At 64.9% G+C, this 53,608-nt stretch carries 46 protein-coding genes (1 of these 46 running past the window's edge); 27 read left to right on the plus strand and 19 right to left on the minus strand.

What is annotated here, in order from left to right; all coding sequences use genetic code 11:
* The 5 genes from BGO62_RS00250 to trxA form a co-directional block, all read right to left on the minus strand.
* Positions 1-135, minus strand: partial view of a glycosyltransferase family 39 protein gene (locus tag BGO62_RS00250; protein ID WP_296638274.1) — the 5' end (the start) only. The gene continues 1,431 nt to the left of window position 1, outside the view; the window shows 135 of its 1,566 coding nt (coding positions 1-135); the start codon lies at positions 133-135; the stop codon falls past the left edge of the window.
* A gap of 43 nt (positions 136-178) precedes the next feature.
* Entirely contained in the window at positions 179-1,660 is a 1,482-nt protein-coding gene (locus BGO62_RS00255) for a M48 family metalloprotease (RefSeq protein ID WP_296638276.1), read from the minus strand.
* 83 nt (positions 1,661-1,743) lie between these two features.
* A complete protein-coding gene (gene rpmE, locus BGO62_RS00260) occupies positions 1,744-1,950 on the minus strand; it encodes a 50S ribosomal protein L31 (RefSeq protein WP_296638282.1) in 207 nt (68 codons plus the stop codon).
* Between the two features lie 75 nt (positions 1,951-2,025).
* Complete coding sequence (gene rho / locus BGO62_RS00265; protein ID WP_296638285.1) at positions 2,026-3,285, minus strand: transcription termination factor Rho; 1,260 nt, start codon at positions 3,283-3,285, stop codon at positions 2,026-2,028.
* A gap of 106 nt (positions 3,286-3,391) precedes the next feature.
* Positions 3,392-3,718 (minus strand): thioredoxin TrxA, encoded by a 327-nt coding sequence (gene trxA, locus BGO62_RS00270; protein WP_011310549.1) that lies wholly within the window; start codon positions 3,716-3,718, stop codon positions 3,392-3,394.
* A gap of 161 nt (positions 3,719-3,879) precedes the next feature.
* Here trxA and fdxA point away from each other — a divergent pair, with 161 nt between their 5' ends.
* The 9 genes from fdxA to BGO62_RS00315 all read left to right on the plus strand — a co-directional run bounded on the left by fdxA (position 3,880) and on the right by BGO62_RS00315 (position 14,617).
* A complete protein-coding gene (gene fdxA, locus BGO62_RS00275; RefSeq protein WP_296638294.1) occupies positions 3,880-4,203 on the plus strand; it encodes a ferredoxin FdxA in 324 nt (107 codons plus the stop codon).
* Between the two features lie 67 nt (positions 4,204-4,270).
* Positions 4,271-6,901 carry a PD-(D/E)XK nuclease family protein gene (locus BGO62_RS00280; RefSeq protein WP_296638295.1) on the plus strand — a complete coding sequence of 877 codons (2,631 nt, stop codon included), beginning with the start codon at positions 4,271-4,273 and terminating at the stop codon, positions 6,899-6,901.
* Positions 6,894-10,151: a UvrD-helicase domain-containing protein gene (locus tag BGO62_RS00285; RefSeq protein WP_296638297.1), complete on the plus strand. Its 3,258-nt coding sequence runs from the start codon at positions 6,894-6,896 to the stop codon at positions 10,149-10,151. The genes BGO62_RS00280 and BGO62_RS00285 overlap by 8 nt, the downstream gene beginning before the upstream one ends.
* 2 nt (positions 10,152-10,153) lie before the next feature.
* Positions 10,154-10,753 (plus strand): DUF938 domain-containing protein, encoded by a 600-nt coding sequence (locus tag BGO62_RS00290; protein WP_296638302.1) that lies wholly within the window; start codon positions 10,154-10,156, stop codon positions 10,751-10,753.
* Positions 10,754-10,815: 62 nt separating this feature from the next.
* Complete coding sequence (locus BGO62_RS00295; protein ID WP_296638304.1) at positions 10,816-11,154, plus strand: type 1 pili tip component; 339 nt, start codon at positions 10,816-10,818, stop codon at positions 11,152-11,154.
* A gap of 134 nt (positions 11,155-11,288) precedes the next feature.
* Entirely contained in the window at positions 11,289-11,528 is a 240-nt protein-coding gene (locus BGO62_RS00300; RefSeq protein WP_296638307.1) for a hypothetical protein, read from the plus strand.
* Between the two features lie 65 nt (positions 11,529-11,593).
* Positions 11,594-12,820, plus strand: coding sequence for a bifunctional glutamate N-acetyltransferase/amino-acid acetyltransferase ArgJ (argJ, locus tag BGO62_RS00305; protein ID WP_296638309.1), 1,227 nt, complete (start codon positions 11,594-11,596; stop codon positions 12,818-12,820).
* 4 nt (positions 12,821-12,824) lie between these two features.
* The gene (locus BGO62_RS00310; protein ID WP_296638312.1) at positions 12,825-13,310 is read left to right on the plus strand and encodes a hypothetical protein; all 486 of its coding nucleotides are present in this window, start codon (positions 12,825-12,827) and stop codon (positions 13,308-13,310) included.
* Entirely contained in the window at positions 13,307-14,617 is a 1,311-nt protein-coding gene (locus BGO62_RS00315) for a GAF domain-containing protein (protein ID WP_296638315.1), read from the plus strand. The genes BGO62_RS00310 and BGO62_RS00315 overlap by 4 nt, the downstream gene beginning before the upstream one ends.
* On the opposite strand, the gene BGO62_RS00320 is transcribed toward BGO62_RS00315, so the two are convergent.
* Positions 14,614-15,111, minus strand: a complete 498-nt coding sequence (locus tag BGO62_RS00320) for a c-type cytochrome (protein WP_296638317.1) — start codon at positions 15,109-15,111, stop codon at positions 14,614-14,616. The genes BGO62_RS00315 and BGO62_RS00320 overlap by 4 nt on opposite strands.
* Positions 15,112-15,246: 135 nt before the next feature.
* Here BGO62_RS00320 and BGO62_RS00325 point away from each other — a divergent pair, with 135 nt between their 5' ends.
* The 4 genes from BGO62_RS00325 to phoU all read left to right on the plus strand — a co-directional run bounded on the left by BGO62_RS00325 (position 15,247) and on the right by phoU (position 18,256).
* The gene (locus BGO62_RS00325; protein WP_296638320.1) at positions 15,247-16,086 is read left to right on the plus strand and encodes an ATP-binding protein; all 840 of its coding nucleotides are present in this window, start codon (positions 15,247-15,249) and stop codon (positions 16,084-16,086) included.
* On the plus strand, positions 16,083-17,081 hold the full coding sequence (locus BGO62_RS00330; RefSeq protein WP_296638322.1) for a Nudix family hydrolase: 999 nt from the start codon (positions 16,083-16,085) through the stop codon (positions 17,079-17,081). Before BGO62_RS00325 ends, BGO62_RS00330 begins: the two co-directional genes overlap by 4 nt.
* A complete protein-coding gene (locus BGO62_RS00335) occupies positions 17,078-17,482 on the plus strand; it encodes a hypothetical protein (RefSeq protein ID WP_296638326.1) in 405 nt (134 codons plus the stop codon). Before BGO62_RS00330 ends, BGO62_RS00335 begins: the two co-directional genes overlap by 4 nt.
* A 72-nt stretch (positions 17,483-17,554) precedes the next feature.
* Positions 17,555-18,256 carry a phosphate signaling complex protein PhoU gene (gene phoU, locus BGO62_RS00340; RefSeq protein ID WP_296638331.1) on the plus strand — a complete coding sequence of 234 codons (702 nt, stop codon included), beginning with the start codon at positions 17,555-17,557 and terminating at the stop codon, positions 18,254-18,256.
* 121 nt (positions 18,257-18,377) lie between these two features.
* On the opposite strand, the gene BGO62_RS00345 is transcribed toward phoU, so the two are convergent.
* From BGO62_RS00345 to def, 10 genes are all read right to left on the minus strand, one after another.
* The gene (locus BGO62_RS00345; protein WP_296638334.1) at positions 18,378-18,653 is read right to left on the minus strand and encodes an oxidative damage protection protein; all 276 of its coding nucleotides are present in this window, start codon (positions 18,651-18,653) and stop codon (positions 18,378-18,380) included.
* 132 nt (positions 18,654-18,785) lie between these two features.
* Positions 18,786-19,109, minus strand: a complete 324-nt coding sequence (locus tag BGO62_RS00350; RefSeq protein ID WP_296638337.1) for a tetratricopeptide repeat protein — start codon at positions 19,107-19,109, stop codon at positions 18,786-18,788.
* Positions 19,109-20,566, minus strand: a complete 1,458-nt coding sequence (locus BGO62_RS00355) for a potassium transporter TrkG (protein WP_296638342.1) — start codon at positions 20,564-20,566, stop codon at positions 19,109-19,111. The genes BGO62_RS00350 and BGO62_RS00355 overlap by 1 nt, the downstream gene beginning before the upstream one ends.
* 153 nt (positions 20,567-20,719) lie before the next feature.
* A complete protein-coding gene (gene trkA, locus BGO62_RS00360; RefSeq protein ID WP_296638347.1) occupies positions 20,720-22,093 on the minus strand; it encodes a Trk system potassium transporter TrkA in 1,374 nt (457 codons plus the stop codon).
* Positions 22,094-22,108: 15 nt separating this feature from the next.
* Positions 22,109-23,383, minus strand: a complete 1,275-nt coding sequence (locus BGO62_RS00365; RefSeq protein WP_296638349.1) for a sigma-54 dependent transcriptional regulator — start codon at positions 23,381-23,383, stop codon at positions 22,109-22,111.
* Positions 23,380-25,515 carry an ATP-binding protein gene (locus BGO62_RS00370; protein WP_296638352.1) on the minus strand — a complete coding sequence of 712 codons (2,136 nt, stop codon included), beginning with the start codon at positions 25,513-25,515 and terminating at the stop codon, positions 23,380-23,382. The genes BGO62_RS00365 and BGO62_RS00370 overlap by 4 nt, the downstream gene beginning before the upstream one ends.
* Positions 25,515-26,075, minus strand: a complete 561-nt coding sequence (locus tag BGO62_RS00375; RefSeq protein WP_296638355.1) for a DUF4390 domain-containing protein — start codon at positions 26,073-26,075, stop codon at positions 25,515-25,517. Before BGO62_RS00375 ends, BGO62_RS00370 begins: the two co-directional genes overlap by 1 nt.
* Before the next feature lie 28 nt (positions 26,076-26,103).
* A complete protein-coding gene (gene rsmB, locus BGO62_RS00380; protein ID WP_296638360.1) occupies positions 26,104-27,360 on the minus strand; it encodes a 16S rRNA (cytosine(967)-C(5))-methyltransferase RsmB in 1,257 nt (418 codons plus the stop codon).
* A 105-nt stretch (positions 27,361-27,465) separates the two neighbouring features.
* Positions 27,466-28,413 carry a methionyl-tRNA formyltransferase gene (fmt, locus tag BGO62_RS00385; protein ID WP_296638364.1) on the minus strand — a complete coding sequence of 316 codons (948 nt, stop codon included), beginning with the start codon at positions 28,411-28,413 and terminating at the stop codon, positions 27,466-27,468.
* Between the two features lie 10 nt (positions 28,414-28,423).
* Positions 28,424-28,957 carry a peptide deformylase gene (gene def / locus BGO62_RS00390; protein ID WP_296638369.1) on the minus strand — a complete coding sequence of 178 codons (534 nt, stop codon included), beginning with the start codon at positions 28,955-28,957 and terminating at the stop codon, positions 28,424-28,426.
* 161 nt (positions 28,958-29,118) lie between these two features.
* Here def and BGO62_RS00395 point away from each other — a divergent pair, with 161 nt between their 5' ends.
* The 8 genes from BGO62_RS00395 (at position 29,119) to BGO62_RS00430 (ending at position 40,077) form a co-directional block, all read left to right on the plus strand.
* Entirely contained in the window at positions 29,119-30,393 is a 1,275-nt protein-coding gene (locus BGO62_RS00395; RefSeq protein WP_296638372.1) for a LysM peptidoglycan-binding domain-containing protein, read from the plus strand.
* Positions 30,394-30,423: 30 nt separating this feature from the next.
* A complete protein-coding gene (gene dprA / locus BGO62_RS00400) occupies positions 30,424-31,491 on the plus strand; it encodes a DNA-processing protein DprA (protein ID WP_296638376.1) in 1,068 nt (355 codons plus the stop codon).
* 4 nt (positions 31,492-31,495) lie between these two features.
* Entirely contained in the window at positions 31,496-31,942 is a 447-nt protein-coding gene (locus BGO62_RS00405) for a DUF494 domain-containing protein (protein WP_296638379.1), read from the plus strand.
* Between the two features lie 11 nt (positions 31,943-31,953).
* Positions 31,954-34,500, plus strand: coding sequence for a type I DNA topoisomerase (topA, locus tag BGO62_RS00410; protein ID WP_296638383.1), 2,547 nt, complete (start codon positions 31,954-31,956; stop codon positions 34,498-34,500).
* Positions 34,497-34,895, plus strand: coding sequence for a hypothetical protein (locus BGO62_RS00415; protein WP_296638387.1), 399 nt, complete (start codon positions 34,497-34,499; stop codon positions 34,893-34,895). The genes topA and BGO62_RS00415 overlap by 4 nt, the downstream gene beginning before the upstream one ends.
* Positions 34,896-34,957: 62 nt before the next feature.
* Positions 34,958-36,100 carry a rhodanese-like domain-containing protein gene (locus BGO62_RS00420; RefSeq protein WP_296638390.1) on the plus strand — a complete coding sequence of 381 codons (1,143 nt, stop codon included), beginning with the start codon at positions 34,958-34,960 and terminating at the stop codon, positions 36,098-36,100.
* 419 nt (positions 36,101-36,519) lie between these two features.
* Positions 36,520-39,435 (plus strand): EAL domain-containing protein, encoded by a 2,916-nt coding sequence (locus BGO62_RS00425; protein ID WP_296638392.1) that lies wholly within the window; start codon positions 36,520-36,522, stop codon positions 39,433-39,435.
* 465 nt (positions 39,436-39,900) lie between these two features.
* Positions 39,901-40,077 carry a hypothetical protein gene (locus tag BGO62_RS00430; protein WP_296638394.1) on the plus strand — a complete coding sequence of 59 codons (177 nt, stop codon included), beginning with the start codon at positions 39,901-39,903 and terminating at the stop codon, positions 40,075-40,077.
* Positions 40,078-40,222: 145 nt separating this feature from the next.
* Here the strand turns inward: BGO62_RS00430 and gyrB are convergent, their stop codons facing one another.
* The 3 genes from gyrB to dnaA form a co-directional block, all read right to left on the minus strand.
* Positions 40,223-42,694 (minus strand): DNA topoisomerase (ATP-hydrolyzing) subunit B, encoded by a 2,472-nt coding sequence (gyrB, locus tag BGO62_RS00435; protein ID WP_296638397.1) that lies wholly within the window; start codon positions 42,692-42,694, stop codon positions 40,223-40,225.
* Positions 42,695-42,759: 65 nt separating this feature from the next.
* Positions 42,760-43,866, minus strand: coding sequence for a DNA polymerase III subunit beta (dnaN, locus tag BGO62_RS00440; RefSeq protein ID WP_296638399.1), 1,107 nt, complete (start codon positions 43,864-43,866; stop codon positions 42,760-42,762).
* A 179-nt stretch (positions 43,867-44,045) separates the two neighbouring features.
* Positions 44,046-45,389, minus strand: a complete 1,344-nt coding sequence (dnaA, locus tag BGO62_RS00445; protein WP_296638402.1) for a chromosomal replication initiator protein DnaA — start codon at positions 45,387-45,389, stop codon at positions 44,046-44,048.
* A 231-nt stretch (positions 45,390-45,620) separates the two neighbouring features.
* Here dnaA and rpmH point away from each other — a divergent pair, with 231 nt between their 5' ends.
* From rpmH to BGO62_RS00475, 6 genes are all read left to right on the plus strand, one after another.
* Entirely contained in the window at positions 45,621-45,755 is a 135-nt protein-coding gene (rpmH, locus tag BGO62_RS00450; RefSeq protein ID WP_011313339.1) for a 50S ribosomal protein L34, read from the plus strand.
* Positions 45,756-45,784: 29 nt separating this feature from the next.
* Positions 45,785-46,171: a ribonuclease P protein component gene (gene rnpA, locus BGO62_RS00455; protein ID WP_296638405.1), complete on the plus strand. Its 387-nt coding sequence runs from the start codon at positions 45,785-45,787 to the stop codon at positions 46,169-46,171.
* 14 nt (positions 46,172-46,185) lie between these two features.
* On the plus strand, positions 46,186-47,811 hold the full coding sequence (gene yidC / locus BGO62_RS00460; RefSeq protein WP_296638409.1) for a membrane protein insertase YidC: 1,626 nt from the start codon (positions 46,186-46,188) through the stop codon (positions 47,809-47,811).
* Positions 47,783-49,123 carry a tRNA uridine-5-carboxymethylaminomethyl(34) synthesis GTPase MnmE gene (gene mnmE, locus BGO62_RS00465; RefSeq protein ID WP_296638410.1) on the plus strand — a complete coding sequence of 447 codons (1,341 nt, stop codon included), beginning with the start codon at positions 47,783-47,785 and terminating at the stop codon, positions 49,121-49,123. The genes yidC and mnmE overlap by 29 nt, the downstream gene beginning before the upstream one ends.
* 77 nt (positions 49,124-49,200) lie before the next feature.
* Positions 49,201-50,967, plus strand: a complete 1,767-nt coding sequence (locus tag BGO62_RS00470; RefSeq protein WP_296638413.1) for an ABC transporter ATP-binding protein — start codon at positions 49,201-49,203, stop codon at positions 50,965-50,967.
* A gap of 332 nt (positions 50,968-51,299) precedes the next feature.
* Positions 51,300-53,216, plus strand: a complete 1,917-nt coding sequence (locus tag BGO62_RS00475) for a DEAD/DEAH box helicase (protein WP_363923441.1) — start codon at positions 51,300-51,302, stop codon at positions 53,214-53,216.
* The last annotated feature ends 392 nt before the right edge of the window (positions 53,217-53,608 follow it).

Genomic DNA, 53,608 nt, shown 5'->3' on the forward strand with positions numbered 1-53,608 from the left:
CAGCCACAACTGGGCGAAATGATCGCCGTCGCCGCCTTTCCATGGCGCGTGCCCCACCAGCCCCGGCACCAGCCAGGCCGCACACAGCAGCCACAGCCCGAGCTGCGGGAGGGTCGCTGCGCAGCAGCGGGGCACCCACCGGCGTACTCCTTGCGGGTGCTGCGGCGTGATCAGGCGCTTATTGAACAATTTTGAGGAGTTGTCCCGGTTGGGGTTCGCCGCCGGGGTAGAGATCGTTCATCAGGCGCAGCTGGCTTTCGGCTTCGCCACCCAATGGCGACTGCCGCGCCAGAGCGGCCATCGTGGTGCCGGGTTGCGCCGTCAGCAGGCGCAGCACATGGGGACGCGCCGCCTGCCGTTCCGCCGCGCCGAGCGCATGGAAGCTGTTGATCGCCGCGCGCAGGGCGCTGCGCTCGCGCTCGTACGCGGGCTTGTCCTTGGCCATGCCTGCGATCAGGTACTGCGTGCCGTTGAACACCACGGCCGCCACCACCACCGGTTTGCCCTGCTGCGCGCCCGCCGCGAATGCGGCCGGGTGGCCGCCAAGATTGCCGCTGTCGTAGCGTGCGCCGGCATCCAGCTTGAGTCCTTTCTGCAGCGTCTCCAGCGGTTTGTCGCTTTTCGGCCCCTGCTGCAGCTCGACCAGCGCGTCGCCCTGGGGATTCGTCGCCACCACCCGGTCGGGGCGATTGCGGACCTGCCAGCCGGGCGGAAACTGTAGCGCCAGCCCGAGCTTTTCATGCAGCAGGGCATTGTTGCGGATCACGCCCTGGTCGGGACTGTCGCCAAAATACACGCCGGCCATTTTCTGCAGGAAATCGTTGCGGCCGTCGCGCGGATTGGCGACGCTGTACTTGCCGGCCTCGCCCACCACCTGCTTGAGGCGCGCATCGTTGCTCGGGTGGGTGTCGAAAGTGCCGTGATAGGTGCGCGGCTGGCGGCCGCCGCGCTTGGCCTGTTCGGCGGCAAACAGCTCCTGGTTTTTCAGCACGCCGATGACCTCAATCATTGCCTGCGGGCTGTAGCCGCTGCGGGCCAGGTATTCGGCGCCGAGGCGGTCGGATTCCAGTTCGTGCTCGCGCCCGTAGCCGGCGGTCCAGGCCTGCGCCAGCGTTTGCAGCAACGATGCGCCCGCCTGACCGTTCATCCCCGGCACCAGAATCGAGCCCAATACCGCACCCAGTCCTGCCGCGGTGGACGCGCTTTGCTGGCGCACCCCGTGGCGCGCGGTGACATGGCCGATTTCATGCCCCACCACCCCGGCCAGCTCGGCCTCGGAGTTCAGGTAGGCCATGATGCCGCGGGTGATGTAGACATAGCCGCCGGGCAGGGCGAAGGCGTTGACGTCGGGGCTGTCGACCACGGTGAAATGCCATGGCAGGTTCGGCCGATGGCTCTGTTTCGCCAGCCGCTGGCCGACCTCGTTGACGTAGGCCTGCAGCGCCGGATTGTCCAGCGCCGCGTATTCCTTCAATACATCCTGGTGTGCCTGCGCACCCATCTGGATTTCCTGCTGCTCGGACATCAGCACGAAATCCTTGCCGCCCGTCACCGGATTCTGCGCACAGTGCGTCAGCGCCAGCGCGCCGAGAACGGCCATTGCAATGCGGCGGAAAGCTCGGGGGGTCACGTCTGCCTCGTCCTGGTCGGGAGTGTTCAATGATACCGTCGTGTCGCCGCCAAAACGCAAAAAGCGGCCGAAGCCGCTTTGAGTCGCATCACGCAAGCGCCGTTCAGAGCGGCTTACTTCATGCCATAGCGCTGACGGAACTTCTCGACACGGCCGGCGGTATCGACGATCTTCTGCTTGCCGGTGTAGAACGGGTGGCAGGCCGCGCAGACTTCCACCTGCAGCTTTTCCTTGCCCAGCGTGGAGCGGGTTTTGAACGTGCTGCCGCAGGAGCAGGTCACGGCGACTTCCTTGTAATCGGGGTGAATGCCGGATTTCATGGCAATTCCTTAACGGGTTGAATTCGGAGAACGCGGGATTGTAGCGGAGCAACGTGCGATACGCAAGCCGCAGGGTCAGCCGCGCCGCATCGAGTCAAAAAATTCGCTGTTGTTTTTGGTCGCGCGGATCTTGTCGAGCAGGAATTCCATCGCCTCCATGTCGTCCATCGGGTACAGCAGTTTGCGCAGCACCCATACCTTCTGCAGGATGTCGTGCGGCATCAGCAGTTCTTCGCGGCGGGTGCCGGAGCGGTTGACGTTGATGGCGGGGTACTGGCGCTTCTCGGCCATCTTGCGGTCGAGATGGATTTCCAGGTTGCCGGTGCCCTTGAATTCCTCGTAGATGACGTCGTCCATGCGGCTGCCGGTGTCGATCAGCGCGGTGGCGAGGATGGTCAGGCTGCCGCCTTCCTCGATGTTGCGGGCGGCGCCGAAGAAGCGCTTCGGCTTCTGCAGCGCGTTGGCGTCGACGCCGCCGGTGAGCACCTTGCCGGAAGCCGGCTGCACCGTGTTGTAGGCGCGTGCCAGCCGCGTGATCGAGTCGAGCAGGATGACCACGTCCTTCTTGTGCTCGACCAGGCGCTTGGCGCGCTCGATCACCATTTCCGCCACCTGGACGTGGCGGCTGGCGGGCTCGTCGAAGGTCGAGGCGACGACTTCGCCGCGCACGGTGCGGCTCATCTCGGTCACTTCCTCCGGGCGTTCGTCAATCAGCAGCACGAACAGCACGACGTCGGGATGGTTGGAAGTGATGGCGTGGGCGATGTGCTGCAGCATCACCGTCTTGCCGGATTTCGGCGGCGCCACCAGGAGGCCGCGCTGGCCCTTGCCGATCGGCGCGACGATGTCGATGACGCGGCTGGTGATGTTCTCCTCCGCCTTGACGTCGCGTTCCAGCTTGAGCGGCTTGTCCGGATGCAGCGGAGTGAGGTTCTCGAACAGGATCTTGTTCTTGCTCGCCTCGGGCGGCTCGCCGTTGATCTTGTCGAGCTTGGTCATCGCCGAATAGCGCTCGCCGTCCTTCGGCGTGCGGATCTCGCCCTCGATCTTGTCGCCGGTATGCAGGTTGAAGCGGCGGATCTGCGACGGCGACACGTAGATGTCATCAGTGTTGGCGAGATACGAGGTTTCCGGCGATCTCAGGAATCCGAAGCCGTCCGGCAGCACTTCCAGCACGCCGTCGCCGTAGATGCTCTCGCCGCGCTTGGCCAGCGTTTTCAGGATGGTGAAGATCAGCTCCTGCTTGCGAAAACGGTTGGCGTTGTCGATGCCATTGGTAGCGGCGATTTCGAGGAGCTCGGTGATCGGCTTCTGCTTGAGTTCGGAAAGATGCATGGAAAGGGCCTGAGTGGGCTCGCTTGAAAGAGCCGGACGTGAAGGGGGAGAGAAGCCGGACGGCACTGCGGGAAGGCGGCGCGCGGGTGCGCCGTCCGGTAGAGTTTTAGATGTTGCTGTCGACGAAAGCGGTGAGTTGCGACTTGGACAGGGCGCCGACCTTGGTCGCCTCGACATTGCCGTTCTTGAAGATCATCAGGGTGGGGATGCCGCGGATGCCGAACTTGGGCGGGGTGGCCTGGTTCTCGTCGATATTGAGCTTGCACACCTTGAGCTTGCCGGCGTATTCCTTGGCGACCTCATCGAGGATCGGCGAGATCATCTTGCAGGGGCCGCACCAGTCCGCCCAGTAATCCACCAGCACGGGCACACCCGCCTGCAGGACTTCCTGTTCGAAGGAATCGTCGGATATGTAATGAACATGCTCGCTCATCGGTGAGGCTCCTATTTTTGAAGTATGCGGTTGGCCGGACGCGGCCTGGACGGTTTGGGAAGGTGGCAATGCTGGAAAAATCGGTTTTGTGACGATATGCTACATCAAAACTGCCGCCTGCAAGCATCCGGGCATTCCTCAAATCATCAGGGTAAATACGAATGACCTACGTTGTAACCGACGCCTGCGTGAAGTGCAAATACACCGATTGTGTCGATGTCTGTCCGGTGGACTGCTTCCATGAAGGCCCCAATTTCCTCGTCATCGACCCCGAGGAGTGCATCGACTGCACCCTGTGCGTGGCCGAATGCCCGGTCGAGGCCATCTATGCCGAAGACGACGTGCCGGATGACCAGCGTGCCTACATTGCGCTCAATGCCGAGCTTGCCAAGGAGTGGAAAGTCATCGTCGAACGCAAGGACCCGCTGCCCGATGCCGACGAATGGGCCGGCGTCAAGGACAAGCGCCAGTATCTGGAACGTTGAGCCGCTCAAACGCAGTTGACTGCCCGCCGGGCGGGCGCGCCCAACCACCGTTTTTAGATTAGCCCCGGTGGGAATCGCAACGATTCTCCTGGGCGGTCCGCCCCTGGCGCACGCCGCCGCCCGCACCCTGCTCGACCGTTACGCCGACCGCCTGCCCGATCTCTCCGGGCTGACGCTGCTCGTCCCCAACCACCGCGCCGGACAGGATTTCGCCCGCGCGCTGGCGCAGGCCGGCGGCCTGCCCGCCCTGATCCCGCCGCGCATCACTCCGCTGAAAGCCTGGGCCGAAAGCACCCTGCAGGGCACACGCATGGCCGACGGCCGCGCCGAGCCGCATGCGCGGCGGCTGGCGCGGCTGCACGGCGTGCTGCGCAACATCGACTGGCTGGGCACGGTCGACCGATGGGCGCTCGCCAGCGAGTTGCTGCAGCTGGCCGACGAACTTTCCGCCGCCCGCCTGGGCGCCGCCATCGGATCGCGCATCCGCGCGCTGCATGCCGACACGCTCGACCGCGAAAGCGCACTGATCGAGGCGGTATGGCAGGCCCTCAACAACGATGGCAGCGACCCGCAGGCGCACTACGCGCGCGCGCTCGACCAGCTGCTTGAGCAATGCCGGTCTGCGCCGCAGCCCGTTTACGGCTACGCGCTGGGAACGCTGACCGCCATCGAGCGGCAATTTCTCGACCGCTGTGCCGAACATGCGCCCGTCACGCTGTTCGAGCCCGCCGCCGACGGCGTGGCGTTCACCCTGCACCAGGCCTGGCAGAAAACCGCGCCGCCGCTGCGCGAACGCGCCGCCATGCTGGCGGCCGCTCATCCCCGCTCTCCCGTGCGCCCGCACCTGACGCTGTGCCCGGCGCCGCACCTGGAAGCCGAGGCGCGCGCCGTCGCCGCCTGGGTAAGCGCCCAATTGCACGCCGGAAAGCGCGCTATCGCGCTGATCGCGCTCGACCGCGAAACCGCGCGCCGGGTGCGCGCGCTGCTCGAACGCACCGACGTGCTGGTGGCCGACGAAACCGGCTGGACGCTGTCGACCACCGCCGCCGCCGCCGTGATCGATCGCTGGCTGGAATGCGTCGCGCACGACTTCCCGCATATCGAATTGCTCGACCTGCTGAAGTCGCCCTTCCTGCTGGGCGAGCTCGCGGCGCGGCAGGACCAGGTGCTGCAGCTCGAACTCGCGCTGCGGCGGCAGGGGGTGGCGCAAGGCATGGCCGACATCCAGCGGCTGGCGCATGCGCAATTCGGCGCGCTGCCGCCCTGGCTTGCCGCATTGTTCAACGCCCGGCAAGGCTTCCCCCAAAGCCGCGCGCCCCTGGCCGTCTGGCTCACCCGCCTCGTCGACAGCCTCGACAAACTGGACGCCACCGCGCCGCTCCAGATGGACGCCGCCGGCGCCAGCCTGCTCGCCACGCTCGAAACCCTGCGCCGCGAGCTGGCCGACGACGGCGAAAAATACGGCTTCGCCGAATGGCGGCGCTGGCTCAATCTGGCGCTGGAGTCGGCCAGCTTCATCGATGCCCGCGTCGTCAGCCCCATCGTGCTGACCTCGCTGCCCGCCGCGCGCGGGCGCCTGTTCGACGCAGTCGCGGTGATCGGCGCCGACGCCCGCCGCCTGCCCGCGCGCCCCGCACCCGGCCTGTTCAGCCAGGCCACCCGCGCGCAACTCGGCCTGTCCACTGCCGCCATCGAGGCCGAAGCCGCCACCTCCGACCTGATCCCGCTATTGGCTCAGGGGCCTGCGCTGTTGAGCTGGCAGGCATGGAACGACGATGAGCCCAACCCTGCCTCGCAGCTGGTCTTGCGGCTGCAGGCCCTGCATCTGGCCGCGTGGGGCGCCGCCCTGCCCGAACAGGCCAGCGGCGTGCCGCCCGCCCGGCCCAGCCCGTTGCCCGGCGCCAGCGGGCAGCCGGCGCCGGCGGTGTCGGCGATGCAATTGCCGCGCCGCTATTCGCCCACCGCCTACCAGACCCTGCTCGATTGCCCGTACCGGTTTTTCGTGAAGAGCGTGCTCGGCATCCGCGAACTCGACGAAGCCGACGACGCGCTCGACAAGAGCGACTACGGCAACGCGCTGCACCGCATCCTCAAGGCCTTTCACGACGGCGCCCCGCCGCCCGGGCGCGACGCCGCGCTGGCCCGCCTGCAGGAAATGTCCGACGCCGAATTCGCCGCGCTGCCCGCCTGGACCGCCACCGCCTGGCGCAGCAAGTGGGAAAAAATCCAGCCTGCCTATGTCGATGCCTGGCTGGAGTGGGTTGCGCAAGGCTGGCAATACCAGGCTGGCGAAGCCGAATTCAGCATGCCGTTCAACGTCGCCGGTCTCGGCGAGATCACCCTGCACGGCCGCGTCGACCGCGTCGACCAGAAGGGCGACGCCCGTACCGTCATCGACTACAAGACCGGCGCCGCGCAGGGCCTCAAGAAGAAGCTCAAGGATCCCGCCGAAGCAGTCCAGCTGCCGTTCTATGCCTGGCTCGCGGAGGCCGCTGCCGCCTACCTGCCGATCAGCGACACCCCGGTCGCGCTGCTCGAACTCGACGGCGAAACCGACGTCGACGCCATCGGCCGCCGCCTGCCAGAGCTGCTGGAAGCCATCGCCGCAGGCGCAGCGCTTCCCGCATCGGGGATCGACGCCGTCTGCCAGTTCTGCGAGGCGCGCGGACTGTGCCGCAAGGGGATGTGGCATGAGTGAGCCGCTGGAGACAAGCGTGGCGCTCGCGCCCGGCCATTCTGCGGTGGTGGAGGCCTGCGCCGGCAGCGGCAAGACCTGGCTCCTGGTGTCGCGCATGATCCGCCTGCTGCTGGCCGGGGCCGAACCCTCGGAACTGCTGGCGATCACCTTCACCCGCAAGGCGGCGCAGGAGATGACCGACCGGCTGCACGCCTGGCTGCGGGTGCTGGCGCTGGAAGACGACGCGACGGTGCGCGCATTCCTGCGCGAGCGCGCGGTGCCGGAACACGGGATCGAGGCGCTGCTGCCGCGCGCGCGCGGGCTGCTGGAGGCGGTGCTGACGGCGCAGCCGGGGCCGACGGTGACGACCTTCCACGGCTGGTTTCTCGATCTGCTGAAGCGTGCGCCGCTGGAAGCCGGACTGCCTTGGGGCGCGCCGCTGCTGGAGCGCGAAAGACAGCGACAGGAGGAGGTGCGCGACCAGCTGCTGACGAAATGGGCGGCAGCGCCGCAATCAGCGGAAGGCACCGCGCTGCTCGCCTTGCTCGCCGACATCGGCGAGCACAACCTGCACGCCCTGCTTGCGCATTTCCTGCAGGCGCGGGCGGAATGGTGGGCCTATACCGACGGCCAGCCCAACCCGGTAGCGTATGCGCTGGAACAGTTGCGGCCCGGCCTGCATCCCGATCTGGAGACCGATCCGGTGGCGGCCTTCTGGGCCGACGAGCTCATGCTGGCGCGGGTGAAGCGGGTGGGTTATGCGCTGGAAAAAGGCTCGAAAACCGAGGCCGAACGGGCGCGCGACATTCTCGACGCGTCGAAGCTTGCGCCGCAAGCCGCGCACGGCGTGCTGATGACACGCCTGATGACCGCCGGCGCACGCCGCAAGAAGCAGGCCACCCGCGAACTGGAAAAGGCGCTCGGCGCCGAACTCGACAGTTACCTGCGCGACCTCGACGCGCTGGAAACCGCACTCGAAACCATCACCGCGATCCAGACCGACATCTGCATCTGGAACCTCAACCGCCACGGTCTGCTGCTCGGCCACGCGCTGCTGCAAGGCTATCAGGACGCCAAGGCGCAGCAGGGGGCGATCGATTTCGCCGATGCCGAATGGCTGGCCTGCCGCCTGCTCGCCAGCGAGGAGCATGCGCCGGCCCTGGCACTGAAGCTGGATGCCCGCTACCGGCACCTGCTGCTCGACGAATTCCAGGACACCAATCCACTGCAATGGCAGGCGCTCTCCAGCTGGCTGAGCGAGGCGCACGCGGCGGACAGCGCAATGACCGTGTTCATGGTGGGCGACCCGAAGCAGGCGATTTACCGCTTCCGGCGCGGCGAAGCGCGGGTGTTCGACGCGGCGGCGGATTTTCTGCGCACGCACTTCGGTGCGCCGCATTTCAGCGCCACCATGACGCGGCGGCTGTCGCCTGCGGTGGTGCAGGCGATCAATCCGGTGTTCGCCGGGGCGGCCGGCTTTGCCGCGCACAGCCATGCCCCGGCCAACGCAGCCCGCCCCGGCGCGCTGCGCTGCCTGCCGGTCGGCGTGGACAGAAGCGCGGCCGTTACCACGGCCGGATTGCCCCACGAGGGGAATCGTATGCGCAACCCGCTCACCACGCCGCAACCGGAGGCCGACGAGCGCGCGGTGCACGTCGAGGCGCAGGTTTTTGCCCGCGTGTTGCGCGACGAAGTGCTGGGACGCTGGGGCGTGGCCGACGGGCCGGCTGAAAACAGCCGCCCGGCGCGCCCCGGCGACGTGATGGCGCTGGTGCGCAAGCGCACCCACCTGCACCTGTACGAGCGTGCGCTGGAAGCGGCAGGCATCCCCTTCATCACCTCGCGGCGCGGTGGCCTGCTGCATGCGCTGGAAGCGCAGGATGTGATCGCGCTGCTCGAAACCCTGCTGCTGCCGCACGCCGATCTGAAGCTGGCGCACGCACTGAAAAGCCCGCTCTTCGGCTGCAGCGACGCCGATTTGCTGAGGGTGTTCGGCTCTGACGAGCCGTGCGGCTGGGAACGCCTGACCGCGCTGGCCGAACAGCCGGACTGCCCGCCGGCGCTCGCGCGCGCCGCGCAGCTGCTGGCCGGCTGGCGCGCCCGGGTCGGCACGCTGCCGGTGCACGACCTGCTCGACCGCATCTACTTCGAAGGCGACCTCGAAGCGCGCTACGCCGCAGCCGTGCCCGAGGCGATGCGCCCGCAGGTTGCCGCCAACCTGCGCGCCTTCATGCAGCTGGCCTTGACGCAGGATGCCGGCCGCTATCCGACGCTGGCCGGCTTCATCCGCGAACTGGCCTCGCTCGTCGACGACGCCGACGCCGCACCCGGCGAAGGGCTGGCAGCCGACGGCGAAAACGCGGTGCGGCTGCTGACCATCCACGGCGCCAAGGGGCTGGAGGCGCCGATCGTCTGGCTGCTCGGCGGCAGCGACCACGCGCGCGGCGACAGCCATGGCGTGCTGGCGCCGTGGCCGCCCGAAGCCGCGCGGCCCGAGCATTTTTCGCTGTTCGGCAAACAGGACGAGCGGGGCGCCTGGCGGGAACGCTGGTTTGCCGAGGAAGCGGTGCTGACGCAGCGCGAGTCCGACAACCTGCTGTATGTGGCGCTCACCCGCGCCGAGCAGGGACTGATCGTCAGCGGCGCCGCCGACAAGAGCGCCTGGCTGCAGCGGGTCGAAGCGGCCTGGCAGGGCCTGGCCCTGCCGGCCGACCTGCCGCCGGCCGCCCGCGCCGACGCGCCGTGCATGACAGCGGCGGCGCCGCGCATCGCGGCCCCCGCCGTCGGACAGCGGCTTGCCCCTGCGCCCGCCAGCCCGGCGGCAGCCAGCGGCGAGCTGTTCCATGCCTGCCTCGAACACCATGCGCCGCCGGGAGCGCCGCGCGACCTGCCCGCACTGGCGATGCAGCTGGGAGTGGCGGCCGGGCTTGCCAGGATCGAGGCGGATGCCCGCGCCCTGCTGGCGCAGCCGCACCTGGCGCGCTTCTTCGATCCCGCGCTGTACCTGCGCGCGCACAACGAGCTGGCGCTGCTGGATGCCGACGGCCGGATGCAGCGGCTCGACCGCGTGGTGGAATTCGACGATGCGGTATGGCTGATCGACTACAAAACCGGCGACGACAGCCGCATGTTGTCCGCCGCGCAGCTGGCCGAACGCCATCGGCCCCAGCTGGCGGGCTATCGCGCCCTGCTGGCGGCGCTGTATCCGGGCAAGCCGGTGCATGCCGCGGTGCTGCTGGCCGACGGCCGGCTGATTCGAATGGAGACCTGAACATGTCCGACAAACCCTTTGCCGAGTCCTGCGTGCAGAACCGCGACCCGATCCTGGCGGTGCTGCGCGAGATATTTGCCGACCGCCGCAGCGTGCTGGAAATCGGCAGCGGCACCGGCCAGCATGCGGTGTATTTCGGTGCCGAACTGCCGCATCTCGTCTGGCAGACCGCCGATGTGCCGCAGCAGCATCCCGGCATCCGGCAATGGCTCGACGAGGCGGCGCTGCCCAACGTGCTGCCGCCGATCGCGCTCGACGTCAGCCAGACAGCCTGGCGCAACGGCCGCTACGATGCGGTGTTCTCGGCCAACACGCTGCACATCATGGGCTGGCCCGAGGTCGAACGGTTTTTCGAGGGCATCGGCGACGTGTTCGAAGCGGGCGGCGTGCTGGCGGTCTACGGCCCGTTCAATTACAACGGCGCCTTCACCTCGGAGAGCAATGCCCGTTTCGACGCCTGGCTGAAAGCGCGCGACCCCGCCTCCGGCGTGCGCGACTTCGAGGCAGTGGATGCGCTGGCGCGCGCCCAGGGTCTGGTTCTGCAACGGGATATCGCCATGCCGGCGAACAATCGCACCCTGGTGTGGCGGCGCACAGGCTGAACCCAGCCTTGTCTTGCAGGTGGCTTTGCTATAACAAAACCATCGCAGGCAGGGGAAAATTCATGCGCATCGCCGAATTGATTCAACGCTGGGGCCAGGAGGGGCATGCGCGCGCGGACGTGCGCGCCTATACCGTCCATTTGCCGTTACGCGACGCTGCGCGGGTGGAAGCCCTGCACGTCATGTATCCCGGCCGCAGCGACTCCCAGTTGATGGCCGACCTGATCCGCGCCGCCCTCGACGAACTGGAGGTTGCCATGCCCTACATTCCCGGCAGCCGCATCATTGCCGAAGACGACTACGGCGACCCGATCTACGAAGACCTCGGCCCCACGCCGCAGTTTTATTCGCTGTCGCATGAAATCCTGCGCAAGTTCGCCGCCCCGCCGCTCGACAAGTAGCCGTCGAATTAATTTACATTTCGCGGCCGGCCCGGTCGGGGCAGGCATTCCACCACGTTGTTTTTGCTGGCCTTTGCTTGGCTGGCACAAGGTTTGCATAATGCCTTGGCACAACGACTCAGACTGCGGACATCATGTATCTTGGCCCGGCCTTCCTTTTCGCGGCGTTTGCCAGCCTGTTTTATGTTCCGGGCTTTCTCGACCAGCCCCTCGGCATGCTCACGCCGCGTCAACTTGTCTCGCAACTGCTGTTTTCCGTATTTGCGCTGATTGCGCTGGCGGCGCTGGCGCGTTCGATCGAGCTCGACCCGGTATGGCCATGGCGGCCCGGATTTCGCCGCGTCATGAACTGGCTGCGGGGGCGCGCGCAGTAAATCCGCGCCATCCATTTGCCGCCTGTGCGGCATAAAATGGCGGCTTTCCGTCTTGCGAAGCCGTCATGCCCGTCAACCTCTCCGCCCCCGACCCCGCCTCCCTGCTGCCCGTTGCCGGCGTTCGCCTCGGCATTGCGTCCGCCGGCATCAAGAAACCCGGACGCCGCGACATCACCCTGATCGAGCTGGCGCCCGGCTCCCGGGTGGCCGGGGTGTTCACGCAAAACCGCTTCTGCGCCGCGCCGGTCGCCTTGTGCAAACAGCATCTGGCTGCGGGCGATATCCGCGCCCTGCTGATCAATACCGGCAATGCCAACGCCGGCACCGGCGAGGAAGGACTCCGGCGCGCGCGCCGGACTTGCGAGGCGGTGGCGCAGTTGATGGGATGCGCGGCGGAAAACGTGCTGCCGTTTTCCACCGGGGTGATCCTGGAGCCGCTGCCGGTCGACAAGATCCTGCCCGCGCTGCCCGCCGCCCGGGCCGACCTCGCACCGGACCACTGGAGCGAGGCGGCGCACGCGATCATGACCACCGACATCGTCGCCAAGGGCGTCTCGCGCCGGGTACAGGCCGGCGGCAGCACGGTCACGGTCACCGGCATCGCCAAGGGCTCCGGCATGATCCACCCCAACATGGCGACCATGCTCGGCTACGTGGCGACCGACGCGGTGATCGCGCCCGGCCTGATGCCGCAGCTGGTGAAGGAGGTGGCCGACGTGTCGTTCAACTGCGTCACCGTCGACGGCGACACCTCGACCAACGACAGCTTCATCCTGATCGCCACCGGCCAGGCCGGCAATGCCGAAATTGCCGACCTCGCCGGCGCCGACTACGCCGCGCTGAAAGCCGCCTTGAGCGAGGTGGCCATCGGCTTGGCGCAGGCGATGGCGCGCGACGGTGAGGGGGCGACCAAGTTCATCACCGTGGCAGTCGAAGGCGGCCGCGACCGCGCCGAATGCAAGCAGATCGCCTACGCCATCGCGCGTTCGCCGCTGGTCAAGACCGCCTTTTTCGCCAGCGACCCCAACCTCGGGCGCATCCTTGCCGCCATCGGCTATGCCGGCGTGACCGACCTCGACGTCAACGCCTTGCAGGTTTACCTGGGCGACGTGCTGGTGGCGGAGCAGGGCGGCCGCGCGGCAAGCTATACCGAGGCGCAGGGCGCGGCCGTGATGAAGGAAGCCGACATCGTCGTGCGCGTGGTGCTGAACCGCGGCCACGCGGACGCCACGGTGTGGACCTGCGATTTCTCGTACGACTACGTGAAGATCAACGCGGAATACCGCACCTGATGCCATGAGCATCCGGCTCAGCGCCGAACAGGCCGCCTTCCTGCAGGGTCCGCTGTCGATCAACGTCGGCGCGGTCGGACGCGACGGCTGGCCCTGCGTATGCCGGGCACAGGGCGCGCTGGTGGCGCGCGACCGGCGCACGCTGACGGTGCTGCTCGCGGCCGAGCGCGGACGCGAGGTGCTGGCCGCACTGGACGCCGGCAGCGGCATCGCGGTGGTGTTCAGCCATCCGGCAACGCATGCGACGCTGCAGCTCAAGGCCCCATGTGCGACGCGCGTGGCGCCGAACTCGGCGCACCATGCCTGCCATGCGCGCTACGCGGCCGCATTCGGCGGCGAACTCGGCGCACTGGGCTACGGCGACGAACTGGTGCGCGGCCTGACTGCATTGACGGCGGCTGGCGATCTGGCGGCGCTGCGCTTCGCCCCGGAAATCGTCTTCGACCAGACCCCCGGCCCGGCCGCCGGCCGCGTGCTGGCGGCGGCATGAAGCCCACGCTGGAGTCGCTGCGCGCCTGCCTCGACGGCGCGGTTCCCGCCGTGATCGCCACCTGCGCAGCGGACGGCACCCCCAACGTGGCCTACGCCTCGCAGGTGCATTACGTCGACGCCGAACACGTGGCGCTGTCGTACCAGTTTTTCAGCAAGACGCGCGAGAACGTGCTCGCCCATCCTTACGCGCAGGTGCAGGTGGTCGAGCCGGGCAGCTTTCGCCACTACCGTCTGCGCGTGCAGTACTTGCGCACCGAGACCGGCGGGCCGCTTTTCCAATACATGAAGGCACAGCTCGCCGGCATCGCCGCGCAAAGCGGCATGGGCAAGGTGTTCGTGCTGCGCGGCGCGGACATCTACCGGGTGCTCGACATCGAGGCGGTCGATCCCCGCCTGCCGCCCGCGCCGCCGCCGCCCGATGCGCTGCTGCGCCTGCGCCGCACCCTCGACCATCTGGGCGCGTGCGACGAACTTGCCCAACTGGCCGACCGTGCGCTCGCCGCGCTCACGCCCGGCTTCGGCATCCGCCACGCGCTCCTGATGATGCTGGACGAGGCCGGCGCGTCGCTCTATACCCTGGCGAGCCTGGGTTACGGCCATTCCGGGATCGGCGCCGAGGTGGCGCTGGGCAAGGGCATCATCGGCGTGGCGGCGCACGAGCGGATTCTCGTGCGCATCAATCACCGCACCGGCGATTACGCCTACCATGCTGCGCTGCGCACGGCCGCGACCAACGAGCCGCGCATCCCGTTGCCGGTGCTGGCCGAACCGCACAGCCAGATCGCGGTGCCGCTCATGCACGCCGACCGCCTGCTGGGCGTGCTCTACGCCGAAAGCGAACACGATGCCTTCTTCAGCCATGCCGACGAGGACGCGCTGGCGATCTATGGCCGCCACCTCGCCGCGCTGGTCGCACAGCTGGCGGCCCTGCCGGACGATGCCGAGCCCCTGCCGGCCGCGGCCACACCAGCCCCCACCGGCGCGCCGCTCGCAGTGCGCTACTTTCCCGACGACCACAGCGTGTTCATCGACAATGACTACCTCATCAAGGGCGTCGCCGGCAGCATTCTGTGGACGCTGCTCAACGAACACGCACAAAGCGGCCGCCGCGATTTCTGCAACCGCGAACTGCGCCGCGACCGGCGCCTGCCGCTGCCCGACGGCGGCGACAACCTGGAAACCCGGCTGATCCTGCTGCAACGCCGGCTCGCCGAACGCTGCCCGGCCATCGCGCTGGAAAAGACCGGGCGCGGCCGCTTTCGCCTGGTGCTGGACCGCCCGCTGGCCTTGCACGCGATGCTCTAGCGCTGGCTGGCCATCGGCGGCAGGTTCTTCGGCGTGAAGTCAAAATACGGCGTCGCCACCTTGCCGCCGGGCGACACGTAGGCTGGCGCGGGCGAACCCTTCACGCCGAGGCTGCGCACGTAGCGGTAGATCGCCTTGAGGTCGGCATCGCTCATGGCACGCAGCGACGGCGACGGCATCGGCGGCCGCATCGGCTGGCGTGCCCGCGCCAGCCAGGCCTGCTCGTCCATCTGCTGGAACAGCAGGCGCAAATTGGTGGCGTAAGTCGTGCCCCACGGCCCCTGCCAGCCCATCGCGTCGCCGGTCAGCCATTCGGCCTCGGGCACCTGGCCGCTTTTCTGCGTGTAGCCGGTGGTATGGCAATCGTTGCAGCCCGAGATCTGGATCAGATAGCGGCCGTGGCGGATGTCGGCGTCGCCGGCGGGCGGCTGCGCCCCTGCCAGCCCGGCCCAGCCGGCAAGCAGCGCGCCTGCGATTTTCAAAGTTGTCTTCATGGCAATGCTCTCCTGTTTCGTTGCGGGACGCACGATGCGCCGAGCGACCGGCAGCTTAGGCGGATTGCCAGGCGCCCGTTGATAAGTCTTTGCTAGCGAAAACCTAAATTTTTCCTAAGCGGCTAGAATCTCCGCATGACCGATTTCGCCGCCCTCCTGCCCCGCATCGAACACCTGCTCGACCGCCTCGACACCCCCGCCGCCGCACCGGGGCTGGACTGGAAAAACGTGCGCGCCGCGCGCTGGTCGGCGCAGGCCGGCGGACTGAAGCCGATCCTGCACCCGCAGCGGGCGGCATTGAAAGACCTGCTGGCGATCGACGAGCAGAAGCAGCGGGTGGACGCCAACACACGCCAGTTCGTCGCCAGCAGGCCCGCCAACAACGTGCTGCTGAGCGGCGCGCGCGGCTGCGGCAAGTCCTCGCTGGTGAAGGCCGTGCACGCCAAATACGCGGCGAAGGGGCTGCGCCTGATCGAGGTCGACAAGGCCGGGCTGCCGAGCCTGCCGGACCTGTTCGAGCTGCTGGCGGATGCCGACTATCGCTTCATCGTCTTCATCGACGACCTGACTTTCGCCGAGCACGAAGCCGGCTACGCCAGCCTGAAGGCCGCGCTCGACGGCTCGCTGGCGGGACCGAGCGACAACGTGCTGATCTACGCCACCAGCAACCGCCGCCACCTGATGCCGGAATACATGGCGGAAAACCTGGAAACGAAACACCTCGGCGGCGAGGTGCATCCGGGCGAGGCGACCGAGGAAAAGGTTTCGCTGTCCGACCGCTTCGGACTGTGGGTATCGTTCCATGGCATGGACCAGGAAACCTATCTGGCGATCGCCCGGCACTGGGCCGAGCGCCTTGGTGCGACGCCGGACGAGACATTCGAGCGCGCCGCGCTGCAGTGGTCGCTCGGACGCGGCGCACGCAACGGCCGGGTGGCGTGGCAGTTCGCACGCGACTGGGCGGGGAAGCAATGAGCCCGTCGCCCATCACGGAAGTCGTGGCGGCCGTGCTGACCCGGCCCGATGGCCGGGTGCTGCAGGAGGGTCGCGGCGCAGCAGCGGGGCACCCACCGGCGTACCCCTCGCGGGTGCTGCTGGCGCAGCGGCCGCCGGGCAAGGTCTATGCGGGTTACTGGGAATTCCCCGGCGGCAAGGTGGAGCCGGGCGAAACGCTGGAGGCCGCGCTGGCGCGCGAACTGCACGAGGAACTCGGCATCGTGATCGAGCGCGCCTGCCGCTGGATCACCCGGGTATTCGAATACCCGCACGCCACGGTACGGCTGAATTTCTTCCGCGTGTTCGAATGGCAGGGCGAGCCGCACCCGCACGAAGGGCAGGTTTTTTCCTGGCAGTTGCCCGACGCGGTCGAGGTCACGCCGCTGCTGCCCGCCAACTTTCCGATCCTGAAGGCGCTGTCGCTGCCGCCGCTGCTGGGGATTTCTCACGCCGAGTCGCTCGGCGTCGATACCTTCCTGGCGCGGCTGGATGTCGCCCTGCATAACGGCCTGCGGCTGATCCAGCTGCGCGACAAGACGCTGCCGCAAGACACGCGCCTGCAACTCGCGCAGGCGACCGTGCGTCGCGCCCATCTGCATGGCGCGCGCGTGCTGGTCAACGGCAGCGCGGAACTGGCGCGCGCGGCGGGCGCCGACGGCGTGCATCTGGATTCGGCCGCCGCCGCCGCATTGACCGTGCGTCCCGATTGCGCATGGCTAGGGGTGTCGTGCCACGACGCTGCCGAGCTGGCGCATGCCGCCGCAATCGGGGCCGATTTTGCGCTGCTGTCGCCGGTGCTGCCCACGCTCACCCATCCGGGCGCGGCCACGCTCGGCTGGGACCGCTTCGCCGAGCTGGCCGCCGCCAGTCCGATCCCGGTGTACGGGCTGGGCGGGCTGGAGCGCCACGACGTGGCGCTGGCACAGTCGCACGGCGCGCACGGGGTGGCGCTGCTGCGGGGCGCCTGGACATGAAGCGGGCGCTGATACTGGTTGTCGTGCTGGCGGCCATCGCAGCGGCCGGCTATTGGCTGAAGCGTCCGGCCGCAGCGGTGGCGGTGAGCTGCGCCGACCCGCTGGCCGGCTGCGCGTTCGACCACCGCGGCACAACCGCACGCCTGCGCTTTTCGTCGCAGCCGGCGCCGCTGGAGGCTTTCGAGCTGAGCGTCCGCGCGCCGGGCGCCGGCCGGATCAGCGCGGAACTGCAGATGAGCGGCATGGACATGGGCTTTAACCGCTATGACCTGCGCCCCGCCCCGGACGGCGCGTTCGGCGCAAAAGTGACCTTGCCTGCGTGCGTCAGCGGACGGCGCGACTGGGTGCTGTACCTTGACATCGACGGGACGCGTTACGCACTGCCCTTCAGCACCCGGTGAAACCTGCCGTGCATGCAATGGTCACAATGCGGGGCATATAATCAAAAGCGGATTACTGGAGAGGGCAACACGATGCTAACTGAACACACCTACAAGCAATTCGACGCCGAGCTGGAAGCCGTGCGCGCCAATGTGCTGAAGATGGGCGGCCTAGTCGAAGAGCAGATCATCAACGCGATCGAAGCGCTCACCAAGGGCGACATGAAGCTTGCCAACCAGGTGGAGGCCAACGACCACAACGTCAATGCGCTGGAAGTCGCCATCGACGAAGACTGCACCCACATCATCGCGCGCCGCCAGCCCACCGCGTCCGACCTGCGCATGGTGATGATGGTGGTGAAGACCATCACCGACCTCGAACGCATCGGTGACGAGGCCGCCAAGATCGCGCGCATGTCCCGGCTGATCCACCAGTCCGAGCGCATCAGCCTGCCGCGCTTCACCGAGGTCAAGTACATGGCCGACCTGGTGCTCGACATGCTGCGCAAGGCGCTCGACGGCTTTGCCCGCCTGGATGCCACCCTGGCGGTGGAAATCGCGCGCCAGGACCAGTCCGTGGACGAGGAATTCCGCCTCAACCTGCGCCACCTCATCACCTTCATGATGGAAGACCCGCGCACCATTTCGGTTTTCATCGACATCCTGTTCGTCACCAAGGCGATCGAGCGGATGGGCGACCATGCCAAGAACATGTCGGAGTATGTGGTCTACATGGTCAAGGGCAAGGACGTGCGCCACACCTCGCTGGAGGAAATCGAGAAGGAAGTGCTGTAGTTTTCAGCCGCACCCATGCAAACGGGCTCCTGCGGGAGCCCGTTTTGTTTGCGACCTGCCGGCTTTACCCGCAAGGGGTAGGCCGTGGTTGTATAGCCGCTGAAGCGTCAACAAGCCCGCACTAGCGGGCAGGCGGAACGTAGCCCGCGGCGGCATCGACATTGCCGCCGCCAAAGAAGTAGCGCTCCATTTGCTCCATCAAATAGCTGCGTGCCTGCGGGTCGGCCAGGTTGAGGCGGTTTTCATTGATCAGCATGGTCTGGTGGCGCTGCCAGCCCGCCCAGGCTTCTTTCGACACGTTCTCGAAAATCTTCTTGCCCAGGTCCCCCGGCACCGGCTGGAAGGCCAGACCTTCGGCTTCGCGCCCAAGCTTCACACAATTTACCATCCGCGTCATTTGCTGCTCCTGAAAAAGTTGATCGCCGGATTCTAACTCAACCTGGAAACGACCGTTGGGCGCACCCGCGGACGCGCAGCGGTTTCGGCCCGGCGATGAACCGGGCAGGGCGGCGAGTGGCCAACGCGCATTCTAAGGCTGCAGCTGCTTCTCGATTCGCCGCGCAAATACGCCCATTTCCCTGGCCGCCTGCTTGTCGCCGCGCGCCTCGGCCACCGCGATGCCCTGCCGGTACGCGGCCAGCGCCTCGCTCCAGGCTGCGCTGTCGGTGAGCGCCTTGCCCAGCAGTTTCCAGGCGGCAGAATACTGCGTGTCGTGTTCGACCGCGCGCCGCAGATGCTCGGCAGCACGGACGGCGTCGCCTTGCTTGAGGTATTCGTTGCCCAGCGAGAACCGCAGCAGGGCATTGTCGCGCCCTTGCGCCAGCAGGGCTTCAAAATTGTCGATGGCAGACATCACTTCCTCCAGAACGCCGGCGTCAGCACCACCAAAAGGGTGAACAATTCCAGCCGCCCGAGCAGCATGGCGAAGCAGCACACCCAGATCTGGAAATCGTTCAGCGCGGCGAAGTTGCTGGCGGGACCCACCTGGCCCAGGCCCGGTCCGGTGTTGTTGATCATGGCAACGACGGCGGTCAAGGCGCTGAAGACGTCGAGTCCGGACGCGGACAGCAGAAACGTGAAGACGACGATGCAGGCAATATAGACGAAGAAAAACGCCAGCACGGCATAGATGATCTTGTTGGGCACCGCATGGGCGCCGATCTTGGTATGGATTTCGGCGTGGGGATGCACCAGCTTGACCAGCTCACGGTAAAGCTGCTTCCAGAGCAGCATGGCGCGCATCATCTTGATGCCGCCGCCGGTGGAGCTGGAGCTGGCGCAGAAGCTCGACAGAAACAGCATCCACAGCGGGGCGAAATACGGCCAGGCGTTGTAATCGGTGTTGGAAAATCCGAGCGTGGTGGCCACCGAAATAGTGTTGAACGAAACGTAGCGCAGGGCATCCGGCAGTTCAAGGTAAACGCCCTTCAGCCACAGGTAGCCGGTGACGCCGGCAACGCTGACGCCCAGCACCGCAAAATACCAGCGAATTTCCGCATCGAAGCGGTAGGCCAGCAGGCTGCGGGTGCGCAACGCCATGAAGTGGGTGGAAAAGCTGATGCCCGCGATCAGCGCAAACACCATGATGATGATTTCGAGCAGCACGGAGTCGAAGTAGCCTATGCTGGCATCGTGCGACGACATGCCGCCCAGCCCCATCACGCTGAAGCCATGCACCACCGCGTCGATCCAGCTCATGCCGCCCGCCCACAACGCCCCCATGCACATCAACGTGACCAGGACATAGACCTGCCACAGCCCCTTGGCGGTTTCGGCCATGCGCGGCGTGAGCTTGCTGTCCTTCATCGGCGTCGGCGTTTCCGCCTTGAACATCTGGCGGCCGCCGACCCCCAGCATCGGCAGCACGGCCACCACCAGCACGATCACGCCCATGCCGCCCAGCCAGTGCATTTCGGTGCGCCAGATATTGATCGAAGGCGGCAGGGCGTCCAGCCCCGAAAGCACGGTGGCGCCCGTCGCGGTCAAACCCGAGACGGCTTCGAAATAGGCATCGGTGAAGCCGAGTCCCGGCATGTAGGCCAGCAGCGGGATCGTCGAAAACACCGGCAGCACGGTCCAGATCATCGCCACCAGCAGGAAGCCGTCGCGCGTTTGCAGTTCGCGCTTGCCGCGGCGCGACAGCAACCAGAGCACCGCGCCGGAGAGGAAAGCCGTCAGAATGGCCTGCTTGTAAGCGAACTGCGCGCCATCGTCCAGCGCAGCGGAAACGCCGAGCGGCAGCAGAAAGGCGAAAGCGAACAGCATCAGCACTTTCGACAGGATGTGGACGACAGGCAGTATTTGTGACATTGAACGTTCCGCCAAACCGGACTCGGCATGCGCGCGATGTTACCAGCGCATTCCCTCCGGCACGCCGGACCGCATGCCGCCTGGCCGCGCGGCGGGAAGAGCCGGAATCGTCCGGGCAAGGGCAGCAGGCGCCGGGCGCCGCACGGGCGGCATCTAGAAAAACCCGAAGCCGACCTGGAACAGCTTTTCCACCTTGGGGATGATGCGCTTGTTGAGCGCAAACACGATGAGATGGTCCTCCGCCTCGATCAGGGTATCGTGATGGGCGATCAGCACCTCCTCGCCGCGGATGATGGCGGCAATCGCCGCCCCTTCCGGCAGGGCCACATCGCCGATGCGGCGCCCCACCACCTTCGAGGTTTTGAGGTCGCCGTGAATGACGACCTCGAGCACTTCGGCCGCGCCGCGCCGCAACGAATGCACCGCCGCCATGTCGCCGCGGCGGATCTTCGACAGCAGCGGGCCGACCGTGGCCTGCGCCGGCGAGATGGCGATGTCGATTTCGCCGCCCTGCACCAGATTGACGTAGGCCGAGCGGTTGATCAGGGCGATCACCCGCTGCGCGCCCATGCGCTTGGCCAGCAGGGCGGACATGATGTTGTCCTCGTCGTCGTTGGTGAGCGCGCAGAACACGTCCATCGACCCGATGTTCTCCTGCTCCAGCAAGGCCTCGTCGGTGGCGTCGCCTTGCAGCACCAGGGTACGGTGCAACTGCTCGGCCAGCAGCGTGCAGGTGGCCTTGTTGTGGTCGATCAGCTTGACCTCGTAGTTGCGTTCCAGCGCGGCCGCCAGCCGCCGCCCGATGTTGCCGCCGCCGGCGATCATCACGCGCTTGACCGGCCGCTCCATGCGGCGCAGTTCGCGCATCACCGAAGGGATGTCCTCGCGGCGAGCCAGGAAAAACACTTCGTCGCCCGGCTCGATGACCGTGATCCCCTCCGGCACGATGCCGCGGTCGCGCCGGTAGATCGCCGGGATCCGGCAATCGACATCCGGCATGTGGCGCTTGATGTCCTGCAGCTCGTGTCCCATCAGGGGGCCGCCGTGATAGGCGCGCACCGCCACCAGCCGCACTTTGCCCCCGGCAAAGTCGAGCACCTGCAGCGCCTCGGGGTGCTCGATCAGGCGGCGCAGGGTGTCGGTCACCTCCTGTTCGGGGCTGATGACGTCGTCGACCCCGAAATGCTCGGCCAGAAAGTCCGCTTCCTGCCCCATGAAATCGCTGGAACGGATACGCGCAATGCGCGTGGGGAGGTTGAACAGGGTGGACGCGATGCGGCATGCCACCAGATTGGTTTCGTCGCTCTGGGTGACGGCGACCAGCATGTCGGCGTCCTCGGCGCCGGCCTGCTTCAGGACCGAGGGGTGCGCCGCGTGGCCGCGCACGGTGCGCAGGTCGAAGCGGTCCTGCAGCAGCGCCAGGCGCGAGACATCGAGGTCGACGACGGTGATGTCGTTGTCTTCGGCAACCAGGCTTTCAGCCAGGTTGGAGCCGACCTGGCCGGCACCGAGAATGATGATTTTCACGCGCCGGCCCTGCGCTTACAACTCTTCATCCAGCCGTCGCCCATGCCGGATATTCAGCTGTTTCAGCTTGCGGTAGAGGTGGGTGCGCTCCAGTCCGGACTTGTCGGCGACCCGCGTCATGCTGCCGCCCTCTTTCTGGATCAGGTGTTCGAAATACATGCGCTCGAAGGCATCGCGCGCCTCGCGCAGCGGGATGTCGAGCGGAATGCCGTGCGCCACCGCCGGCGCGGACAGTTTCATAGGGGCGAGCACGCGGTTGACCTCGGCGGCGTCGATTTCATTCGCCAGCGCGGTGACCGCCAGGGTGCGCACCACGTTGCTGAGTTGCGGCAGATTGCCCGGCCAGTCGAAATTGCGCAGCTGGTTCAGGGCCGGCGTGGTGAGCCGCCGCACCGGGCTGACGCCCTCTTCCACCAGTTGCGCCAGCATGAAGTTGGCGATATCGGGCACATCCTCGCGGTGGTCGCGCAGCGGCGGCAGCTGGATGGCGAGACTGGACAGGCGGTAAAACAGGCGGCTGTCGAATTCGCCGGCGCCAACCATGGCGTCGAGGCTGCGGCTGCTGGCGCATACCAGGCGCGCGCCGCTGCCCTCGATGCGGTCGAGCAGCAGTCCCAGGCCTTTTTGCTCCAGGCGCGCCAACTCGGATACCTCGGGCAGGTAGAGGGTGCCGTTGCCGAGCGCTTCGACAAAGCTGAGCGGCTCGGACACCAGGCGCGCGCGATCCTTGATCTCGACCCACGCGCTGGCGGGCTGGTGCAGAAAATGCGCGCAGATTTCAAAGCCGCTGCCGGGCTCGCCCTGCAACAGGACCGGCGCGGTGTTGCCGGCGATCTGGGTAAGGCGTTTTTTCAGTTCGAGGATCAGCGGGCTGCGCCCGAGCGCCGACAAATCCATGCCGGGCGTGCGCCGGGGCAGGGACGCGCCGCGCTTGATGGCCTTGCTGACGGTATCGATCAGCTTGGCCAGCGCCACCGGTTTTTCCAGAAAATCGGTGGCGCCGAGCCGGGTGGCTTCGACGGCGGTATCGATGGTGCCGTGCCCCGACATCATCACCACCGGCATGGTGAGCTGGCCGCCCCCCGCCCATTCCTTCAGCAGCGTCACGCCATCGGTATCGGGCATCCAGATGTCCAGCAGGACCAGGTCCGGACGCCGCTGGATGCGAAAAGCGCGCGCCGCCTCGGCATTTTCCGCCAGGTGCACGTCGTAGCCTTCGTCGGTAAGGATTTCCGACAACAATTCACGAATGCCCACTTCGTCGTCGACGACGAGAATATGCCCGCTCACGTGTTCTCCCCGGCTACCGCAAAAATGGGCAATGCAATGCGGATGGCGGCACCGCCCGATTTGAGATTTTCGATCTGGATTTTGCCGTGATGCTCTTCCACGATCTTTTTGACGATGGCCAGGCCCAGGCCCGTCCCCTTGGCCTTGGTGGTTGCATAGGGCTCGAACAGCCGCGTCATCAGATGTTCCGGAAACCCGGCTCCATTGTCCGTTACGGTCAAACAAACAGCATTGTTATCGAGAAGGTGCGTGCCAACCTCGACCCTCGGTGCGGAGTGGCCGGCCAGCGCATCCTGCGCATTTTGCAACAGATTATGTATTACCTGACGCAATAATGTGGAGTCGCCGGCAATCCGCGGCAAGTCGGCGTCGAGGTGCAGCTGCAGGCCCAGCGCTCTGGCGTCGTAGAGCGCCAGCACTTCGCGTACCAGCGCATTCAGATCGAGCGGTTCGAGCGTGGCGCGCGGCATCCGCGCATAGCCGGCAAACGCGTCCACCATGCTTTTCATCGCGGCGACCTGGCTGACGATGGTTTGCGTGGCGCGCGCCAGGAACTCGGCGTCCGCCGGCTGCAGCCGGCCGTCGAGCTTGCGCGCGATGCGCTCGGCCGACAGCTGGATCGGGGTGAGCGGGTTCTTGATCTCGTGCGCCAGGCGGCGTGCCACCTCGCTCCAGGCGGCGTTGCGTTCGGCGTCGATCAGCTTGGTGACGTCGTCGAACACCAGCACATAACCGCGCTCGACGCCCGGCGGCAGGCGGGTGCCGCGCAGTAGCAGCGACTGGCTGCCGCCGTTGCCGGCGTAATCGATCTGCTCCTGCCATTCGCCTTCGTGCGCGCCGAAGCGCGCCGCCACCGTCGCGCCAAACCCGTGCAGCGCCTCGCCCGCCTGCCCCAGTCCGGCAAGCGGCTGGGCGTCCAGCGCCGATGCGTGCACTCCTAGAATCTGCGCCGCCGCGCTGTTCATGGTACGGACCCGCAGCGCTTCGTCCAGCACCACCACGCCGGAGGACAGGTTGGCCAGCACGCGCTCCAGAAAGGCCTTGGCCTGCTCGGTCTGCTGGTGGTTCTGCGCGACCTGTTCGCGGGCGTCGGACAGCTGGCGGGTCATGCGGTTGAACGACTGGATCAGCACACCCAGCTCGTCGCGGCTCTTCACCGACGGCATCTGCGAAAAATCGCCTTTGGCCACGGCGCGAGTGCCGCGTGCCAGCGTGCGCAGCGGCGCGCCGAGGCGTTCCGACAGCAGATACGCGATCACCAGGGTCATCAGCAAGGCCAGCATCAGGGTGAGGGTGAGCGCGACGCCGTAGATGCGCTTCAGCCCCAGCCGCGACACCGCGATCTGCTGGTATTCCTGATACGCCAGCTGCACAGCCTGCGCATCGCGTGCCAGGCCGGCCGGCACCGGCTGCACCAGTTGCAGCACGCGCGTTTCGCCGGTCAGCGTGCTGGTGTATACCGGCACGATGACGTGCATGACGAGCCCGCGGTCGGCCACTTCCTCGATCCGGCTGTAGGGCTGCTGCTGCCTAACCTGCCACAGCACGCTGCGCTCGGGCAGCACCGGCAGCAGGGTGCCGCGCTCGCCGCTGACGTGGGCAATGACGCCACCGCGTTCGTCGAACAGGGTCAGCTCCTGCACCGCGCTTTGTTCACGCAGGGTGGAAAGGCTGGTGATGATCGAGCCCATGCCTTCGTCCGACAAGGCCAGCGCCATCCGCTGGGCTTTTTTGTCCTGCTCGCGCAGCAGGTCGTCGAGCGCGGCCTGGCCGAGGTTGACGCCGGAGGCCAGCGCGTTGTCGACCCGCACGTCGAACCAGGTTTCGATCGACCGGTTGAGGAAGAACACCGAGGCGCCATACACCACCAGGCCGGGCAGCAGGGCGACGACGCCGAACATCAGCAGCAGCTTGAGCGTGAGCTTGGCGCCGAACACGCCACGGCGGATGCGCTTTTGCAGCCACCACATGCGCCACCCCAGCAGCACCAGCAGCGCCGTGCCCAGCACGCCGCCACCGATGAACAGGCTGGGCAGGGAGTCGGAGAATGCGCTGCTGTCGCCGCTGGCATAGAACAGCAGGGATAGCAGCACGATGCCCATGATCAGGGCGGCGGCAATCAGACTGCGCATCAGGGCAAGGGCGGCGGGGAAGCGGGCGCGGCGGGAGCCTCGAACGACCAGCCGTACCAGGGAGTCGCCAGTTCCCAATTGTCGCTGGTGACCGCGCCGATGGAGAGCGGCTTGGGCAGTTGCGCGGTATCGAGACGCAGACGCAGACGGGCGTCGTAGCGACGCCCGGTCTTCAGGGCGCCGCGTTCCAGCACCTGCCAGTCGTCGACCCTCCCCAGCAGGGCCAGGGCTTCGCCCAGGGTCGCGACGGTGCGCGTGGTGTAGCCGATTTCAACGACATAACGGCGCAGCAGCAGGTGGTAATAAATCCGCAGTTTGCGCACCGGTTCGGCGATGTCTTCGTCGAGCCACCAGTTGCGCGGGCGGGTCAGTTCCAGTTCCAGCAGAAAATACAGGTTGATTCCCTTGCTGAGCGCGTCTTCCAGGGTGCGGTTGAGCACGATGTCGACGTCCGCTTCCAGCAAATAGCCTTGCTGGGTGGCGCGGATGCCCGCCTGTTTGACGGTGCTTTTGTCGCCGGCCAGCGCACTGCCCGCGACGGCCAGCCAGCAGCCCAGCAACAGCCCGGCCAGCCATCGAAAAGCCGGGTCACGTCTTGCGCAGCAGGGCGTAAAAGAAACCATCGTGCTCGGCATCGGGCAGCAGCGCCCCATCGGTCAAGGGTTGAGGAAGCGGGCAGCGTTCGGCGTCTTCTGTATGGCGCGCCAGGAACGCTTGCACTTGCCCGTCGTTTTCTTCGTCGAATATCGAGCAGGTGACGTAAAGCAATGTACCACCGCGGACCAGCAGCCGCCAGAGCGCCTCCAGCATAACGGCCTGCTGCGCGGCAAATTGAGCGATATCGTCGGGCCGGCGCAGCCACTTGATGTCGGGATTGCGGCGCACCACGCCGGAGGCGCTGCACGGCACGTCGGCCAGGATGCGGTCGAACGGCCGGCCGTCCCACCAGGCGGCGGGCTGCGCCGCGTCGCCTGCGAGCAGCGTTGCCTGCAGTTGCAGGCGGTCGAGATTTTCGCGCACCCGCGCCAGCCGCACGGCGTCGACATCGAGCGCGCACAGATCGACATCCGCACGCTCCAGGATATGGCCGCTCTTGCCGCCGGGCGCCGCGCAGGCGTCGAGCACCCGCTCGCCAGGCTGGGCGTCGAGCAGGCGTGCCGCCCACTGCGCGCCGGCGTCCTGCACCGACACCTCGCCCTGGTCGAAGCCGGGCAGGCTGTGCACCGGCACCGCGCGGTCGAGGGTGACCGCGTCCGGGCCGGTTTGATGCGCCGGCATCCCGGCCTCGTTCAGGCGCCGAAGATAGCCGGCGACATCGCCGTGGCGGCGATTGACGCGCAGGGTGAACGGCGGATGCAGCAGGCTGGCTTCGAGCATGCCCTGCCATTGGTCCGGATATTCCGCTTGCAGTTTCGCGATCCACCAGTCGGGGTGCGACCAGCGCGCCGACGGCTGGTCGTCGGCGATTTTGTCGAGCTCGGCGCGGCGCCGCTGAAAATTGCGCAGCACCGCATTGGCGAGACCGCGCCGCCAACCCTGGCCGGCGGCGGTAACCGCGTTGTGCACCACGGCATGCGCGGGCGCCCGGGTGTAGGCCAGCTGGTACAGCGCCACGCGCAGCAGCCAGCCGAGTTCGGGATCGGTCAGCGGACGTTCCAGCAGCGCCGCCAGCCAGGCGTCGAGGCGGCCCAGCTGGCGCAGACTGCCATACACGATGTCCTGCAGGGCGCCACGTTCGCCCGGCGTTTGCAGGTGCTGCAGGCACCGCGGCAACACCTGGTGCAGCGCCGTCCCGGCGAGCACCTCTTCGAGCGCGCCGGCGGCGAGTTTTTGCAGCTTACGCATGGGAAAAAACGCCCCGCTTCGTCAGTTGATTCATGGGATTCCGGCCACCGCATCGAGCGACGGATGATAGCAGGGTCGCGCCGGCACCCGGCGCGGATTCGCGCCTCAGGGGCCGAGCCGGATTCCGGGCGACAGCGGGCGGCCGGCGAGGAAGGCTGCGGCATTCATCCGTTTGCCGCCTGCCGGCTGAACCACCTGCAAGGCCAGCGTTCCGCTGCCGCAGGCGACGACCAGCTGGTCCGCGTCGGCACGCAGCACTTCGCCCGGTGCATGCGCGTTTGCACCGGCTTCGGCAGGCCATGGATCGGTGCCGGCTTGTGCCGACCAGATTTTCAGCGGCTCGCCGTCCAGCAGCGTCCACGCGCCCGGTGCCGGATTGTAGGCACGTACGGCACGCGCCAGCAACTCGGCCGGCTGGCGCCAGTCCAGCCTGGCTTCTTCCTTGCCAAGTTTGGCGGCGTAGGTGGCCTGCGCATCGTCCTGCGGCTGCGGCACCAGCGCGGGATAGTTCGTCAGCGCCTCGACGATGGCGCCGGCGCCGGCCGCGGCCAGGGTGTCATGCAGGCTTGCTGCGGTGTCGGTTTCAAGGATCGGCACCGGCGTTTTCGTCAGCATGGCGCCGGTGTCGAGGCCGGCGTCCATCTGCATGATGGTGATGCCGGTTTCCGTGTCGCCCGCCAGAATCGCGCGCTGGATCGGCGCCGCCCCACGCCAGCGCGGCAGCAGCGAGGCGTGGATGTTGAGGCAGCCGAAACGCGGCAGGTCCAGCACCGCCTGCGGCAGGATCAGTCCGTAGGCTGCGACCACCATGATGTCGGCATCCGCCGCGCGCAGTTCGGCCTGCGAGTCGGGGAGTTTCAAGCTGGCGGGCTGCGCGAGCGGCAGCCCGCGTGCCAGCGCCGCCTGCTTGACGGCGCTGGCGGCAAGCTTCATGCCGCGTCCGGCCGGGCGGTCGGGCTGGGTCAGCACCAGGGCGATGTCGTGCCCGGCATCCGCCAGGGCGTTCAGGGCTGCCGCCGCAAACGGCGGGGTTCCGGCAAAAACGATGCGCACGGGCGGCGGCTCAAAGCGACGCGCGCACGGGTGCGGCGTCGGGGCGGTGTTCGCGCGCCTGTTTGGCCAGCTTGGCCTTGATGCGATTGCGCTTGAGATTGGACAGATAGTCGACGAAGACCTTGCCCATCAGGTGATCCAATTCGTGCTGGATGCACACCGCCAGCAAACCCTCGGCCTCGAGCTCGAACGGCTTGCCGTCGCGATCGAGCGCGCGCACGGTGACGCGCTCGGCGCGCTCGACCTTGTCGAAAATACCGGGCACCGACAGGCAGCCTTCCTCGCTTTCTTCGCGTCCGGACTGCGCGACGATTTCGGGGTTGATGAACACGCGCAGTTCGTCATGGGTTTCGGAAATATCGATGACGACGACGCGTTCGTGAACGTTGACCTGGGTGGCGGCCAGACCGATGCCGGGCGCGGCGTACATGGTCTCCGCCATGTCGTCGATCAGCTTGCGGATGCGCGCATCCACCGCCTTCACCGGCTTGGCGACGGTGTGCAGGCGCGCATCGGGGTAATGCAAAATGTCGAGTCTGGCCATAAAAAGCTTTACGAATGAAGGGGCTGGGGGCACACTTTGACGCAAAATCTGCGCCCGCATGCCTGCAACCCTAAATATAAGACGGCGGATGGCCGTAAGTTAGGCGCACAGTATATTTTCAACGCAGAAAATTAGACAGGGTCTAAATGGAGGGTTCCCCCGTGCGTCAACTCGTAGTTTCTCTTGCCCTGCTGCTGGCCGCGCCGGTGCTGGCCGACACCCTTAAACTGCAGGACAACGCGCCGGACAAATATGTCGTGGTCAAGGGCGACACGCTGTGGGACATTTCCGCGCGCTTTCTCAAGGATCCGTGGCACTGGCCGCAGATCTGGAAGCTGAACCGCGAGGAGGTCAAGAATCCACACTGGATTTATCCCGGCGACCTGATCGTGCTCGACCGCAGCGGCAAGGAACCGCGCCTGGCGCTGGTCAAGGGCGGCAAGAACGGCATGCCGACGATCAAGCTGTCGCCTGGCGTGCGCGCGGCCGAGATCGGCGGCAATGCCATTCCGGCGATTCCCATCACGGCGATCCATGCCTTTCTGAAACAGCCCTTGCTGGTCAGCGAAGACCAGCTGAATAGCGCTCCGCAGATCCTCGGCACCAATGAGGAACGCGTCATCATGACGGCGGGCGACACGGCCTACGCAACCAGCGACGGCTCGGCAAACCGCAATTGGCAGATTTACCGCCAGGGACAAGCCCTGACCAACCCCGACAACGGGGCGCTGCTGGGCTACGAGGCGGTGTTTTTGGGCGATGCCGAGACGCTGGTCGCCGGCAACCCGCAAAAACTGCAGATCAAACGGGTGACGCAAGAGGTGCTCGCCAAGGACAAGCTCTTGCCGGCGCAGGAAACCACCGTGTTCGAATTCGTGCCCCATTCGCCGGAAAAACCGATTTCCGGCAAGGTGATTTCCGCCTACGGCGCCGAAGGAATCTCCAACTCCGGGCGCTATCAGACGGTGGTGATCAACCGCGGCGCGCAGGACGGCCTCGAGCCCGGTCATGTGCTGGCGGTGTATCGCACAGGAAAGCTGGTCAAAATGGACCCGAAAGAGGGCGGCCGCCAGCGCTGGGTTTTCCTCGACTCCGGCTGCATCAAACCAGGCGAAAAGATCAGCTTCGACCAGCCTTATGAGCCCGGCAAGGTCATGCAGGACTGTCCCGGTACGGAAGTCCAGGCCGGGCCTTGGGCCTATATGGATGTGGGCTGCCTGAAACCCGGCAAGAAAGTGAGCTTCGACCAGTTCTTCGACCCCAAGGACGTGTACGACCGCAGCTGCGTCGACAAGACCCAGGCCGACGCCGTCCAGCTCCCGGACTCCCGCACCGGCCTCGTCATGGTGTACCGCGTGTTCGATCGCGTGTCCTACGCACTGATCATGCAATCCGAACGCCCGGTATACCTGCTCGACACGGTGAAAAACCCCTGAACGCGCACGTTCTCGCCGGGGGCATCGGGCGTGGCTGACGCTTGGCTGCGCCTCGCTCTCGCCCCCGGGGTCGGCAACGCCAGCCTGCTCCGCCTGTTGACGGCCTTCGGTTCTCCGGAGGCCGTTTTGGCTTCCGGCCGCACGGCGCTGACGGCGCATCTTTCCTCCGCTCAATGCGATGCGCTGTTGGCCGAACCCGACGCCGCGCAGCTTGACGCTGCCCATGCCTGGCTCGGCCAGCTGGGCAACAGCCTGATGACGCTGGCCGACGAGGACTACCCGAAGAGCCTGCTGGAAATCGCCGATCCGCCCGCGCTGCTGTTTTGCAAGGGACGGCGCGCCCTGTTGAGCCAGCCCGGCCTCGGCATCGTCGGCAGCCGCAACGCCACGCCGCAGGGGGTGCGCGACGCCGAAGCCTTCGCCCATGCGCTGTCCGACGCCGGGCTCACCATCGTCAGCGGGCTGGCGCTCGGCATCGACGCGGCGGCGCATCGCGGCGGGCTGGCGGGCGCCGGATCGAGCGTCGCCGTCATCGGCACCGGGCTCGACCGCATTTACCCGGCGCGCAACAAGGCGCTGGCGCACCAGCTGGCCGAAAACGGCCTGATCGTGTCGGAGTTCCCGCTCGGCACACCGCCGCTGCCCGGCCATTTCCCGCGCCGCAACCGGCTCATCAGCGGCCTCTCCCGCGGCGTGCTGGTGGTGGAGGCGGCGCCCGACAGCGGCTCGCTGATCACCGCGCGGGTCGCCGCCGAACAGGGACGCGAAGTGTTTGCCATTCCCGGCTCCATCCATTCGCCGCTGGCGCGCGGCTGCCATGCGCTGATCAAGCAGGGCGCCAAGCTGGTCGAGTCGGCCGCCGATATTCTCGACGAGCTGGCCTGGCAGCAGCGGCTGGCGCCGCCCCGCTTGCAGGTGCCGCCGGAAACCCTGTCCGACCCGGTACTGCAGGCGCTCGACAGCGCACCGGCCGCGCTCGATGTCCTCGTACAAAGAACCGGGTTGACGCTGGATGCGCTTTCAGCGAAGCTGTTGACGCTTGAACTGGATGGGCGAATTGCATCCCTGCCCGGCGGGCGCTACCAAAAAATCCACTGACACTATGCTCGACATCCTGGTTTACCTGTACGAAAGCTTCCGCATGGCGGAGCTGGCGCCCGATCGCGATGCGCTGGAAAAACGCCTGTTTGCCGCCGGTTTCGAAGAAACCGACATCAACGCCGCGCTCGACTGGTATGCCAACCTGACCGGCAGCGCCACCCACGAACGGCTGGCCCAGGCCTATGACCGCCATTACGCGCCGGAAGAACTGGAGCGCCTGAACGACGCCTGCCGCGCCGAGCTGGCCTATCTGGTCAGCGCCCAGGTGCTCGACCCCGAATCGCGCGAATGGGTGATTTCCGGGCTGATGGCGCTGGGCGGCGAGGACATCGAGCCGGACCATGTGCGCTGGATGACGCTGATCGTGCTGTGGAGCCGCGGGCTGATCGAGCATTTCACCCACCTGGAAGACATGCTGCTTAACCACGAGCCAGGACGTTTGCACTGAATCAAATAACCATGTCCAAGCTTGTCATCGTCGAATCGCCGTCCAAGTCCAAAACGCTGAAGAAGTACCTCGGCGCGGACTACGAAATTCTCGCCAGCTACGGCCACGTGCGCGACCTGGAGCCGAAAACCGGCGCGGTCGACACCGAAAGCTTCAGCATGAAATACCAGGTCATCGAGCGCAACGCCAAGCACGTCGATGCCATCGTCAAGGCCGCCAAAAAAGCCGACGAAGTGCTGCTGGCCACCGACCCGGATAGGGAAGGCGAGGCGATTTCCTGGCACATCAGCGAAATCCTCAAGGAACGCAAGGTCAAGACCCCGATGAAACGGGTGGCGTTCTACGAGATCACCGAATCCGCCGTGCAGGACGCCGTGCGCAATCCGCGCGAGATCGCATCCGATCTGGTCGACGCGCAGCAGGCCCGCCGCGCGCTCGATTATCTGGTCGGCTTCAACCTGTCGCCGCTGCTGTGGCGCAAGATCAGCCCGGGCTTGAGCGCCGGCCGCGTGCAGTCCCCCGCATTGCGGATGATCGTCGAGCGCGAAGAGGAAATCGAAGCCTTCGTGCCGCGCGAGTACTGGACGCTGCACCTCGACAGCCACAAGGGCGCGCAGCCCTTCACCGCCAAGCTCACCCATTTCAAGGGCGAAAAACTCGAACAGTTCACGGTCGAGCACGAGGCGCGCAGCAAGGAATGGCTGGCGACGCTGGAAGGCCGCGATGCCACGGTGATGCGCATCGAAAAGAAACGCCGCGCCCGCCACCCCGGCGCGCCGTTCACCACCTCGACGCTGCAGCAGGCCGGGGTACGCCAGCTCGGCATGACCACCGACCGCGTGATGCGCACCGCCCAGCAGCTGTACGAAGGGATCGATCTGGGCGAAGGCCCGGTCGGCCTCATCACCTACATGCGTACCGACTCGGTGAATCTGGCGCAGGAAGCGATTACCGATATCCGCAAGTATGTGGGCGCCAACTTCGACAAGGAATTCCTGCCGCCGACTGCGCTCCACTACAAGGCCAAGACCAAGAACGCGCAGGAAGCCCACGAGGCGGTGCGCCCGACAGCTGTCACGCGCACGCCGGAAGCGGTGAAGCCGTTTCTTTCGCACGACCAGGCGAGGCTCTACGAACTGATCTGGAAGCGCACCGTCGCCTGCCAGATGGCGCCGGCGCAGTTCGACACCGTCGCCGCCGACATCACGGTGGGCGAGGGCACCTTCCGCGCCACCGGCCAGACGCTGGCATTCGCCGGCTTTCTCGCGGTGTACCAGGACGACGAGGACGAGGAAGAATCGAAACTGCCGGCACTGGCCGAAGGCGAAACCCTGCCGGTCGACCGTCTTTACGGCGAGCAGCACTTCACCCAGCCGCCGCCGCGCTACACCGAGGCATCGCTGGTGAAGGCGCTGGAGGAATACGGCATCGGCCGGCCCTCCACCTACGCCAGCATCATTTCCACCCTACAGGATCGCGAATACGTGGTGCTGGAAAAGAAGCGCTTTCAGCCGACCGATATCGGCCGTCTGGTCAACTGCTTTCTGACCCGCCATTTCACCCATTACGTCGATTACGACTTCACCGCCAAGCTGGAGGACAAGCTCGACGACGTCTCCAACGGCAAGCGGGTGTGGTCGAAACTGCTGGGCGAATTCTGGCAAGCGTTCGACGGCGAGCTGAAAGCCAAGCAGGACGTCGAACGCGGCTGCCCGATCCTGGAGGCCTGCCCCAAGTGCGGCAAGCCGCTGTTCATGCAGGCGAGCAAGCGCGGGCTGTTCATCGGCTGCTCAGGCTACCCGGAATGCGACTACACGCGGCCGCTGCATGCGGCCACCGCCGAGGGCGACAATATTCTCGGCCAGGATCCGGCCTCCGGCCTCGACGTCAAGCTGCTGTCCGGCCGCTTCGGCCCCTACGTGCAAATCGGCGAGATGCCGGAAGACAAGAAGGCGCCGAAACCGCGCCGCGCCTCGTGGCCGAAGGACATCCCGCTGGAAAACGCCACCCTGGAACTGGCGCTGAAATTCCTTTCGCTGCCGCGCGAAGTCGGCCACCACCCGGTCAGCGGCCTGCCGATCGTCGCCAACAACGGCCGCTTCGGGCCCTATCTGCTGCACGACGGCAAGTTCAAGTCGATTCCCAAGACCGACAGCGTGTACGAAATCGACCTGCCGCGTGCACTCGAGGTGCTGGCGATGGAGCGCGAGCCACGCGGTGCCGATTCGGCCGCCTCGCTGCTGAAGAATCTGGGTCCGCATCCGGACGACGGCAAGGACATCACCGTGCGCAGCGGCCGCTACGGCCCCTACGTCAAGCACGGCAGCACCAACGCCACCCTGCCCAAGGACATTGCGCCGGAGGAGATCACGCTGGATGAGGCGCTTGCGCTGATCGCCGCACGCATTGCCAAGGGGCCGGCCAAAAAACCGGTGAAAAAGGCCGCCGCCAAGCCGGCGGCGGCGAAGAAAACGAAACCGGCCGATGCGGCCGAATCGAAGAAACCCGCCGTGAAAAAGACTGCGGCCAAGAAGGCCGCCAAAAAACCGGCCGCATGAGCACGCCGCCCAGCCTGCTCATGGTCAACGCCTTCATCGGCACGGCTGGCTACAGAAAGCTGTATCAGGAACTGGGCTACGTGGTCGTCTCCGAATGGTCGGAACGCAAGGCCATCAGCCTGGTACGCAAAAAACCGCCCGCAGTCATCGTGGCGGATTTTTACCACCAGACGGATTTCCGCGACCGCCTGTCCAACCTCGAATCCCTGCTGGCCGCGGTGCAGAGCGCGCCCAACACCCGCATCATGGTTTTTTACGAAACGGCGCATCAGGCCGTGCTCGATAAAGTCAGCGCTCGCTTGCGCATCGATGCCGCATTCACGCTGCCGGTGCAGGAAGAGTTGTTGCGCGCCACTTTGCAGGCCTGGCGGGCCAATACTCCCGCATCGATCTGAGTCGCAATTAAACTTTCCATATGGCTGACCGTTAAACTCCACGTCATCCCGTGGAGACGACCATGCGTTTAGCCATCCTGCCCCTGCTTCTGGTCTCGGCTGTCGTCCAGGCCGCACCGCTCACGCTCGGCGTGGTACTCGATCAAAACGAATCGATCACCGATTTCAATACCACCAAGCGCTACCGCGCCTTCACCAACGAGGTCGAACGGGCGCTCGGCCAGCCGGTCCGGCTGCAGTATTACACGCGCGGATTTTCCGCCATCAAGCACGCCAAGGACGGCACGCTGGACATGGTGTTCGGCCCCGCCCAAGTGATCGCCAACGTCAGCAAATTCAAGTTTGAGCCCATACTCAAATCCAACGCGACGATCGCCGCCGCTTTCGTTTCGGGGCCGGATTACAAAGGCACGCTGGGTGCCAAATCGCACGCCAGGCTAGGCGTTCCCGATTACGAATCGCTGATGGGCAGCATGGCGCGCAGCGAGATCAACAGTCGCGGACTGGCCAAGAGCGACTTTGCCGAAATCAAATTCCATCGCATGGCCGAGGCCCCGCTGTACGGGCTGAAGCTTGGCCGCTACGACCTGGCGGTCGCCTCCGCCGAGGAAGCCAAAACCTGGACTGCGGCCAACGGCGGGCGCATCGTTTTCACCGGCGCATCGGTGCCGCTGCGCGCGCTGACCGTACAGTCCGAAAGCGTATCTGCAGGCGCCCAGCAGAAGCTGGCCGCCACCCTGCAGAAAAGCAACAGCCTCAATCTCGCGCTCTCCACCGCCACCCGGGCCGATTTCAAAAGCGTCGCCTCGATGCTGAATACCACGCCCACCAGCCTGCCCGGTGCCAAGATCATCAGCGCTGCCGAGGCCCAGGCGCTGATTGCCAAAGGAACGCCGGTTTACGACGTGCGGGTGAAAGAAGAATATGAAACCGCCCATGTTCCCGGCGCCATTTCCGTTCCTTACAATGAAGGCAGCGCCAAGGAAGTCGGGTTTGACCCGGCGGACGACCAGTTCGCGCTGAACCGGCTGCCCAAGGATAAAAACGCCCCCTTCATGATGTATTGCGACGGCACCATCTGCTGGAAGAGCTACAAATCCGCCACCATGGCGATCCAGGCCGGCTGGAAAAACGTCTACTGGTTCCGCGGCGGCTTCCCGGAATGGAAGGAAGCCGGGCTGACGGTCGAATCAAAGAAGAACTAGCTTCCCTTGAACGTGAAAAAGCCCGGCTGATCCGGGCTTTTTCACGTTGATCAGGGATCTGGACGCTGTAGGTTCTCAGAATTCGCGAGAAATTGCCTTCAAAGAAATCAAAGGCTTTCTCATCCAATCTGAGAAAGCTGGGCCATGACACTCTCAAATTACCCGAGAAATTCCTACGACCTTCCCGACAATCTGGAATCACCCATTAGCTAATGGCCCGCGCAGGGCAGAATGCGGTCACCGTTTGCGGAATGACATTGCATTGAGGATATTGCATTGCCGATTCGACTTGGCTATAAGGACAATAACCGAGCAAAAACATCAACTATTAAAAAACAAAAGGGGACGTATGTTGTGTCAACTGGGCCGCTTGTGTCGTTGTTAATGGCGAGATTCACCGCGTATGAGACAAGCGTGCAATGACGCTGCGCACACGTCTCATGCTGCTTGTGCTGATCACGATGCTGCCCGCGCTGGCAGTAGTCGTGGACACCGCCGTTGGACAGCATCGCCATCTGAAAGCGGACATCGAGCATTCGGTGCTCAGGTTCGCGCGTTTCACCGTAGACCACCATGCAGCGCGGGTCGCCGAAACAGAGCAGCTGTTTAACCTTATAACGGATCTGCCGCAGGTGCGCACACTGGATACGCCCAATTGTGATGCGCTGCTGCAAAGCCTGCTGTATGGCAACCTCAACTATACGAATTTTGGCGTGATCCGTCCGGACGGATATGTAGCCTGCAGCGGCGTGAGCACAAGCGCACCTGTCTATCTCGGCGACCGCGCCTATTTCAAGACGGCCGCCGCGACCAAACGACTTAGCATTGGCGACTACCAGATAGGCCGACTCACTAACAAGCCCGTCCAGGTCATTGCGAAATCCGTTCTCGACGCCACGGGACAGGTCCAGAGCGTCGTGTACGCTGCGTTAAATCTTGAGTGGCTTATGCGGTTCATGCCCTTGGCCGAGCTGCCTCCCGAATCGGCCATAATGGTCGTTGATCGACAAGGCGTCATTCTGACACGCGCGCCGGACCCGGAAGGCAAGTGGACCGGCATCAACCTGACAAGCGATGTGCCGATCGCTAAGGCGTTCCTTGATAGCGGGCAATCGGAGGCGATCAGCGAAGGACGCGGCGTCGACGGCATTCAGCGGATTTACGCCCTGGCGCGCATTGGCTCAGGGGAGGAACGCAATGGCTACATCCTGGTCGGCATCCCGTCCCAGGAAATCCATGCTGCGCTCAACGCGGATTTGCTGCCGCGCGCAGCTTTTCTGGTGGCAACCTTCCTCGGCATCATGGTGCTCGCCTGGTTCGGCAGCGAGATATTGGTAATGCGACGCACGCGGTTATTGTCGACGGCGGCCCGGCAAATGGCCAACAGCGACTTCTCCACGCGCGCAGCAATCAAGGGACGCGACGAAATTGCCATGCTTGCAGGCGAGTTCAACCGAATGGGCGATGCGCTACAACGGAATCATCAACAGATCCATCGACTCAACCGGATACATGAGGTGCTCAGCGGTATTAATGGCGCCATTCTCCGAATCCGCGTACAGGACGAATTACTCAAGGAGGCCTGTCGTATAGCTGTCGAACGGGGCAGGCTGCGATTTGCGTGGATTGGCATAGTAGAACCTGATACGGGACGGGTCATGAAGATGGCCAGTCATGGAGAGGGAAACGATTTCGTCGATCGCCACTGCCTGACTCCGCACGTACGGGCAGATGAAGATCTGTGCCCCTGTGCGGCGGCCATGCCCCAAGCTCATCCAGTCATCTGCAACGACCTCAGGATAGTCAATCAGCGCGACAAGTCCTGGCAATCGTTGGCACGGTCGCACGGCTTTGAGGCACTGGCGGGCTTTCCGCTGAAACGGGATGGAGAAGTCATAGGCGTACTTGGGCTCTACGCCGCCGAGGCTCATTTCTTCGAGGCACCGGAGGTGGATCTCTTTCAGGAGCTAGCTGCAGATATTTCACTTGGTCTCGAGTATATCGACAAGGACCAGCGCATCGATCATTTGCTGTACCACGACGCACTGACCGGCTTGCCGAACAGAAAGCTTTGTGAAGACCGCCTGCAGCAGGAGATTCTGCGGGCACGCCACCATGATCGCCACGTAAGCGTGGTCGTGCTCAACATCACGGACTTTCATCGACTGGTCGGCGTGCATGGCCATCACGTCGCCGACGACGTCCTGAACATGCTCGCTACATACTTGTCGGCCCACGTCCGGGAAGGCGACACGGTTTCGCGACTGGGCGGCGACGAGTTCGCAATCGCCTACGTCGATATTGCGTCGACACAGGATGCCATCCATCTCGTCCAATCTCTCGTGGCGGGGCTGCCTACCGTTTTTCGGAACACCACGCGCGAAATCCACCTGAGCATACGGGGCGGCACCGCAATCTATCCTGACGATGGCGAGGATGCAGCGAGCCTGCTCGTGAATGCAACGCTTGCCTGCAGTGGCCAGACTGGCCGCAGCCACGCTGTGAACTTTTATTCTTCCACGATACAACGCGCCGCCAGTGAACGGGAGAAACTCGAACAGGCGTTCCGGCACGCCATCAAGGACGTTCTGGGGCTGGCCCTGTATTACCAACCGGTGGTGGATATCCATACCCACCGCATCGTGAGCCTCGAAGCGCTCGCACGTTGGAACAGCACGGAATTCGGGCCCGTGTCGCCGGCACGGTTCATCCCCGTCGCTGAGGAGACCGGCCTGATCGTCGAGTTGGGTGACTGGGTGTTGAACAGCGCATGCAGGCAAATCCAGGTCTGGCAGGATGCCGGATTGATGGAAATCCGCGTGGCGATCAACATCTCGTTTCATCAATTGCGGCAGGAAGACTTCGTTGAGCGCCTTGCAATGGCAGCCAGCGCCATCAATCGCAACCGCTCTAACCTGCTCGCTATTGAATTGACAGAATCTGAACTGATGGACGATGTCGAAACGACCATACGGCAGATCGATCTGCTGAAAAGTCACAACTTCACGATCTATATTGACGACTTCGGTACGGGCTACTCGTCATTAAGCTATCTGCAGCGTTTACCCGTGGATATACTCAAAATCGACCAGAGCTTCGTCAGTACGCTTGGACAATCTGAAAGCAGCGACGCCATCGTACGTACCATCATTGCACTAGCGCACGGCCTTAAGCTGAAGACCATTGCTGAAGGCGTGGAAACCGCCGAGCAACTCGCCCTTCTGAAAGAACTGGGCTGCGATTACGTCCAGGGATTTCTGTTCAGCAAGCCAAAGCCGGCCGAGGAGATCACCCGTTTGCTGAACAATGGGGGCAGCATCAGCCCTATGGACTAGAGGGTTAGGTGAGCAAAAATGCGATGGACTACTTCAGGCGGGTCGGCCAAAGGCGACGCTGGCATACTATGCCACCACGGTCGGCTATGCATCGCACGCCGTCCATTAGACTCAGCAGGTTTACGATAGCCTCGGGAGGTATCCAACAACACGGTGCGCGACAACTTCGCCGCCGAATACAGCGTGCTGGACACGATCGATCTGGAAAGCGCTGTCGCCCGATGCCATGGTTGGCCCCTTTGAAAAGGATTACAAATGGTCGTCGCAGGTTTACCAGTTGGTGCAGCCCTCCAGTGGCCACGGCAAGCTGATCTGGCATTCGCTCGGTCCAGGACGATTGAGCTTATTCATCAGAACATGCCTGTGGATGCAGTGCGCGATGATCTCGACGCCTTGGTGCTGAATGCTGACCTCCTGGAGGCCGTGTTATCCAACCCGTAGCCAAAGAGAGCCAAGACCCCCATCATGGTCGAGCGCGTCGTCAATGACATCGACGAAATCGTGCGCCTGGTGCGTTTTCCGGGCTGGCAGGGCACTTTGGCAGGCGAGCGAGAAGTGAAAAAGGCGCTGTTCAAATACAAGCTGCATACGGACGAGGAACTGTTCGAGAAGGCGTACAGCTATATCCGGCAGTACTACTAGTTGAAGCTTTGACTTTTCTTGATCGAGGCTGCCAGAGCTTCTGGTAAGAAGGCCAACCTAGGAGGTTGGCCTTCTTCAAATCCTCATGAATTCTAAAGATTTGGGAAAAATCTAGATTTCAATGAGATCCTACAGACGCCAGAATTTATACATCGAGGTTGCGCACGCCCAACGCATTGGTTTCGATGAAATTGCGGCGCGGTTCGACCTCGTCGCCCATCAGGGTAGTGAAAATCTGATCGGCCGCGATCGCGTCCTCGATCTGCACCTTCATCAGCCGGCGCACCTTGGGGTCCATCGTGGTTTCCCACAACTGGGCGGGGTTCATTTCGCCCAGCCCCTTGTAGCGCTGGATGCTCATGCCGCGTTTGACTTCGGCGAGGAACCAGTCCATCGCCTCGCGGAAGCTCTGCACCGGGATTTCCTTCTCGCCGCGCTTGGCGCGGGCACCCAAGCCGATCAAATCGCGCAGCAAGTCACCGACCTTGACGAGCTGGCTGTAGTCGCCGGATTCGAGCAGATCCGCTTCGAGGAAGCTGACGTGCGCGTTGCCGTGGGCGTGGCGGGTGATGCGCAGCCGATGGCTGTCGGTCTCGCTGACGTATTCGGCGGCGACTTCGAATTTCTGTGCATCCAGTGCCGCGCCCAGGCTGGCTTCGCTCTGCATCGCGGCGCCGCCGTCGGCCAGGTTCAAGCGCGGGATGCGCATCAGGGCCTGCAGCACGTCGTCCGGCAGCAAGCGACCCAGGCGTTCGCTCACCGCTTCGGCGAGGAAATACTCGCGCGCCAGCGTTTCCAGCGCTTCGCCGGCAATCGGTATGGCGCCGTCCATCGGCGTCAGTTCGGCCTCCTTCATCGCTTCGGCCATGAGGTGTTCCTTGAGCGCGTGTTCGTCCTTGATGTAGCGTTCGGAGCGGCCATGCTTGACCTTGTAAAGCGGCGGCTGGGCGATGTAGATATGCCCGCGCTCGACCAGCTCTGGCATCTGGCGATAGAAAAACGTCAGCAGCAGGGTGCGGATGTGCGCGCCGTCGACGTCGGCGTCGGTCATGATGATGATGCGGTGGTAGCGCAGCTTGTCCGGGTTGTAATCCTCCTTGCCGATGCTGGTGCCGAGCGCGGTGATCAGCGTGGCGATTTCCTGGCTGCCGATAACCTTGTCGAAACGCGCGCGCTCGACGTTGAGAATCTTGCCCTTGAGCGGCAGGATGGCCTGGAATTTGCGGTCGCGTCCCTGCTTGGCCGAGCCGCCTGCGGAATCGCCCTCGACCAGATAGATTTCGCACAATGCGGGATCTTTTTCCTGGCAGTCGGCCAGTTTCCCGGGCAGGCCGAGGCCATCCATGACGCCTTTTCGACGCGTTATCTCACGCGCCTTGCGCGCCGCATCGCGGGCACGCGCCGCTTCGACGATCTTGTTGCACAAGAGCTTGGCGTCGCTGGGATTTTCCAGCAGATATTCGGCCAGTTTCTGCCCGACCACTTCCTGCACCACCGGCTGTACTTCGCTGGAAACCAGCTTGTCCTTGGTCTGCGAGGAAAACTTGGGCTCGGGCACCTTGACCGACAGCACGCAGGTCAGACCCTCACGCATGTCGTCGCCGGTGGTTTCGACCTTGGCTTTTTTCGCCAGCTCGTTTTCTTCGATGTATTTGTTCAACACCCGTGTCATCGCCATGCGCAGGCCGGTGAGGTGGGTGCCGCCATCGCGCTGCGGAATGTTGTTGGTGAAGCACTGCACGGTCTCGGAATAGCTGTCATTCCACTGCATCGCGACTTCGACGACCATGCCGTCCTTTTCGCCGACGGCATGGAAGATTTTCGGGTGCAGCACCGATTTGACCCGGTTCACATACTCGACGAAGCCCTTGACGCCGCCCGAGTGCGCGAAGTTTTCGCTCTTGCCGTCGCGATGGTCGATCAGCTCGATCTTCACGCCGTTGTTGAGGAACGACAGTTCACGGATGCGCTTGGCGAGGATGTCGAAGTGGAACTCAACCTTGCCGAAAATTTCCTCGTCAGCCAGGAAATGCACTTCGGTGCCGCGACTCTGCGTGTCGCCGACGATTTTCATCGGCGACACTTCGACACCGTTTTGCATCTCGATGACACGGTCGATGACCTTGCCGCGGTTGAATTCGAGCGCGTACTTCTTGCCGTCGCGACGCACGATGAGCTTCATCCACTTCGACAGGCCGTTGACGCACGACACGCCGACGCCATGCAGGCCGCCCGATACCTTGTAGCTGTTCTGGTTGAACTTGCCGCCGGCGTGCAGCACGGTCAGGACGATTTCGGCCGCGCTGCGTTTCGGTTCGTGCTTGTCGTCGAGCTTCACGCCAACCGGAATGCCGCGCCCGTTGTCGGAAATCGAAATCGAGTTGTCGGGGTGGATGATGACCTTGATGTCGTCGCACCAGCCCGCCAGCGCCTCGTCGATGGCGTTGTCCAGCACTTCGAACACCATATGGTGCAGGCCGGTGCCGTCGGACGTATCGCCGATGTACATGCCGGGCCGCTTGCGTACCGCTTCCAGGCCTTCCAGCTGCTGGATGCTGTCTTCGTCGTAGCCTCCGTTCACGTCTTCGGGCATCGCGTTGTCGGGCTTGTCGCTCATGGTGTTTATACCTCGTGGGGCATTGCTGCCGGTTGTTGCAAGGTGTGAGGAAGTGATCGTCCGGCCTAGATGCGCATCGGCATCACGACGTACTTGAAGCCGGGTTCACCTTCGCTGGTCAGCAGCATGCTGCTGTTGGCGTCGCCCAGCGACAGCGTGATCTCCTCGGTATTGACCGCGCCCAAGCCATCGAGCAGATAGGTCACGTTGAAGCCGACGTCGAGCGGATCGCCGTTGTAGCTGACTTCGATTTCGTCGGCGGCTTCTTCCTGTTCGTTGTTGTTGCAGACGATGCCCAGCGTGTTCTCGCTCATCACCAGGCGCACGCCGCGGAACTTTTCGTTCGACAGAATCGCTGCGCGCTGCAAGGCCTGCATCACGCTCTGGCGGTTGGCCTTGAGGTGGCGCGGCTGGTTGGCCGGGATGACGCGCTGGTAGTCGGGAAATTTGCCGTCCACCACCTTGGTCACCAGTTCGGTGCCGGGCAGGGTGATGGTGACCTGATTGGCGCCGATGCGCAGCTCGACCGGTTCTTCCGTATCGCCCAGTAGCTTGGAGAGCTCGACCACGGTCTTGCGCGGGATGATGACCTCGCGCGCTTCGGCCTCGGATTCGAGCTGGGTTTCGGCATAGCTCAGACGGTGGCCGTCGGTGGCCACCACGCGCAGTTGCTTGCCGTCCAGCACCAGCAGCATGCCGTTGAGGTAGTAGCGGATGTCCTGGCTGGCCATGGCGAACTGCACCAGTTGCAGCAGACGCTTCAGTGTTTTTTGCGGCAGGCGGATCGCCTCGCCCAGGCCTGCGCCGGTTTCTACCCGCGGAAAATCCGCGGCGGGCAGGGTCTGCAGGGTGAAACGCGACTTGCCGGCACTGACCACGACCTGGCTGTCCTTGCTATCGAGCTTGATCTTGGCGGTGTCGGGCAGGGCACGCACGATGTCGAACAGCTTGCGCGCAGCGATGGTAATGGCGAAGTCTTCGCCCGCTTCCGCGTTCTCCAGCTGGGTGCTGACCTGCAATTCCAGATCGGTGGCCAGCAAGGTCAGCTTGCCGGCTTTCTTCTCCAGCAGCAGATTGGACAGGATGGGCAGGGTATGGCGCCGCTCGACCACCCCGACCACGGCGGAGAGAGAAGCAAGAAGGGCGTTGCGTTCGCTTTGTATTAATAGCATTTATATATTCCTGAGAATCATAATAAAGGCGGCCTGAAACTGGGGATAAGGTTTTTTATTCAATTAAAACAATCTGTTGTTATGCTTTTATGGGTGTGGGTAAAGCCTTGGCAAGGTGGGAGGGATGGGGATGGATTTTCCGCTCGCGACGCTGAACCCGCTTTATCCACATTTCATCCTCAGCCTGTCAGGCTTTGTAATAACACCAGATAGTCGCGTCCGATGTCGGCTTCGGTCTCGCGCAGTTCGGCCACCTTGCGGCAGGCATGGATCACCGTGGTGTGGTCGCGCCCGCCGAACGATTCGCCGATTTCCGGCAAGCTCTGGTTGGTCAATTCCTTTGCCAGCGCCATGGCGATCTGGCGTGGGCGCGCAAGATTGCGCGTGCGTTTCTTGGAGAACATGTCGGCCACCTTGATCTTGTAGAAATCGGCGACGGTTTTCTGGATGTTCTCGATCGAGACGATACGCGAGGTCGAAGCGATGAGGTCGCGCAGGGCTTCTTTCACCAGTTCCAGGGTGATCGGCTTTTCGTGGAAGCGCGAGAAGGCGATCACCCGCTTCAAGGCGCCTTCGAGTTCGCGTACGTTGGAGCGTACCTGCTTGGCGATGAAAAAGGCGACGTTCTCGTCGAGCTTGATGTTTTCCGCCTGCGCCTTGGCCAGCAGGATGGCAACCCGCATTTCCAGTTCCGGCGGCTCGACGGCGACGGTCAGCCCCCAGGCGAAGCGCGATTTCAGGCGATCGTCCAGCCCGCTGATCTCCTTGGGGAAGGTGTCGCAGGTAATGACGATCTGTTTCTTGTTCTCGATCAGCGAGTTGAATACGTAGAAAAATTCTTCCTGGGTACGGTCCTTCTTGGCGAGGAACTGGATGTCGTCGATCAGCAGCAGGTCGAGCGACATATAGCGCCGCTTGAGGTCGTCGAACTGCTTGTTGAGGTAGGCCTTGACCACGTCGTCGACGTAATCGTTGGCATGGATATAGCTGATACGCGCATCCGGCGTGGCCAGGCGCACGGTATTGCCGATGGCCTGCAGCAGGTGCGTTTTGCCCAGCCCCACGCCGCCGTAGACGAACAGGGGGTTGTAGGCCACCCCCGGATTGTCGGCAATTTGCAGCGCGGCGGCGCGTGCCAGCTGGTTGGCGCGGCCGGAAACGAAGTTATCGAAAGTGAATCCCGGATTGATGCGCAGGCCAAGCTGGACGGGGGCTACGGCACTGCTCGGGAGCGCGGCGGCATGCGTAACCGGCAGCGGTGCGGAAGGTGCGCGCGGGGCGCTGATTTTTTTGCCGAGCGCGTAGGTAATGGCAACCGGGCGGGCGTAAAACTCCTGCGCCCAGACATCGATGTGCTCGGCGAATTTCTCGCGCACCCAGTCCATCACGAAATGGTTGGGCGCGAGGATGCGCACCTCGCCGCCGGCGTCGTCAAATACCAGGGGCTTGATCCATGTGCTGAATTGCTGCTGGGTCAGATTGGCGCGGAAGCGCTCTTGGCAAAGGGCCCAGAAGGAATCCATAGTCGAGGGGGCGGGAGCGGAAAGCTGCATTGGGATTCAAACGCGAATCTTACTCCCCTTCGACGAGGTTATCCACAGGCGCAGCGTGCCGGGCCCGGCGCGGCGGGTCGAAACAAACTTGACAGTGCCCCAGTGGGGGGCGTCTAATACGCGGTTTTTCAACAAATTTTTTTGTGTTTGGCCATCCTGCCTCGGGCGGGCCTGGCCAGCGCCCGCCAGAAAGGATATGTCATGAAACGCACTTATCAGCCCTCTACCGTTCGCCGCAAGCGTACCCACGGTTTCCGTGCCCGCATGAAAACCAAGGCTGGCCGCGCCGTGATCAATGCGCGCCGCGCCAAAGGCCGCGCCCGTCTGGCCGTCTAATCGACGCGCACCCAAACAAAGCGGGTGGCGTGCGCCTCCGCGATGCGCGCCTGGTCGACAAAGCCGATTTCGACCGGGTGTTTGCCGACAATCAGCGCGCTCGAACGGATTACGTGATGGTGATGGCGCGCCCCAACCAGGTGGGCCACGCGCGGCTGGGGATGGTGATCGCCAAACGCCTGCTGGCGCGTGCGGTGGATCGCAACCGCGTCAAGCGGTGCGTGCGAGAAAGCTTCCGGCAGGTCCTGCCGGAACTGCCTGCCTGTGATTTTGTCGTGCGCCTGATTGCCAAGCCGGTTCCCGGGAAAGAGGCGCGCGATCTGCCGCGTACCTTCCAGCGCGCCGGCCACCGGGCCATGGCAAAATGGCCGACCGCTCCGGCAGGCGAAGCAGCGCCGGAATTCTCTTCCAACTAAACGCGTCTCGTCTCATGGATAACCAGCGGCTGATCCTTTTCATTGTTTTTTCCTTCTCGCTGCTCTTGTTATGGGAAACCTGGCAGGACAAACACGCGCCGGCCCCGGTTGCGCCCTCCTCGGTGAGTGCGCCCACTCCCACCCAGGCGCTGAACGCGCCGGCCGCCGCGGCGCCGGCGCAGGCCGGTTTTGCCAAGGGGCAGCGCGCGCAGGTGGAAACCGACGTGCTGCGCGCCACCATCGATGCCAACGGCGGCGACCTGCGTCAACTGCAGCTGTTGCCGTACCGCGAGACGGAAGACAAGAATCAGGTCTTCACCCTGTTCGAGGACGACAGGACGCGGCCGTATCTGGCGCAAAGCGGCCTGGTGGGGAAAGACCTGCCGACGCACCGTAGCGTGTTTCAGCTCAATCCCGGCATTTATCGCCTCGCCGGCGGCGCCGCCCAACTGGAGGTGCCGCTGGTATGGAATGATCCGGCCACCGGCGTGCGCGTTGAAAAAACCTATGTTTTCAAGCGCGGAAGCTATCAGATCGCCGTCAGAACCCGGATCAGCAACAACGGGTCGCAGCCCATCGAACTGACCCCGTATTACCAGTTCACCCGCCATGCCGAGGCGCCGCGCGGCTCGTCCTTCTTCCTACATACTTACACCGGCCCGGCCTTCTATACGGATGCGATGAAATTCCAGAAAGTCGCGTTCAATGACATTCAGGCAGGCAAGGCCGAATTCGAGAAAACCGCCAATAACGGCTGGGTGGGGATGGTGCAGCACCATTTCGTGTCGGCTTGGCTGCCTGAGGATGGCGTCAAGCGCGAGTATTACACCCGCGCGCTGGGCGACGGCCTGTATTCCAACGGAGTGATTCTGGCCGAAGGCATGCTCGCACCCGGCCAGCAAAAGACATTCACCGTGCCGTTGTATGCCGGGCCGCAAACCCAGAGCGTGCTGGAGAAAACCGCCCCCGGCCTGGAGCACGCGCGCGATTACGGCTGGCTGACGCCGCTGGCCTACCCCATCTTCTGGTCGCTGGAAAAAATCGAGCGCCTGGTGGGCAACTGGGGCTGGGCCATTATCATTCTAACCATACTCCTCAAGCTGGCGCTGTACCCGTTGTCGGCGGCGGGCTACAAGTCGATGGCCAAGATGAAGAAGCTGACCCCGCGCCTGCAGCAGCTGAAGGAAACCTTTGGCGACGACCGCGCCAAGTTGCATCAGGCGATGGCGGAGATGTACAAGACCGAGAAGATCAACCCGCTCGGCGGCTGCCTGCCGATCCTGATCCAGATTCCGGTGTTCATCGCGCTGTATTGGGTGCTGCTCGCCGCGGTCGAGATGCGCGGCGCGCCCTGGCTCGGCTGGATCACCGACCTGACCGCGCCCGATCCCTGGTTCATCCTGCCGATCATCATGGGCATCACCTCGGTCCTGCAGGTCAAGCTCAACCCGCAGCCGATGGATCCGATGCAGGCCAAGATCATGATGATCATGCCGGTGGCGTTTACCGTGATGTTCGTGTTCTTCCCGGCAGGCCTGGTGCTGTACTGGGTCGCCAACAACATCCTGTCGATCGCGCAGCAGTGGGCGATCAACAAGCAGGTCGAGGGCGGTGGCAAAACCGCTTCCGGCAAAGCCTGACCTGATCGCCGCCATCGCCACCGCGCCCGGCCGTGGCGGGGTGGGGGTGGTGCGGGTGTCGGGGGCGGACGTCGCTCCGCTTGCCAGCGCGGTTCTCGGGCGCGTTCCGGAAGCGCGGCACGCGACCTTCGCCCGCTTCATCGATGGCTGCGGCGGGGTGATCGACGAGGGTATCGCGCTTTATTTTGCCGCGCCGCATTCGTTTACCGGTGAGCACGTGCTGGAGTTGCAGGGGCACGGCGGACCGGCGGTGCTCGATCTGATCCTGCAACGCTGCGTCGAACTGGGCGCGCGGCTGGCCGGGCCGGGCGAATTCACCCGGCGTGCCTACCTCAACGGCAAGCTCGATCTGGCGCAGGCCGAGGCGGTGGCCGACCTGATCGATGCCGCCTCGGGCGAGGCGGCGCGCTCGGCCATGCGTTCGCTTTCGGGGGCGTTTTCCGCGCGGATAGCCGAACTGGTCGAGGCGCTCACCCGCCTGCGCATGCTGGTGGAAGCCACGCTCGACTTTCCCGAAGAAGAAATCGATTTTCTGCAGCAGGCGGATGCCTTCGGCCGCCTCGACCGGATCGACGCCAGCCTCGCCGCGGTGCGCGCGCAGGCGAAACAGGGCGCGCTGCTGCGCGAAGGCCTGACGGTGGTGCTGATCGGCCAGCCGAACGTCGGCAAGTCGAGCCTGTTGAACCAGCTGGCCGGATTCGAGGCGGCGATCGTCACCGAGATCGCCGGCACCACGCGCGACACCGTGCGCGAAGCGATCCAGATCCGCGGGGTGCCGCTGCACATCATCGACACGGCAGGCCTGCGCGATACCGATGATCCGGTGGAACAACTCGGCATTGCGCGTACCTGGGACGCCGTGGAAAAAGCCGACGTGGCGCTGCTGCTGGTGGATGCGGCGCATGGCCTGGGCGAACGCGAGGCGGCGATTCTGGCGCGCCTGCCCGCGGTGGCGCGCCTGACCATCCACAACAAGATCGACGTTAGCGCCGAGGCGCCGCGCGCGGCGGGCGACGAAATCTGGCTTTCCGCCAAAACTGGAGCCGGCGTCGAACTGCTGCGCGGCAAGCTGCTCGAGGCAGCCGGCTGGCAGTCCGCGGGCGAAGGCGCGTTCATGGCGCGCGCGCGGCATCTGGATGCGCTTGCCCGGGGCGCCGCGCATCTGGCGGCGGCGCGCCAGGCAGCAACGCAGCTGGAGCTGTTTGCCGAAGAACTGCGGCTGGCGCAGGCCGCCCTATCGGACATCACCGGAGAATTCAGCGCCGACGATTTGCTGGGCGAAATCTTCAGCAAATTCTGCATCGGCAAGTAAACGGTACCCCGGGTCTTTTGCCGGGACGCGCCAGCGCTTATGCTTGAAACGTGTTCCTTCCCTCAGGGTTGCCTGTCATGCTGACCTGGCGCGCTATCGCCGACGAACTCAAAACCCATCGCGTGCGGCTGCTGCAGGGCAACCTCGCCGCCTTGCTGGCGGTGGCGGCAGCGGTGCCGGTGCCGCTGCTGCTGCCGCTGATGGTGGACGAAGTGCTGCTGCATCACCCGGGCAAGATGGTCGCCGTCTTCGGCGCGTGGTTTCCGGTCGCCTGGCACGGCCCGCTGCTGTTCATCGGCATGGCGCTGCTGCTGACGGTGGGGCTGCGGCTGATATCGATCCTGCTCAACGTGTGGCAGGGGCGGACGTTTTCGCTGCTGGCCAAGGACGTTGTCTACCGCATCCGGGTGCGGATGCTCTCCCGGCTGTCGCGCATTGCGCTGTCGGAATTCGAGACGGTGGGCGCAGGCCGGGTCGCCTCGCATTTCGTGACCGATCTCAACGCCATCGACAGCTTTCTCGGTTCGTCGATTTCAGGCCTGGTGGTGTCGGTGCTGACGCTGGTGGGGGTGGCGGCCGTGCTGTTCTGGATGCACTGGCAGCTGGCACTGTTCATCCTGCTGCTGAATCCGGTCGTGATCCTGTTTTCCGTCCGGCTCGGCAAGCGGGTGAAGGATCTGAAAAAGCACGAGAACCGCGCCTTCGAGGTGTTTCAGGAGACGCTGTCCGAGACGCTCGATGCCTTGACGCAGATCCGCGCGATGAACCGCGAACAGCATTACCTGGCGCGGGTGACCGCAAAGGCGGCCGACATCCGCCGGCACGCGGCGGCGTTTGCCTGGAAGTCGGATGCGATGAGCCGGATTTCCTTCTTCGTTTTCCTTGCCGGCTTCGATGCCTTCCGTGCCGGCGCGATGTTGATGGTGGTGTTTTCCGATCTGTCCATCGGCGAGATGCTGGCGGTGTTCGGCTACCTGTGGTTCATGATGACCCCGGTGCAGGAGCTGGTGAACATGCAGTACGCGTGGTTTGCCGCCAATGCCGCGCTGGGACGGATCAATGCCCTGCTCGGCCTGCACAGCGAACCGCAGCATCCCGCGCTGCGCGATCCGTTCGCCGGCCGGACCACCGTCGGCATTGCGCTCGACCATGTCAGCTTTGCCTATGCGGACGGCGAGACGGTGCTGGACGACGTCAGCCTCGCGGTGGCGGCGGGCGAGAAGGTGGCGCTGGTGGGGGCCTCCGGCGGCGGCAAGTCGACCCTGGTGCAGGCCTTGCTGGGACTGTATCCGGTCCGTGCCGGGCGGATCCTGTATGGCGACACCGCGGTTACCGAGATAGGCTGGGAAAGCGTGCGCGAGCATGTCGGCGTGGTACTGCAGCACCCGGTGCTGTTCAACGACAGCGTGCGCGCCAATCTGACCCTGGGGCGCGAAACCGGCGATGCCGCGTTGTGGCAGGCGCTGGAGATCGCCCAGCTGAAGGACGTCATTGCCGCGCTGCCGCACGCGCTGGATACGGTGGTGGGGCGGCAGGGCGTGCGCCTGTCCGGCGGACAGCGGCAACGCCTGGCGATTGCGCGCATGATCGTCGCCCAACCGCAGATCGTCATCCTCGACGAAGCCACCTCCGCGCTCGACACCGATACCGAACGGCGGCTGCACCAGGCACTCGCCGGGTTTCTGAGCGGGCGCACCACCCTCATCATTGCCCATCGGCTGTCCGCCGTGAGGCAGGCCGACCGCATCCTGGTGTTCGAAAACGGCCGCGTGGCGGAAGAGGGCGGCCATGATGAGTTGATCGAGCGCGGCGGGCTGTATCACAAGCTTTACCATCACGCATAAAAAAACGCTCGGGAAAATCAGCGTTTTCTGATAGACTCCACCGAGTTGTGCATACAGCAGTGGGCAGATCTGGCTTTTGCCGCCGTGCCTCGGGACTGTTCTCACAGCCCCATCGTCTTCGACCTCTCTTTTGTGCCGCCGGTCAGTTTCCGCAACCGGCAGCGACAAGTCTTGTGGTTGGCGCCGATGTGATCGACGCGACCCGTTGGGCGGTTAGGAATTCATCCATTCCCAACGCCGCTTATTTCCGGTTCGTATTTTCTGACCTGTCTGGTTCTGAACCGGACGCAGGTTTGTTTTGCGCATTTGAGCGCACTGAAAAAGGTATTGCCATGAGCTTTTCCGAACTGGGGCTTGATCCCCTCATCCTTAAATCCGTGCTGGCCGCAGGCTACGAAAACGCCACCCCGGTCCAGATGCAGGCGATTCCCGCCGCGCTGACCGGTCGCGACCTGCTGGTGTCGTCGCACACTGGCAGCGGCAAGACGGCGGCATTTCTGCTGCCGTCGATCCAGCGCCTGCAGGCCGAGCCGACGGTCAAGAGCATGGGCCCGCGCGTGCTGGTGCTGACCCCGACGCGCGAACTCGCGCTGCAGGTCGAGAAATCTGCCATGACCTATGGCAAGGATCTGCGCCGTTTCCGTACCGCCTGCCTGGTCGGCGGCGCGCCCTACGGCCTGCAGTTGAAGCGCCTGTCGCAGCCGGTCGATGTGGTGGTGGCGACCCCCGGTCGCCTGATCGATCATCTGGAGCGCGGCAAGATCGACTTCTCGCGCCTGGAAGTGCTGGTGCTGGACGAGGCCGACCGCATGCTCGACATGGGCTTTGTCGACGACATCAAGGCCATCGCCGCGCGCTGCCCGGCCGAACGCCAGACGCTGCTGTTCTCGGCCACGCTCGACGGCGTGGTCGGCAACCTGGCGCGCGAACTGACCCGTGACGCCCAGCGTATCGAGATCGAAGCGGTGCCCCAGAAGGAATCCAAGATCGAGCAGCGCCTCTTGTTTGCCGACAACATGGATCACAAGAACCGCCTGCTCGACGCGCTGCTGCGCGACGTCGACATGGTGCAGGCGATCGTCTTCGCCTCGACCAAGCGCAGCACCGAGGAAATCTCCGACCTCTTGGCCGACAGCGGCTTCGCTTCCGACGCGCTGCACGGCGACATGCAGCAGGGCCAGCGCAACCGCGCACTGCAGCGCCTGCGCGAAGGCCGTACCAAGGTGCTGGTGGCCACCGACGTCGCCGCGCGCGGCATCGATGTGGCGAGCATCAGCCACGTCATCAACTTTGACCTGCCGCGCCAGGCCGAGGATTACGTCCACCGCATCGGCCGCACCGGCCGTGCCGGCCGCACCGGCGTCGCGGTGAGCTTCGCCGGCATGCGCGAAGGCGGGCTGGTCAGGAACATCGAGCGCTACACCGGCAACCGCATCGAGGTGCACACCCTGCCGGGGCTGGAGCCGACCCAGAAGCCGGCGTCCGGCCGTCCTGCGGCGGGTCGTCCGCGCAGCAACAATGGCCCGCGCGGCGGCTTCGGCGACAAGCGCAGCTTTGGCGAGCGCAGCGAGCCCCGCAGCTACGGCGATCGCCCGCCGCGCGGCGACAGCCGCGACAATCGCGACCGCGGCTACCGCGCCGATGCGCGTCCCGGCAGCGACCGGCCGGCTCGCGGCAACCGGTTTGAAAATGCCGTGCGCGGCCCGTCCGACGTGCCGCGCATGACCGGCGACCGGCCGCCGCGCAGCGAAGCTTATCGCGGCGCCGCCGCGCCTGCGGCCGAAGTCAACGGCAACAGCGTTGAATACTGGGCAAAACGTGAACGCGAGGCGAAAGCCAAATCCGCCGGCGCCGGCCGCAGCTACGGCGATCGCGGGCCGCGCGGCGACAGCCGCGACAATCGCGACCGCGGCTACCGCGCCGATGCGCGTCCCGGCAGCGACCGGCCGGCTCGCGGCAACCGGTTTGAAAATGCCGTGCGCGGCCCGTCCGACGTGCCGCGCATGACCGGCGACCGGCCGCCGCGCAGCGAAGCTTATCGCGGCGCCGCCGCGCCTGCGGCCGAAGTCAACGGCAACAGCGTTGAATACTGGGCAAAACGTGAACGCGAGGCGAAAGCCAAATCCGCCGGCGCCGGCCGCAGCTACGGCGATCGCGGCAACAGTGCACGTGCTGGCCAGCCGCGCAGCTTCGGCAATGACAACCGCGGCGGCAACCGCGTCGGCGTGCGTGGACGCTTCAAGGACTGATCACCAGTCCGATTGCCGGTAATAGCCTAGCAAGGGGGTTTCACGTGAAACCCCCTTTTTGTCGCCCGTATCGGCGGGATCGGGTTGCCGGTTCGCCAGCGGGAGGCGTTCGGCCTGATCGAAAACGAGCGAGGCGGCCGGACGGATTTGCGATAATGTAGGACCGGCGCGCGCAAGCGCAGGTGTTGCCTGCCGCCTGCAGCGCTTCGCACGGATCATTCGCCGCATTATGCAAAACGCCGAAATGAAGCCTTCCAAAACAAAGCTGCAAACCGTTCAACCGGCCCCGGCGTGGCGCTGGCTGAGCGAGCGCGGCTTGCGGGTGGCGACAGGGGATGCAACGCTGGCGCGCTACGCCATGCTGAGCGCCCAGCGTTTTGCGGAGCTTGAAG

Source organism: Thiobacillus sp. 65-1402 (genome assembly GCF_001897685.1).
Taxonomy (GTDB): domain Bacteria; phylum Pseudomonadota; class Gammaproteobacteria; order Burkholderiales; family Thiobacillaceae; genus Thiobacillus.

Bases quoted from the DNA above. Each gene is read 5' to 3' on its own strand.
- BGO62_RS00320 (WP_296638317.1), bottom strand. From the start codon at position 15,111: ATGAAGACAACTTTGAAAATCGCAGGCGCGCTGCTTGCCGGCTGGGCC.
- rpmH (WP_011313339.1), top strand. From the start codon at position 45,621: ATGAAACGCACTTATCAGCCCTCTACCGTTCGCCGCAAGCGTACCCAC.
- BGO62_RS00420 (WP_296638390.1), top strand. From the start codon at position 34,958: ATGCGTTTAGCCATCCTGCCCCTGCTTCTGGTCTCGGCTGTCGTCCAG.
- trxA (WP_011310549.1), bottom strand. From the start codon at position 3,718: ATGAGCGAGCATGTTCATTACATATCCGACGATTCCTTCGAACAGGAA.
- dnaN (WP_296638399.1), bottom strand. From the start codon at position 43,866: ATGCTATTAATACAAAGCGAACGCAACGCCCTTCTTGCTTCTCTCTCC.
- BGO62_RS00285 (WP_296638297.1), top strand. From the start codon at position 6,894: ATGAGTGAGCCGCTGGAGACAAGCGTGGCGCTCGCGCCCGGCCATTCT.
- yidC (WP_296638409.1), top strand. From the start codon at position 46,186: ATGGATAACCAGCGGCTGATCCTTTTCATTGTTTTTTCCTTCTCGCTG.
- BGO62_RS00470 (WP_296638413.1), top strand. From the start codon at position 49,201: ATGCTGACCTGGCGCGCTATCGCCGACGAACTCAAAACCCATCGCGTG.
- BGO62_RS00405 (WP_296638379.1), top strand. From the start codon at position 31,496: ATGCTCGACATCCTGGTTTACCTGTACGAAAGCTTCCGCATGGCGGAG.
- BGO62_RS00425 (WP_296638392.1), top strand. From the start codon at position 36,520: ATGACGCTGCGCACACGTCTCATGCTGCTTGTGCTGATCACGATGCTG.
- BGO62_RS00345 (WP_296638334.1), bottom strand. From the start codon at position 18,653: ATGACGCGGATGGTAAATTGTGTGAAGCTTGGGCGCGAAGCCGAAGGT.
- BGO62_RS00430 (WP_296638394.1), top strand. From the start codon at position 39,901: ATGGTCGAGCGCGTCGTCAATGACATCGACGAAATCGTGCGCCTGGTG.
- BGO62_RS00290 (WP_296638302.1), top strand. From the start codon at position 10,154: ATGTCCGACAAACCCTTTGCCGAGTCCTGCGTGCAGAACCGCGACCCG.
- BGO62_RS00415 (WP_296638387.1), top strand. From the start codon at position 34,497: ATGAGCACGCCGCCCAGCCTGCTCATGGTCAACGCCTTCATCGGCACG.
- BGO62_RS00295 (WP_296638304.1), top strand. From the start codon at position 10,816: ATGCGCATCGCCGAATTGATTCAACGCTGGGGCCAGGAGGGGCATGCG.
- phoU (WP_296638331.1), top strand. From the start codon at position 17,555: ATGCTAACTGAACACACCTACAAGCAATTCGACGCCGAGCTGGAAGCC.
- rho (WP_296638285.1), bottom strand. From the start codon at position 3,285: ATGCATCTTTCCGAACTCAAGCAGAAGCCGATCACCGAGCTCCTCGAA.
- topA (WP_296638383.1), top strand. From the start codon at position 31,954: ATGTCCAAGCTTGTCATCGTCGAATCGCCGTCCAAGTCCAAAACGCTG.
- BGO62_RS00370 (WP_296638352.1), bottom strand. From the start codon at position 25,515: ATGCGCAGTCTGATTGCCGCCGCCCTGATCATGGGCATCGTGCTGCTA.
- def (WP_296638369.1), bottom strand. From the start codon at position 28,957: ATGGCCAGACTCGACATTTTGCATTACCCCGATGCGCGCCTGCACACC.
- argJ (WP_296638309.1), top strand. From the start codon at position 11,594: ATGCCCGTCAACCTCTCCGCCCCCGACCCCGCCTCCCTGCTGCCCGTT.
- BGO62_RS00350 (WP_296638337.1), bottom strand. From the start codon at position 19,109: ATGTCTGCCATCGACAATTTTGAAGCCCTGCTGGCGCAAGGGCGCGAC.
- BGO62_RS00335 (WP_296638326.1), top strand. From the start codon at position 17,078: ATGAAGCGGGCGCTGATACTGGTTGTCGTGCTGGCGGCCATCGCAGCG.
- BGO62_RS00310 (WP_296638312.1), top strand. From the start codon at position 12,825: ATGAGCATCCGGCTCAGCGCCGAACAGGCCGCCTTCCTGCAGGGTCCG.
- rsmB (WP_296638360.1), bottom strand. From the start codon at position 27,360: ATGCGTAAGCTGCAAAAACTCGCCGCCGGCGCGCTCGAAGAGGTGCTC.
- BGO62_RS00475 (WP_363923441.1), top strand. From the start codon at position 51,300: ATGAGCTTTTCCGAACTGGGGCTTGATCCCCTCATCCTTAAATCCGTG.
- BGO62_RS00330 (WP_296638322.1), top strand. From the start codon at position 16,083: ATGAGCCCGTCGCCCATCACGGAAGTCGTGGCGGCCGTGCTGACCCGG.
- BGO62_RS00315 (WP_296638315.1), top strand. From the start codon at position 13,307: ATGAAGCCCACGCTGGAGTCGCTGCGCGCCTGCCTCGACGGCGCGGTT.
- BGO62_RS00300 (WP_296638307.1), top strand. From the start codon at position 11,289: ATGTATCTTGGCCCGGCCTTCCTTTTCGCGGCGTTTGCCAGCCTGTTT.
- gyrB (WP_296638397.1), bottom strand. From the start codon at position 42,694: ATGAGCGACAAGCCCGACAACGCGATGCCCGAAGACGTGAACGGAGGC.
- fdxA (WP_296638294.1), top strand. From the start codon at position 3,880: ATGACCTACGTTGTAACCGACGCCTGCGTGAAGTGCAAATACACCGAT.
- BGO62_RS00325 (WP_296638320.1), top strand. From the start codon at position 15,247: ATGACCGATTTCGCCGCCCTCCTGCCCCGCATCGAACACCTGCTCGAC.
- BGO62_RS00355 (WP_296638342.1), bottom strand. From the start codon at position 20,566: ATGTCACAAATACTGCCTGTCGTCCACATCCTGTCGAAAGTGCTGATG.
- dnaA (WP_296638402.1), bottom strand. From the start codon at position 45,389: ATGGATTCCTTCTGGGCCCTTTGCCAAGAGCGCTTCCGCGCCAATCTG.
- rpmE (WP_296638282.1), bottom strand. From the start codon at position 1,950: ATGAAATCCGGCATTCACCCCGATTACAAGGAAGTCGCCGTGACCTGC.